The sequence below is a fragment of the Streptomyces sp. ITFR-6 genome (assembly GCF_031844725.1).
GTDB lineage: Bacteria > Actinomycetota > Actinomycetes > Streptomycetales > Streptomycetaceae > Streptomyces.
The window spans coordinates 4,566,275-4,623,945 of record NZ_CP134612.1; the positions used below are offsets into that span (position 1 = coordinate 4,566,275).

General features: G+C 70.2%; 47 protein-coding genes, 1 tRNA gene and 2 pseudogenes (2 of these 50 running past the window's edge). 32 read left to right on the top strand and 18 right to left on the bottom strand.

Translation table 11 applies throughout. The features are described 5' to 3' along the window. From RLT59_RS20700 to RLT59_RS20710, 3 genes are all read left to right on the top strand, one after another. On the top strand, positions 1-482 hold the 3' portion of the coding sequence (locus RLT59_RS20700; RefSeq protein ID WP_311304763.1) for an NUDIX hydrolase. It extends 481 nt beyond the left edge of the window; the window shows 482 of its 963 coding nt (coding positions 482-963); the start codon falls outside the window, past its left edge; its stop codon occupies positions 480-482. After that, positions 479-1,309, top strand: a complete 831-nt coding sequence (locus RLT59_RS20705; protein WP_311304764.1) for an MBL fold metallo-hydrolase — start codon at positions 479-481, stop codon at positions 1,307-1,309. Before RLT59_RS20700 ends, RLT59_RS20705 begins: the two co-directional genes overlap by 4 nt. Positions 1,310-1,567: 258 nt before the next feature. Continuing rightward, on the top strand, positions 1,568-2,704 hold the full coding sequence (locus tag RLT59_RS20710; protein ID WP_399126794.1) for an IS30 family transposase: 1,137 nt from the start codon (positions 1,568-1,570) through the stop codon (positions 2,702-2,704). Between the two features lie 80 nt (positions 2,705-2,784). Here RLT59_RS20710 and RLT59_RS20715 read toward each other — a convergent pair whose 3' ends face one another. After that, on the bottom strand, positions 2,785-3,459 hold the full coding sequence (locus tag RLT59_RS20715; RefSeq protein ID WP_024490688.1) for a Crp/Fnr family transcriptional regulator: 675 nt from the start codon (positions 3,457-3,459) through the stop codon (positions 2,785-2,787). A 383-nt stretch (positions 3,460-3,842) separates the two neighbouring features. On the opposite strand from RLT59_RS20715, the gene nth reads away from it, so the two are divergent. The 3 genes from nth (at position 3,843) to RLT59_RS20730 (ending at position 6,861) form a co-directional block, all read left to right on the top strand. After that, on the top strand, positions 3,843-4,742 hold the full coding sequence (nth, locus tag RLT59_RS20720) for an endonuclease III (protein ID WP_311307802.1): 900 nt from the start codon (positions 3,843-3,845) through the stop codon (positions 4,740-4,742). 61 nt (positions 4,743-4,803) lie between these two features. Beyond that, positions 4,804-5,562: an NUDIX hydrolase gene (locus RLT59_RS20725; RefSeq protein WP_311304766.1), complete on the top strand. Its 759-nt coding sequence runs from the start codon at positions 4,804-4,806 to the stop codon at positions 5,560-5,562. Positions 5,563-5,655: 93 nt separating this feature from the next. Beyond that, a complete protein-coding gene (locus RLT59_RS20730) occupies positions 5,656-6,861 on the top strand; it encodes a MarP family serine protease (RefSeq protein WP_311304767.1) in 1,206 nt (401 codons plus the stop codon). A gap of 185 nt (positions 6,862-7,046) precedes the next feature. Here RLT59_RS20730 and RLT59_RS20735 read toward each other — a convergent pair whose 3' ends face one another. The 6 genes from RLT59_RS20735 to RLT59_RS20760 all read right to left on the bottom strand — a co-directional run bounded on the left by RLT59_RS20735 (position 7,047) and on the right by RLT59_RS20760 (position 15,648). Beyond that, positions 7,047-7,250, bottom strand: coding sequence for a hypothetical protein (locus RLT59_RS20735; RefSeq protein WP_073733596.1), 204 nt, complete (start codon positions 7,248-7,250; stop codon positions 7,047-7,049). A 105-nt stretch (positions 7,251-7,355) separates the two neighbouring features. After that, positions 7,356-8,426 carry an alpha/beta fold hydrolase gene (locus tag RLT59_RS20740; RefSeq protein ID WP_311304768.1) on the bottom strand — a complete coding sequence of 357 codons (1,071 nt, stop codon included), beginning with the start codon at positions 8,424-8,426 and terminating at the stop codon, positions 7,356-7,358. Further along, positions 8,423-8,953, bottom strand: coding sequence for a phage holin family protein (locus tag RLT59_RS20745; protein WP_311304769.1), 531 nt, complete (start codon positions 8,951-8,953; stop codon positions 8,423-8,425). Before RLT59_RS20745 ends, RLT59_RS20740 begins: the two co-directional genes overlap by 4 nt. Positions 8,954-8,992: 39 nt before the next feature. After that, on the bottom strand, positions 8,993-10,387 hold the full coding sequence (nhaA, locus tag RLT59_RS20750; protein ID WP_311304770.1) for a Na+/H+ antiporter NhaA: 1,395 nt from the start codon (positions 10,385-10,387) through the stop codon (positions 8,993-8,995). 243 nt (positions 10,388-10,630) lie between these two features. Then, complete coding sequence (acs, locus tag RLT59_RS20755; RefSeq protein WP_311304771.1) at positions 10,631-12,628, bottom strand: acetate--CoA ligase; 1,998 nt, start codon at positions 12,626-12,628, stop codon at positions 10,631-10,633. Positions 12,629-12,822: 194 nt separating this feature from the next. Continuing rightward, positions 12,823-15,648: a SulP family inorganic anion transporter gene (locus tag RLT59_RS20760; protein WP_311304772.1), complete on the bottom strand. Its 2,826-nt coding sequence runs from the start codon at positions 15,646-15,648 to the stop codon at positions 12,823-12,825. A gap of 294 nt (positions 15,649-15,942) precedes the next feature. Between RLT59_RS20760 and RLT59_RS20765 the strand changes: the two genes are divergently transcribed. Beyond that, the gene (locus RLT59_RS20765) at positions 15,943-17,283 is read left to right on the top strand and encodes a polysaccharide deacetylase family protein (RefSeq protein WP_311304773.1); all 1,341 of its coding nucleotides are present in this window, start codon (positions 15,943-15,945) and stop codon (positions 17,281-17,283) included. Positions 17,284-17,392: 109 nt separating this feature from the next. Here the strand turns inward: RLT59_RS20765 and RLT59_RS20770 are convergent, their stop codons facing one another. Further along, positions 17,393-18,388, bottom strand: a complete 996-nt coding sequence (locus tag RLT59_RS20770; protein ID WP_311304774.1) for an ATP-binding protein — start codon at positions 18,386-18,388, stop codon at positions 17,393-17,395. 102 nt (positions 18,389-18,490) lie between these two features. Between RLT59_RS20770 and RLT59_RS20775 the strand changes: the two genes are divergently transcribed. Continuing rightward, positions 18,491-19,315 (top strand): Fic family protein, encoded by an 825-nt coding sequence (locus RLT59_RS20775; RefSeq protein WP_311304775.1) that lies wholly within the window; start codon positions 18,491-18,493, stop codon positions 19,313-19,315. A 456-nt stretch (positions 19,316-19,771) separates the two neighbouring features. On the opposite strand, the gene RLT59_RS20780 is transcribed toward RLT59_RS20775, so the two are convergent. Further along, positions 19,772-20,611, bottom strand: a complete 840-nt coding sequence (locus RLT59_RS20780) for an HAD family hydrolase (RefSeq protein ID WP_311304776.1) — start codon at positions 20,609-20,611, stop codon at positions 19,772-19,774. 566 nt (positions 20,612-21,177) lie between these two features. Here RLT59_RS20780 and ssd point away from each other — a divergent pair. The 7 genes and pseudogenes from ssd to RLT59_RS39400 all read left to right on the top strand — a co-directional run. Further along, positions 21,178-22,239, top strand: coding sequence for a septum site-determining protein Ssd (gene ssd / locus RLT59_RS20785; RefSeq protein ID WP_311304777.1), 1,062 nt, complete (start codon positions 21,178-21,180; stop codon positions 22,237-22,239). Continuing rightward, complete coding sequence (locus RLT59_RS20790) at positions 22,236-23,384, top strand: TadA family conjugal transfer-associated ATPase (protein ID WP_311304778.1); 1,149 nt, start codon at positions 22,236-22,238, stop codon at positions 23,382-23,384. Before ssd ends, RLT59_RS20790 begins: the two co-directional genes overlap by 4 nt. Before the next feature lie 35 nt (positions 23,385-23,419). Further along, entirely contained in the window at positions 23,420-24,277 is an 858-nt protein-coding gene (locus RLT59_RS20795) for a type II secretion system F family protein (protein WP_311304779.1), read from the top strand. Beyond that, complete coding sequence (locus RLT59_RS20800) at positions 24,274-25,113, top strand: type II secretion system F family protein (RefSeq protein WP_311304780.1); 840 nt, start codon at positions 24,274-24,276, stop codon at positions 25,111-25,113. Before RLT59_RS20795 ends, RLT59_RS20800 begins: the two co-directional genes overlap by 4 nt. A gap of 67 nt (positions 25,114-25,180) precedes the next feature. Next, positions 25,181-25,381, top strand: coding sequence for a DUF4244 domain-containing protein (locus RLT59_RS20805; RefSeq protein WP_311304781.1), 201 nt, complete (start codon positions 25,181-25,183; stop codon positions 25,379-25,381). Next, positions 25,368-25,796: a TadE family type IV pilus minor pilin gene (locus tag RLT59_RS20810; RefSeq protein WP_311304782.1), complete on the top strand. Its 429-nt coding sequence runs from the start codon at positions 25,368-25,370 to the stop codon at positions 25,794-25,796. Before RLT59_RS20805 ends, RLT59_RS20810 begins: the two co-directional genes overlap by 14 nt. A gap of 134 nt (positions 25,797-25,930) precedes the next feature. Next, positions 25,931-26,131: pseudogene (locus RLT59_RS39400) on the top strand (Rv3654c family TadE-like protein); the annotation flags it as partial. 151 nt (positions 26,132-26,282) lie between these two features. On the opposite strand, the gene RLT59_RS20820 reads toward RLT59_RS39400, so the two are convergent. After that, a complete protein-coding gene (locus RLT59_RS20820; protein ID WP_311304783.1) occupies positions 26,283-28,892 on the bottom strand; it encodes a DNA 3'-5' helicase SftH in 2,610 nt (869 codons plus the stop codon). A gap of 78 nt (positions 28,893-28,970) precedes the next feature. On the opposite strand from RLT59_RS20820, the gene RLT59_RS20825 reads away from it, so the two are divergent. The 17 genes and pseudogenes from RLT59_RS20825 to RLT59_RS20905 all read left to right on the top strand — a co-directional run bounded on the left by RLT59_RS20825 (position 28,971) and on the right by RLT59_RS20905 (position 51,680). Then, entirely contained in the window at positions 28,971-29,324 is a 354-nt protein-coding gene (locus tag RLT59_RS20825) for an STAS domain-containing protein (protein ID WP_024493792.1), read from the top strand. 540 nt (positions 29,325-29,864) lie between these two features. Then, the gene (locus tag RLT59_RS20830) at positions 29,865-30,338 is read left to right on the top strand and encodes an ATP-binding protein (protein WP_311304784.1); all 474 of its coding nucleotides are present in this window, start codon (positions 29,865-29,867) and stop codon (positions 30,336-30,338) included. A 317-nt stretch (positions 30,339-30,655) separates the two neighbouring features. After that, entirely contained in the window at positions 30,656-33,091 is a 2,436-nt protein-coding gene (locus RLT59_RS20835) for a sodium-translocating pyrophosphatase (protein ID WP_311304785.1), read from the top strand. Positions 33,092-33,389: 298 nt separating this feature from the next. Continuing rightward, complete coding sequence (locus tag RLT59_RS20840; protein WP_311304786.1) at positions 33,390-34,112, top strand: prolipoprotein diacylglyceryl transferase; 723 nt, start codon at positions 33,390-33,392, stop codon at positions 34,110-34,112. A 135-nt stretch (positions 34,113-34,247) separates the two neighbouring features. After that, positions 34,248-35,783 (top strand): DUF7059 domain-containing protein, encoded by a 1,536-nt coding sequence (locus RLT59_RS20845; protein ID WP_399125799.1) that lies wholly within the window; start codon positions 34,248-34,250, stop codon positions 35,781-35,783. After that, on the top strand, positions 35,780-36,787 hold the full coding sequence (locus RLT59_RS20850; protein ID WP_311304788.1) for a helix-turn-helix domain-containing protein: 1,008 nt from the start codon (positions 35,780-35,782) through the stop codon (positions 36,785-36,787). The genes RLT59_RS20845 and RLT59_RS20850 overlap by 4 nt, the downstream gene beginning before the upstream one ends. 100 nt (positions 36,788-36,887) lie before the next feature. Further along, positions 36,888-37,439: pseudogene (locus tag RLT59_RS20855) on the top strand (ABC transporter ATP-binding protein); the annotation flags it as partial. A 320-nt stretch (positions 37,440-37,759) separates the two neighbouring features. Next, complete coding sequence (locus RLT59_RS20860; RefSeq protein WP_311304789.1) at positions 37,760-37,987, top strand: hypothetical protein; 228 nt, start codon at positions 37,760-37,762, stop codon at positions 37,985-37,987. After that, on the top strand, positions 37,984-38,694 hold the full coding sequence (locus tag RLT59_RS20865; RefSeq protein ID WP_311304790.1) for an ABC transporter permease: 711 nt from the start codon (positions 37,984-37,986) through the stop codon (positions 38,692-38,694). Before RLT59_RS20860 ends, RLT59_RS20865 begins: the two co-directional genes overlap by 4 nt. Before the next feature lie 32 nt (positions 38,695-38,726). Then, positions 38,727-39,566 carry an ABC transporter permease gene (locus RLT59_RS20870; protein ID WP_311304791.1) on the top strand — a complete coding sequence of 280 codons (840 nt, stop codon included), beginning with the start codon at positions 38,727-38,729 and terminating at the stop codon, positions 39,564-39,566. 181 nt (positions 39,567-39,747) lie between these two features. Further along, positions 39,748-39,945: a hypothetical protein gene (locus tag RLT59_RS20875; protein WP_311304792.1), complete on the top strand. Its 198-nt coding sequence runs from the start codon at positions 39,748-39,750 to the stop codon at positions 39,943-39,945. A gap of 361 nt (positions 39,946-40,306) precedes the next feature. Continuing rightward, positions 40,307-43,165: a type I DNA topoisomerase gene (topA, locus tag RLT59_RS20880; RefSeq protein ID WP_311304793.1), complete on the top strand. Its 2,859-nt coding sequence runs from the start codon at positions 40,307-40,309 to the stop codon at positions 43,163-43,165. 410 nt (positions 43,166-43,575) lie between these two features. Continuing rightward, positions 43,576-46,860 carry a dTMP kinase gene (tmk, locus tag RLT59_RS20885; protein WP_311304794.1) on the top strand — a complete coding sequence of 1,095 codons (3,285 nt, stop codon included), beginning with the start codon at positions 43,576-43,578 and terminating at the stop codon, positions 46,858-46,860. Between the two features lie 226 nt (positions 46,861-47,086). Next, positions 47,087-48,292, top strand: coding sequence for a DNA polymerase III subunit delta' (locus RLT59_RS20890; RefSeq protein ID WP_311304795.1), 1,206 nt, complete (start codon positions 47,087-47,089; stop codon positions 48,290-48,292). A gap of 102 nt (positions 48,293-48,394) precedes the next feature. Continuing rightward, positions 48,395-49,939 carry an alpha/beta hydrolase gene (locus tag RLT59_RS20895; protein WP_311304796.1) on the top strand — a complete coding sequence of 515 codons (1,545 nt, stop codon included), beginning with the start codon at positions 48,395-48,397 and terminating at the stop codon, positions 49,937-49,939. Between the two features lie 119 nt (positions 49,940-50,058). Continuing rightward, a tRNA-Thr gene (locus RLT59_RS20900) sits at positions 50,059-50,132 on the top strand. Positions 50,133-51,131: 999 nt separating this feature from the next. Continuing rightward, complete coding sequence (locus tag RLT59_RS20905) at positions 51,132-51,680, top strand: hypothetical protein (RefSeq protein ID WP_311304797.1); 549 nt, start codon at positions 51,132-51,134, stop codon at positions 51,678-51,680. Here RLT59_RS20905 and RLT59_RS20910 read toward each other — a convergent pair. The 8 genes from RLT59_RS20910 to RLT59_RS20945 form a co-directional block, all read right to left on the bottom strand. Next, entirely contained in the window at positions 51,637-52,134 is a 498-nt protein-coding gene (locus RLT59_RS20910) for a transposase (RefSeq protein WP_311304798.1), read from the bottom strand. The genes RLT59_RS20905 and RLT59_RS20910 overlap by 44 nt on opposite strands. Before the next feature lie 2 nt (positions 52,135-52,136). Continuing rightward, positions 52,137-52,430, bottom strand: coding sequence for a transposase (locus RLT59_RS20915; RefSeq protein WP_311304799.1), 294 nt, complete (start codon positions 52,428-52,430; stop codon positions 52,137-52,139). Between the two features lie 720 nt (positions 52,431-53,150). Next, the gene (locus tag RLT59_RS20920; RefSeq protein WP_311304800.1) at positions 53,151-53,306 is read right to left on the bottom strand and encodes a hypothetical protein; all 156 of its coding nucleotides are present in this window, start codon (positions 53,304-53,306) and stop codon (positions 53,151-53,153) included. Between the two features lie 37 nt (positions 53,307-53,343). Further along, positions 53,344-53,961, bottom strand: a complete 618-nt coding sequence (locus RLT59_RS20925; protein ID WP_311304801.1) for a TetR/AcrR family transcriptional regulator — start codon at positions 53,959-53,961, stop codon at positions 53,344-53,346. A 98-nt stretch (positions 53,962-54,059) separates the two neighbouring features. Then, on the bottom strand, positions 54,060-54,743 hold the full coding sequence (locus tag RLT59_RS20930; RefSeq protein WP_311304802.1) for a 4'-phosphopantetheinyl transferase family protein: 684 nt from the start codon (positions 54,741-54,743) through the stop codon (positions 54,060-54,062). A gap of 20 nt (positions 54,744-54,763) precedes the next feature. Further along, positions 54,764-55,627 carry an alpha/beta hydrolase family protein gene (locus RLT59_RS20935; protein WP_311304803.1) on the bottom strand — a complete coding sequence of 288 codons (864 nt, stop codon included), beginning with the start codon at positions 55,625-55,627 and terminating at the stop codon, positions 54,764-54,766. Continuing rightward, a complete protein-coding gene (locus tag RLT59_RS20940; RefSeq protein WP_311304804.1) occupies positions 55,624-56,580 on the bottom strand; it encodes a VlmB-like protein in 957 nt (318 codons plus the stop codon). The genes RLT59_RS20935 and RLT59_RS20940 overlap by 4 nt, the downstream gene beginning before the upstream one ends. A gap of 78 nt (positions 56,581-56,658) precedes the next feature. Further along, positions 56,659-57,671: the 3' portion of a phosphatidylglycerol lysyltransferase domain-containing protein gene (locus RLT59_RS20945; RefSeq protein ID WP_311304805.1), read on the bottom strand. The gene runs 13 nt beyond the window's last position; 1,013 of the gene's 1,026 nt are visible here — the last part of the coding sequence; its start codon lies beyond the right edge, outside the window; it ends in the stop codon at positions 56,659-56,661.

Genomic DNA, 57,671 nt, shown 5'->3' on the forward strand with positions numbered 1-57,671 from the left:
GCGGACTGGTCCTGCGCTCGGATCTGCTCGGCGCGTGGGCGCGCTGGATCACTCCGGAGTTCGAACCGCGCCGCTACGACACCTGGTTCTTCGTGGCCGCGCTCCCGGCGGGCCAGCGCACCCGTAACGCCTCCACGGAGGCCGACCGGACGGTGTGGATCGGTCCGGGGGAGGCGGCCGGCGGCTACGACCGCGGCGAACTGCTGATGATGCCGCCGACGGTCTCGACGCTGCGCGGGCTCAGGGTCCACGCCACCGCCGCTGAGGCGCTGGAGGCGTCATCGGCCCAGGACCTCACTCCCGTACTCGCACAGGCGCGTCTGGAGGGCGACGAGCTGGTACTGAGCTGGCCGGGGCACGCGGAGTTCACCAAACACATCCCGGCGGGCGGCGGGGGCAGCACGGGCGAGACCGGCGGAAGCGGCAACGACAGCGCGGGCGAGACCGGCGGAACGAGCGTCACGGGCGGTGGGGCGGCATGAGCGACGCGGCAGCGCTGCCCGGACAGCCGCGCGGCGGAGTGCTCTCCGGCCCCGCCACCACCCGTGCGGTCAACGTCCTCGCGCCCAACGCGTCTCCGATGACGCTGGACGGCACCAACACCTGGATCGTCGCCGAGCCCGACTCCGACCTCGCGGTGGTCATCGATCCGGGCCCGCTGGACGATGTCCACCTGCGGGCCGTCATCGACACCGCCGAGCGCGCGGGCCGCCGGATCGGGCTCACGCTCCTCACCCACGGCCACCCCGACCACGCGGAGGGCGCGGCGCGGTTCGCGGAGCTGACCCGTACGAAGGTGCGCGCGCTCGATCCCGGGCTGCGGCTGGGGGACGAGGGCCTGGGCACGGGTGACGTGATCACGACCGGCGGGCTGGAGATGTACGTGGTGCCGACCCCGGGCCACACCGCCGACTCGCTCTCGTTCCATCTGCCCGCCGACCGCGCGGTGCTGACGGGGGACACGATCCTCGGCCGCGGGACGACGCTGGTGGCGCACCCCGACGGGCGTCTCGGGGACTACCTCGACTCGCTGCGGCGGCTGCGTTCGCTGACGGTCGACGATGGGGTGCACACGGTGCTCCCGGGGCACGGGCCGGTGCTGGAGGACGCTCAGGGCGCCGTCGAGTTCTACCTGGCGCACCGCGCGAACCGGCTGGCTCAGGTGGAGACGGCGGTGGAGGCCGGGTACCGGACATCGTCGGAGGTGGTGGCGCACGTGTACGCGGAGGTGGACCCGTCGCTGTGGCCTGCGGCGGAGCTCTCGGTGCGGGCGCAGCTGGAGTACCTGCGGGAGCACGGGCTGATCTGACGGGCCCTGCGCTGTGAGGAACTGAGGGGGTCCCGCCGGTTCTGACGGGCCCCTGCACTGTGACGTACGGAGGGGCTCCGCCGGTTCTTACGGGCCCTGCGCTGTGACGTACGCGAGGGGCCCTGCCGGTATCTTGAGTTCTAGTGGTCGTTGCAACACCCCAGCTCAGGGGATGCGATGGACTTCGAGATACGCAAGGACCGGGGGCCGCAGGGGCCACGGAAGCTGACCCGTGAGCGGGCGGCATACTTCCAGCTCATGCAGCAGGGCTGCAGCAGCAGGGAAGCCTGCCGGATCGTCGGTATCAACCTGCGGACCGGCAGGAAGTGGCGCGACGGGTCACACGCGCACATCGGCAAGAAGAAGGCGGCGCCTCCGGTCCACCAGGATGCGCCGTCTTCTGGCCCGTCCCGCTACCTGCGTGAGGCCGACCGTATCCACATAGCCGACCGGCTGCGGGAGAAGGCCACGGTCCGCGCGATCGCCGCCGAGCTGGGCCGCAGCCCGTGGACAGTCTGCCGTGAGATACGCCGCAACCGGCACCCCGGCAACGGTCAGTACCGGCCGCACGCCGCCCAGGCCCGCGCCGATACCCGCCGGCCCCGCCCCAAGGCGGGGAAGATCGGCCAGAACCCCGAACTGCGGGACTTCATCCAGGACCACCTGACCCTGCGCTGGAGCCCCGAGCAGATCTGCCACGCTCTCCACAGACGGTTCCCCGACCGGCCGGAGACGCACGTGACCCACGAGACGGTCTACCAAGCCCTCTACGTCCAAGGACGCGGCGAACTACGGCGCGAACTCACCCGGGCCCTGCGGACCGGCCGCGCCCGCCGCCGCCCCCACCGCCAGGCAGCCAAACGCCAGCCCCGCTTCACGACCCCGATGGTCATGATCAGCGACCGCCCGGCAGAGGCCGAAGACCGGGCCGTCCCAGGCCACCGGGAAGGGGACCTCATCATCGGCAAGAACAGCGGATCGGCGATCGGCACCCTCGTCGAACGCAGCACCCGCTACCTGATGCCGGTCCACCTGCCCGGCGACCACAGCGCCGAAAGTATGCGCGACGCCCTGACCGACACCGTGAAAACACCGCCGCCCCACCTGCTGCGGTCCCTCACCTGGGACCAGGGCTCCGAGATGGCCGCCCACCACGCCTTCAGCATCGCCACCAACATCCCGGTCTACTTCTGCAACCCCGCCAGCCCCTGGCAACGCGGCTCGAACGAGAACACCAACGGCCTGCTCCGCCAGTACTTCCCCAAAGGCACCAACCTCGCCACCCACAGCCGCGACCACCTCGACGCCGCCGCCGCCGAACTCAACAGCCGCCCACGCAAAACGCTCGGCTGGGAAACCCCAGCCGAGCACCTGCATAAACTACCCGCGGCCTGAACAACCGACCACGTGTTGCAACGACCCCTCGAATTCGCCATGTTCTGCGGGGCCCCTCGGGCGTTGCGTACGACGACGGGTCAGCGGGAACGCTTGGCCAGCCGCTCCACGTCGAGCAGGATCACGGCGCGGGCCTCCAGCCGCAGCCAGCCGCGGCCGGCGAAGTCGGCCAGGGCCTTGTTGACCGTCTCGCGGGAGGCACCGACCAGCTGGGCCAGCTCCTCCTGCGTCAGGTCGTGCACGACGTGGATGCCTTCCTCGGACTGGACGCCGAAGCGGCGCGACAGGTCGAGGAGCGCACGGGCGACACGGCCCGGCACGTCGGAGAAGACCAGGTCGGACATCTGGTCGTTGGTCTTGCGCAGGCGCCGTGCGACGGCGCGCAGCAGGGCCGTGGCCACCTCGGGGCGCACGTTCAGCCAGGGCTGGAGGTCGCCATGGCCGAGGCCGAGGAGCTTCACCTCGGTCAGCGCGGTGGCGGTGGCGGTGCGCGGGCCCGGGTCGAAGAGCGACAGCTCACCGATCAGCTCGCCGGGGCCGAGGACAGCCAGCATGTTCTCGCGGCCGTCGGGCGAGGTGCGGTGGAGCTTCACCTTGCCGTCGGTGACCACATAGAGGCGGTCACCCGGGTCACCCTCGTGGAACAGCGCGTCGCCGCGCGCGAGGGTCACCTCACTCATCGAGGCGCGGAGCTCCGCGGCCTGCTCGTCATCGAGCGCCGCGAAAAGCGGGGCGCGCCGCAGAACGTCGTCCACGAGTTCTCTCCTTGTCGGCCTGTTCAGGGAACCGTGGTCCCCATCATGCCGGACGGTAAAACAGTGCGATCAATCACAAACCAGTTTGACGCACGCGCGTGCCGAGACGTACGGCAGGGGGGCCGATTGGGGGTGGATCATCGGTGACCGGGGCGGATGTCAGTGCCTGGCTCTAGGCTGGCCGGGTGTCCGGAACGCCGGTGAGAGCGCAGGCCAAGGGGGCTGATGGGGTGTCGGAGGGCCACGATTCCGCTGTGGGCGAACAGGCCGCGAGTGGAGCGAAAAATGCGACAAAAAGCCCGGCTGGACGGATGAAACGGGTGGGAACGGCGGAACCGGTGAGGACGGCGAAACGGGTGGGATCAAAGAGTGGCACGGGCTCGATGACGGGGCGGGAGCTGGAGTCGGAGTCGGGGCTGGAGTCGGAGTTGGATTCGAAGGCCACCCCGAAGCCGAAGTCGACCCCCAAGCCCAAGCCCAAGGCGGACGCCAAGCCCAAGCCCAAGGCGGACACCAAGCCGGAATCGCATCTGGCCATGGTGCGCAGGGCCCGCCGGATCAACCGTGAGCTGGCCGAGCTCTACCCCTACGCCCACCCGGAGCTGGACTTCCGGGACGCCTTCGAGCTCCTCGTCGCCACGGTCCTCTCCGCTCAGACGACCGATCTGAGGGTCAACCAGACCACTCCCGCGCTCTTCGCCGCCTACCCCACCCCCGAGGACATGGCCGCCGCGGTCCCGGAGGAAATGGAAAAGATCATTCGGCCGACCGGCTTCTTCCGCGCCAAGACCAAGTCGCTGATGGGCCTGTCCACCGCCCTCCGGGACAACTTCGACGGGGAGGTGCCCGGCCGTCTGGAGGACCTCGTGACGTTGCCGGGCGTCGGCCGCAAGACCGCCAACGTCGTACTGGGGAACGCCTTCAAAGTGCCCGGGATCACCGTCGACACCCACTTCGGACGACTGGTGCGCCGCTGGAAGTGGACCGACCAGGAGGATCCGGTGAAGGTCGAGGCCGATGTGGCGGCGATCTTCCCCAAGAGCGAGTGGACGATGCTCTCGCACCGCGTCGTCTTCCACGGGCGCCGCATCTGCCACGCCCGCAAGCCCGCCTGCGGTGCCTGCCCGATCGCCCCGCTCTGTCCTTCGTACGGAGAGGGCGAGACGGATCCCGAGAAGGCCCGGAAGCTTCTGAAGTACGAGATGGGGGGCCGCCCCGGGCAGCGGCTGAGCCCGCCGCCGGACTACCCGGGCGCACCCGCCCCCGCCCTGGGTGCCGAATGATCCGAGGCGCCGCTGCGGAACGAAATGCGTGACGACAGGCGTTGTGAGACGAGGGGTGCCCATGAGGACGCATGAACACAGCACGGACGCGTCGGCCGACGCGGTGGCAGCCGCCGCGTCGCCCGCGCCCGCGCCGGGGTCCGGTGGAGAGGCCTCGATCACTGTCACCACCGAGGGCCTGCCCCGCTGGCTGGACCCCGTCGCCCGCGCCGCGCGCACCGTCGAACCGAGGCAGCTCAGCCGATTCCTGCCGCCCGAGAGCGGAGCGGGACGCCAGTCGGCCGTCCTCGTCCTGTTCGGCGAGGGTGCGCGGGGGCCCGAACTGCTCCTGATGGAGCGCGCGGGAAGCCTGCGCTCGCACCCCGGGCAGCCCTCCTTCCCCGGCGGCTCCCTGGACCCGGAGGACGGCGACCAGACGACGACGGGGCCGCTCAGGGCCGCGCTGCGGGAGGCCCAGGAGGAGACGGGCCTCGATCCGCACGGTGTGCAGCTGTTCGGCGTGCTGCCCCGGCTCTACATTCCGGTGAGCGGCTTCGTCGTGACGCCGGTCCTCGGCTGGTGGCGTGCGCCCAGCCCGGTGGGGGTGGTCGACCCGGGGGAGACCGCGCGGGTCTTCACCGTCCCCGTGGCAGATCTCACGGACCCGGCCAACCGGGCCACGACCGTCCACCCGAGCGGGCACCAAGGCCCGGCGTTTCTGGTCGAATCGGCACTCGTATGGGGGTTCACGGCCGGTGTGATCGACCGGATTCTGCACTTCGCGGGCTGGGAGCGCCCCTGGGACAGAGCCAAGCAGGTGCCGCTCGACTGGCGCGCATGACAGGCTGACTCCCCGTGCTCCACTGCTCCGGGCCGCCCGCCCGGACCTGGAGAGACGTACGCGCCCGGTGACGAATCTGTGAGGCTATAGACGGTGAACGTGCTGGACATCCTGCTGCTGGCCGGCGCCGTGTGGTTCGCGGTCATCGGATACCGCCAGGGGTTCGTCGTCGGCATCCTGTCGGTGATCGGGTTCCTGGGCGGCGGTCTCGTCGCCGTCTATCTGCTGCCGGTCCTGTGGGACCAGCTGACGGACGGCTCCGAGGTCTCGTCGACGGCGGCCGTGGTCGCGGTCGTCATCGTGATCGTGTGCGCCTCGGTGGGGCAGGCCTTCACCACCCACCTGGGGAACAAGCTCCGCCGGTACATCACGTGGTCGCCCGCGCGCGCCGTCGACGCGACGGGCGGCGCACTGGTCAACGTCGTGGCGATGCTCCTGGTGTCGTGGCTGATCGGCTCCGCGCTGGCCGGCACCTCGCTGCCGACCCTGGGCAAGGAGGTGCGCAGTTCCTCCGTGCTGCTCGGCATCTCCCGGGTGATGCCGCCCCAGGCCTCCACCTGGTTCACGGACTTCTCCTCGGTCCTCGCGCAGAACGGCTTCCCGCAGGTCTTCAGCCCGTTCGCCAATGAGCCGATCACCGAGGTCAGGGCCCCCGACCCGGCGCTCGCGGGCAGCCCGGTCGCCGCCCGTGCCAAGAAGTCCATCGTCAAGGTCGTCGGCACCGCCCCGAGCTGCGGCAAGGTCCTCGAAGGGACCGGCTTCGTCTTCTCCGACCGCCGGGTGATGACCAACGCCCATGTCGTCGGCGGCGTCGACGAGCCGACCGTCCAGATCGGCGGCCAGGGACGGCTGTACGACGCGAAGGTCGTCCTGTACGACTGGCGGCGCGACATCGCCGTACTCGACGTCCCGGACCTGGACGCGAAGCCGCTCGGCTTCACCGACACCGACCACGACGCCTCGACCGGCAACAGCGCGATCGTCGCGGGCTTCCCGGAGAACGGCGCGTACGACGTACGTTCCGCGCGCGTCCGCGCCCGCATCGACGCCAACGGCCCGGACATCTACCACCGGGGCACCGTCCGCCGTGACGTGTACTCGCTCTTCACGACGGTCCGCCAGGGGAACTCCGGCGGACCGCTGCTCACCCCGGAAGGCAAGGTGTACGGAGTCGTCTTCGCCAAGTCGCTCGACGACCCGAACACCGGTTACGCGCTGACGGCCGATGAGATCCGCGACGACATCGAGCAGGGGCGAACCGCCAACCAGCAGGTCGACAGTCAGGCGTGCGCGCTCTAGACCCTGTCGTCGACAGTCCGGCGTGCGCGCTCCAGACCCTGTCCGGGAGGGAACGGCTCCCGGGAGCCGGGTACGGGAAGCCCCGACAGGCCCCGCCGCCGGGCGGTGCGCTCAGAGCCTGCCGGTGGGGGACCGGCAGGTCGTCCGCGGCGGCCGCGCGGCCGTCCGGGGAGGCGGGGAGGTCATCATCCGCGCGGGTGGCGCAGCCGCGCCGAGACCCAGCGGGCCCGGCGGCGGAGGATGCGCGGAATGCCGAGACGGGGATCATGCAGAACATGCATAGCGTGCACCCGGCCCTGGCGGCCGCCCCCCTCATGAGTGCCCGGACCCGCCGTGGCGGTCGAGCGACGATTGCGTGCTGCGTCACTGAAGTCGTGCGTCCAGCCCATACCCGGACGTCTGCCCGTGGCTCATGGTCGGTAACCGCCTATCCGTCAGCCAATTGGCGTATGCGTCAGGCAAGTGGCTGTTCGTCGGACGGGTGTGCCCGTGGGCTAGCGGTCGGGCTCTGAATCCTTGAGCCAGCTGATGAGTTCGGCCGAGAATCCATCCGGATCCTCCTCGTGGGGAAAGTGCCCCAGACCGTCGAAAAGTCGCCAACGGTACGGTGCCTCGACGTACTCGCCGGACCCCGCAGAACTCCGGGTGCGTACCGCCGGATCGAGTGAACCGTGCAGGTGCAACGTGGGTACCCGCACCGGCCGTTTCATGCGCCGGTTGAACTGAATGCCGTCGGGGCGGGCCAGCGAGCGCACCATCCAGCGGTACGGCTCGACCGAGCAGTGCGCCGTCGACGGGATGGACATCGCGCGCCGGTACACGTCCACCGTCGCGTCGTCCGGGAACTCCGCGGTCCGCGGCCCCGCCCAGTCGTTGATCAGCCGCCCCACCAACGCGGCGTCGTCCGCCACGAGCTGACGCTCAGGCACCCACGGCCGCTGGAAGCCCCAGATGTACGAGCCCGCGCGGGACTGCGCGAAGTCGGAGAGCATCGAGGAGCGCCACCGCCTCGGATGCGGCATCGAGGAGACCACCAGCCGGCGCACCAGCTTCGGCCGCATCACCGCCGCCGTCCAGGCCAGGTAGCCGCCCATGTCGTGGCCGACCAGCGCCGCATCGGGCTCGCCCAGCGAGCGGATCACGCCGGTGATGTCCAGCGCCAGGTTGGCCGGGTCGTAACCCCGCGGCGTACGGTCGCTGCCGCCCACGCCGCGCAGGTCCATCGCCACTGCCCGGAACCCCGCCTCCGCGAGTGCGGGCAGCTGGTGGCGCCAGGTCCACCAGAACTGCGGGAAGCCGTGCAGGAGCAGGACCAGCGGCCCTTCACCCATTTCAGCGATGTGGAAGCGGGCGCCGTTCGCCGCGACATCCCGGTGCGTCCAGGGGCCGTCCAGGCGGACAGGCCCGCCGGACCCGGCCGCAGGGCCCAGCGGGCCGGTGAACGGCACCGAGGCCCGGGGGGGCGGTGTGGCGGAAGGGATTGCCAGGGGGCCGTCCGGCCCTGCGTGGCCCGCCCGGTCGTCCGGGCCTACTGGGCCGAATGCGCTGGAATCGGGGACCGTCATGTAGATGAGCGTGCCACAACCGGCGCCTTGTCCTGGACAGGACTGTTCTCGATGGCCTTGTCCGCAAGTGTGCTGCCGCCCGCCGGAAGGATCGCGTCCGCTGCGATGCCCGGACGGGGGTGCGGCTTGACGCCCTGGAGGACGGTGGCGGTCCGCTTCGCCGACGCGATGGACTTCTCCGGCGGCTTGACCTTCTTGAACTTGGCGTAGCCGAAGAGCGCGAGCAGGATCCCGAGCAGGATGAACGCGCCACCCACGATCAGGAACGACCAGGCGAGCCCCAGCCCCAGGTTGTGGATCCCGTACGCGGCCGCGAAGCTCAGCACCGGGATCGCGAAGAGGATCAGCACACCCGTGACGATGAACGCCACGCTGCCGATGACTCCACGCTTGACGTCCTGTCGCACCTCGGCCTTGGCCAGGGCAATCTCGTCGTGTACCAGCGCCGACAGTTCAGCCGTCGCCGAGGCGACCAGCTGGCCGAGACTGCGGTCGGCGCTGCCCGCGTAATTGCCGGGGTCGCTCATGCCTGACTCCCTCTCCTGTTCAACACGTCCGATGTCAGATCATGCCGGACTGTCCGGCTTGTTGCTCGCTGCCCCCGCCAGTTGGGCAAGGCGGCGGTGTTCCGCCGCCTTCTTCTCGTACATCGCCGCCATCCGCAGGTGGTACGCCGGATCATCCTGTTCATAGACGTCCGGTACCCCGGATTCGTCCTCATCGTGCTCCTCCGCGTCGGTGAGCGCCCGGTATCTGCGTACCCGGAGTTTGAGCAGTACACCGGAGAGTACGGCGGCGATCAGGGAGCCGAGCAGAACCGACGCCTTGATCTCGTTGATCATGTCGGCGTCGGTGAAGGCCAGCTCGCCGATCAGCAGCGAGACGGTGAAGCCGATTCCGGCGAGTGAGGCGACCGCGAAGACATCGGCCCAGGCCAGCTCCTTGTTCAGCTCCGCCCTGGTGAACCGGGTGGCCAGCCACGTACCGCCGAAGATCCCGACCGTCTTGCCGACCACGAGCCCCAGCACGACACCCAGCGTCTCGGGGTGGGTGAACACGCCGGCCACCGCGCCGCCCGAGAGAGAGACCCCGGCCGAGAAGAGCGCGAACAGCGGTACGGCGAAACCCGCCGACAGCGGGCGGATCAGATGCTCGATGCGTTCACCGGGGGGGCGCTCCTCGCCGTCGCGCCTGGTGCAGCGCAGCATCAGGCCCATCGCGACCCCGGCGATGGTGGCGTGGATCCCGCTGTTGTACATCAGCCCCCAGATGACCAGGGCGAGCGGTACGTAGACGTACCAGCCGCGGACGTTCAGCCGCAGCAGCAGGTAGAAGACGGCCAGACCGGCGAAGGCACCGACGAGCGCGGCGAAGTTGATGTTCTCGGTGAAGAACACCGCGATGATCAGGATCGCGAACAGGTCGTCGACGACGGCGAGCGTCAGCAGGAACGCACGGAGCGCGGACGGCAGCGAGGTGCCGATGACCGCGAGGACGGCGAGCGCGAAGGCGATGTCGGTGGCTGTGGGGACGGCCCAGCCGCTGGTGGAACCGGAGCCGAGCACCGTCACCAGTGTGTAGACCACCGCGGGCACGGCCATGCCGCAGAGCGCGGCGACGACCGGGAGGGCGGCGGCCTTCGGGTCGCGCAGTTCACCCGCGACGAGTTCGCGCTTGAGTTCGACCCCCGCGACGAAGAAGAAGATCGCGAGCAGTCCGTCGGCCGCCCAGTGCGCCACGGACAGATGCAGACCGAGCGCGGCGGGCCCGAAGTGGAAGTGGCTGACGGTCGTATAGCTCGATCCGAGGGTGTTCGCCCAGATCAGCGCGGCCACCGCGGCGACCAGCAGGATGACTCCGCCGACGGTCTCGGTACGCAGCGCGTCGGTGAGGTAGTTCCGCTCCGGGAGCGACTGGCGTCCCAGGAAGGTGCGGCGGGGGGCGGGGGTGGGCGCGGCCACGAGAGAGGACCTCCGGGTCGGTACGGCAGCGACGGCATGGCTGATGCACTTGCCGACCAGACTTCCCGGCACACCCTTTGGAGATTGTTCCTGTCATTTTGTTTGACCAGCTGCCACTGTACCCGGGGCGTACGGGGCTGTAAGCGGTGATCTTCACCCTAAATGCCCGAAGGGCATCCGGCGCGCTGCCGGATGCCCTTCGGTGAGCTCAGCTCAGCTCATCTCGACCTCTTGGAGGAGATCTCAGTCCTCGGAGGAGGACGAGGGGAGCTGGGTCTGGATGAGGTCCATGACCGAGGAGTCGGTCAGGGTGGTGACGTCTCCGAGCTCCCTGTTCTCCGCGACGTCGCGGAGCAGGCGGCGCATGATCTTGCCGGAGCGGGTCTTCGGCAGCTCTGCGACCGGCAGGACCCGCTTGGGCTTGGCGATCGGGCCGAGCGCGGTGCCGACGTGGTTACGCAGCTCCGCCACCAGTTCTTCGGAGGCGGTTGCGGTGCCGCGCAGGATCACGAACGCGACGATGGACTGGCCGGTCGTCTCGTCGGCGGCACCGACCACGGCAGCCTCGGCGACAGCCGGGTGCGACACGAGGGCGGATTCGACCTCGGTGGTGGAGATGTTGTGCCCGGACACCAGCATGACGTCGTCGACGCGGCCGAGGAGCCAGATGTCGCCGTCCTCGTCCTTCTTGGCACCGTCGCCCGCGAAGTACCTGCCCTCGAAGCGCGACCAGTAGGTGTCGAGGAACCGCTGGTCGTCGCCCCAGATGGTGCGGAGCATCGACGGCCACGGCTCGGTCAGGACGAGGTAGCCGCCCCCGCCGTCCGGCACCTCACGGGCCTCGTCGTCAACGACGGTCGCGGAGATGCCCGGCAGCGCGCGCTGGGCGCTGCCCGGCTTGGTCGCGGTGACCCCGGGAAGCGGCGAGATCATCATCGCGCCGGTCTCGGTCTGCCACCAGGTGTCCACGATCGGGCAGGTGTCGGCACCGATGTGCTTGCGGTACCACATCCACGCCTCGGGGTTGATCGGCTCACCGACCGAGCCCAGGACCCTCAGGCTGCTCAGGTCGAACTTGGCGGGGATGTCGTCACCCCACTTCATGAACGTCCGGATCGCGGTCGGCGCCGTGTAGAGGATGCTCACGCCGTACTTCTGGACGATCTCCCAGAAGCGCCCCTGGTGCGGGGTGTCGGGCGTGCCCTCGTACATGACCTGCGTCGCACCGTTGGCCAGCGGGCCGTAGACGATGTAGGAGTGTCCGGTCACCCAGCCGATGTCGGCGGTGCACCAGTAGACATCCGTCTCCGGCTTGAGGTCGAAGACCGCGTGGTGCGTGTACGCCGCCTGCGTGAGGTACCCGCCGGAGGTGTGCAGGATGCCCTTCGGCTTCCCCGTCGTGCCCGAGGTGTAGAGGATGAACAGCGGCTGCTCCGCCTCGAACGCCTCGGGGGTGTGCTCGGCGGACTGCCGCGCGGTGATCTCGTGCCACCAGACGTCGCGGCCCTCGTGCCAGGCGGTGTCCTGCCCCGTGCGCCGGACGACCAGGACGTGCTCGACGCTGTCGATACGGGAGACGGCGTCGTCGACCGCGGGCTTGAGCGCGGAGGGCTTGCCACGCCGGTAGCCGCCGTCGGAGGTGATGACGACCTTCGCGTCCGCGTCCTGGATACGGGTCGCGATCGCGTCGGCGGAGAAGCCGCCGAAGACCACCGAGTGCGCTGCGCCGATGCGGGCGCAGGCCAGCATCGCGACGGCGGCCTCGGGGATCATCGGCAGGTAGACGGCGACCCGGTCGCCCTTGCCGACACCGAGCTCGGTCAGCGCGTTGGCGGCGCGGGAGACCTCGTCCTTCAGCTCCGCGTAGGTGATGGCGCGGCTGTCGCCGGGCTCGCCCTCGAAGTGGATGGCGACGCGGTCGCCGTTGCCCGCCTCGACGTGACGGTCCACGCAGTTGTACGCGACGTTGAGCTTGCCGTCCGCGAACCACTTCGCGAAGGGCGGGTTGCTCCAGTCGAGCGTCTCGGTCGGCTCCGTGGCCCAGGTCAGGCGGCGGGCCTGCTCGGCCCAGAAGCCCAGCCGGTCCGCATCGGCCTGCTCGTACGCCTCGGCTGTGACGTTGGCGTTCGCGGCCAGATCGGCAGGCGGTGCGAACCGCCGCTCCTCTTTGAGCAGGTTGGCCAGGCTTTCGTTGCTCACGACATCTCCCATTCCCAGGGTGTCCGTTGTGTCCCGGGGCATAGCTCATCAGGCCAAAGGCCGGGTGACAAGTGTCTGCCAGGAATTGGTTTAGACCTGTGTTTCGTGTATGGAGGCACGGTCCCGCCCCCGCGGCGGGGTGGAGCAGAATGCCGTGGTGCCGTGCGGTGGTGCAGGGTGCACGGCGCTGCGGAGGCGGGACCCACACGGTCTCACGGACCCGAGGTGTACCCGGTTCAGGCCCCGGTACGTGCCAACTCGGCCGGTTCATACGGATCGTACGGGGCAGAGGGCCCGACCCGGTCGAATACCTCGTCGAGGCCATGGCCCGCGCCGATTCCCTCGGTCAGCAGATACGACTGGGCCTCAGCCACGTGGAAGTACATGCCGTGCAGCTGCAGTGTGCCTTCCGCGAGGCGTCGGGCCACCGATACATGGGCCCGCAGATGGTCCAGTTGCTGGACGACATTGGTGAGGCAGAGCTGTTCCACCTCATCGGCGGGCAGCCGGCCGGAGATCCGGGCCCAGGCATGCCGTTTGGAGGCCATCCGCTTCAGGCTGGGCACGCCGTGCCGCAGCCAGCGCCACAGAGGGGTGTTCGGGGTGTCGGGCCCCGCACCGAGCAGCGCGTTCATCGCGCCGCAGCCGGAGTGCCCGCAGATGGTGATGGAATCCACGCCCAGCACATCCACCGCGTACTCGATCGCCGCGCCCACCGAGTCGTCACCTCTCTCGGAGTGCGGCGGCGGCACCAGGTTTCCGATGTTCCGCACGGTGAACAGGTCACCCGGACCACTTGCTGTGATCATGCTCGTCACCAGGCGGGAGTCCGCGCAGGTGATGAACAGCTGCGAGGGGCGCTGGCCCTCTCTGGCCAGCCTTGCCAGCTCCTCACGAACCAGGGGTGCGGTATTGCGCTGGAACGAGCTGAGGCCGCTGACCAGCCGCTGCCCGCCGGTCCGGCGTGCTGGGGCAGCGTCGTGATCGGGTGTGTAGTCGGTCGGAAGAGCGGGCGGCGGCCTGGTGTCTGCGTGCTGGGTGCCTGCGTGCTGGGTGCCTGCGGGGGGCAGCCCGCCGGGGGCGGCGCCGGTGGTGTCCGTGCCGCCGGTGTCGCCCCCGGTGCCGCTGGCGTCGCCTGTGCTGGCTGTGCTGGCTGTGCTGGCTGTGCTGGCTGTGCTGGCTGTGCTGGCTGTGCTGGCTGTGCCGTCCGACGGGGGCGGGGTGGGAATGGGGCCTGGGTGGAGCGGTGCCGGGTGGAACGGTGCCGGGTTGTCCGTCGTGCCTGGGGCGGAGGCGGAGGCGGAGGCGGAGGCGGACGCGGGGGCGGTTCCGGTCCGTTCGGTTGGTCCGGCGGGCGAGGTGGGCCCGGCGAGATCGTGCCGGTCGTGGCAGTGGTGGTTGCGCCACGGTGTCCAGGGGCGGCAGCAGGAGTGCGCCGCGGAGGGGGGCTCGGCGATCCGGCCGCCGGACCTGCCGGAGAAGACGACCCGGCCGCCGTGGGCGGCGTGGGCATTGCTCCAGTCCTGGATCATCTCGTACGCCGCGTGATCGATGAAGAAGCCGTCCAGCTCGACGAGCACATCCGCGTTCTGGGGCAGCTGGCCCAGGGTCCGGTTGAGTCGCGGCACCGCGAGGAACGTCAACTGGCCTCGTACGACGACCAGATGCCGGCCGTCCTGCTCGGTCACCGTGATCCTGGTCCGCGCCAGTCGGTGCAGGGCGACCGCCACCGCCACCGCGATCCCGATGGCCACGCCCTTGAGGACGCCGAAGAGCAGTACCCCGCTGATCGTCGCCCCGTACACCAGGAATTCGCGGTGTTTGCGGACGTTACGGATGTGTGCGCGGTTCACCATCTGGATGCCGACGACCATCACGAGCGCGCCGAGGGCGGCCAGCGGGATCCACTCCAGTGCGGTGACCAGCAGGCCGGTGGCGAGCAGCACCCAGACACCGTGCAGCACGGTGGAGGCGCGACTGGTCGCACCGGCCCGTACGTTCGCCGAACTGCGCACCGCGCCGCCGGAGACCGCCAGGCCGCCCAGTAGCCCCGACACCGCGTTGGCGATGCCCTGCGCGCGTAGTTCCCGGTCGAGGTCGGAGCGCTTCAAAGGGGGCGTGGCCGTCGGGCCCGAGCCGGGCTCGGGGAGATCGGCCGACCGCTCGCTGTTCCGGTCCGCGGCCAGTTTGTCCACGGCCACAGCGGCGAGCATGGATTCCAGGCTCGCCACCAGCATCATGGTGAACACGGCGGTGGCCAGGCCGAGTACAGGCCCCTGTGGCATTTCGGGCAGGACGTGCGAACGCCAGGAAGGCAGATCGACCCGCGCGATGGACGGTGCCGCGATGGCCGCCACAGCGGTGGCGACGGCCACGGACACCAGGGCTGCCGGAACCCGTCGCAGGATGCGGCCGGGCCGCCCCGGCATCCGGGGCCACAGCACCAGAATCACCACGGTCAGACCGCCGATCAGCGGTGCTGCCGGGACCACCTGTTCCAATCGGGCCGGCAGCGTGAGCGCGTTGGAGACGGCCGAGCTCTCCGGCGAACCGCCCAGCACGATGTGCAGCTGGGCGAGCGCGATGGCCACGCCGATGCCGGCGAGCGTGCCGTGCACGATGGCTGGGCTGACGGCGAGCGCACTGCGGGCGGCGCGCAGCGAACCGAGCAGGATCTGCAGCAGGCCCGCGCCGATGGTGATCGCGCAGGTGGTGCGCCAGCCGTAGATCTGGATCAACTCGGCGGTCACCACGGTCAGTCCGGCGGACGGTCCGGAGACCTGGAGCGGGGTGCCCCCGAGCAGACCGGCGACGATTCCGCCGACTGCGGCGGAGATGAGGCCGGCTTCCAGCGGGGCATCCATGGCGACGGCCAAGCCGAGCGACATGGGGACGGCGAGAAGGAAGACAGTGATCGATGCGGACACGTCGGCGCCCGCGATGCGGAATCGTCCGCCGCGATGCGGCGGTGGCGGGCTGTGAGGTCGCTTGATCCCCGATGACCGGGGAGGTCGCGAGCTGCGGGATGAGTGGTCATGACGAGTGGGGACGCAGGCAGACATGTTTCCCGTCTCCTCCGGGGCAGCGCGGTCGCGGAAATGTGGGACGCGGCCGTGGGTCACGGCGTGCAGCGGCGGGATATCTCAACTCTCGGTAAACAGATCGTAATGGAGAGTAAAGATCTGTGTCCATGATTGAGGGCAAATGGGCCATCTAACCACCCATTCCAGTGAATAGGCAGCTTTTCATTCGGCCTGTCGCACGGATTTGTGTGCGACGCGTGCGAGTTTGACCGCGCCATGTCGGCACTTCAGCGCAATCAAACCTGCACGGAAGAGAAGGAAGAGGGTGGGCGGATGATGGCCGCCGCGAAGAGGATCGCTCTGGGCGTCATGGCCGTCGCGCTGGTCGCGGGCGTGGCCGGCTGCTCCGGGGCGACCCACGGTTCGGGCGCGTCCGGGCCCGGCACGGCGAACGGGGCGGCAGGCGGTGCCGCTGCCGCCGGTTCCGCGAACGGTGCGGCCGGGACGGAGAAGAAGCCTGAGGCTCCCAAGAGTGTGTTCCGGCTCATCGGAGACGGTTCCACGTCTTTCACCGGCGCGCAGCCGAAGCAGCCCGCCGCGCAGCGGCTGGCCCCCGGTCAAAAGCCGCCGCAGTTCGTGGTGTTCTCGTGGGACGGAGCGGGGGAGGACAGCCAGCAGCTCTTCTCGCACTTCCGGGATGTGGGCAAGAAGTACGACGCGACCATGTCGTACTTCCTCAGCGGCGTCTACCTGCTGCCGGAGGCGAAGCGGAAGCTCTACGACCCGCCCAAGCACAACGCCGGCAGCTCCGACATCGGCTTCAACGACACCAAGGGAATCCGGGACACCCTCACTCAGGTCCGCGGCGCCTGGCTGGACGGCAACGAGATCGGCACTCACTTCAACGGCCACTTCTGCGGCGAGGACGGCGGCGTCGGCACCTGGTCCGTTGCCGAGTGGAAGAGCGAGATCAACCAGGCGAAGTCCTTCGTGAAGGGCTGGAAGTCGAATGATCCCGAGCTCAAGGGCATGAAGCCGCTGCCCTTCGACTACGACAAGGAGCTCATCGGCGGTCGCACTCCCTGCCTGGAGGGGCAGAAGAACATGGTGGCGGCCGCCCGCTCGATGGGCTTCCGCTACGACTCCAGCGGTGTCAACGACCAGGTCTGGCCGAAGAAGAAGAGTGGCATCTGGGATCTCTCGATGCAGCTCGTCCCGGTGCCGGGGCGCGAGTTCGAGACCCTGTCGATGGACTACAACTTCATGTTCAACCAGTCCGGTACGACGCAGGGTGACCCGGACCAGCACGAGTACTGGGGCAACCAGATGCGCGACGGTCTGCTCCAGGCCTTCGACCGCTCGTACGACGGAAACCGTGCCCCGCTGATCATCGGCAACCACTTCGAATCCTGGAACGGTGGCACGTACATGCGCGCCATCGAGGAGACGATCAAGACCGTCTGCCCCAAGGAAGGCGTCCGCTGCGTCTCCTTGAAGCAGCTGGCGGACTGGCTGGACGCGCAGGATCCGGCGACGCTCGCGAAGCTCGGAACGCTGAAGGTCGGTGAGGCGCCGACGAAGAGCTGGACGTCCTTCCTTGGCGGGGCCGCGAGCCCGGCCAAGGACAGGCAGGCCAAGGAAAAGTTCGCCGCGAAGGCGTCCGCCGGGCACTGACGAACGAGGCCTGCTGGTGCCGGACGGACCGGAATCTGTCCGTCCGGCACTGGCAGGCCATTTCTGGGGTGCCGGTTCCGGTGTCGGTATCGGTCAGGGCACCGTCTGATCAGGCGGGCTGGGCCGCCCCGGCCCGGACGTGGTGCTCGGTGAGCACGAACGCGGGGTCCACCTGGGCGGCCAGGTCGGCTCCCGTCTTCTCGTTGCCCCAGCTCTCCGCGTTCTTCAGATGGAAGTGCACCATCTGTCGCGTGTAGCGCTCCCAGTCGCGTTGCCCGTACGAGTCCTCCGCGGCGTTCTGCAGGGCCTGCAGGGCCATCCGGTTGTCCGCCTCCAGCAGCTCGAAACGGGCGGGGCGGCCCTTCTCCATGGACCGCACCCAGTCGGAATGGCCGACAGTGACCAGCAGATCGTCGCCGACCTCGGCTCGCAGGAACTCCAGGTCGTCCTCGCCCTGCACCTTGTTGCCGACGACCTTCAGCGCGACCCCGAAATTACGCGCGTACTCCTTGTACTGCCGGTAGACCGAGACTCCCTTACGCGTCGGCTCCGCGACCAGGAACGTCATGTCGAACCGGGTGAACATCCCCGAGGCGAAGGAGTCCGATCCGGCGGTCATGTCGACGACGACGAACTCCTCGGGGCCGTCGACGAGATGGTTGAGGCAGAGCTCGACCGCGCCGACCTTGGAGTGGTAACAAGCCACGCCCAGATCCGATTCGGTGAACGGCCCGGTGGCCATCAGCCGGATGTCCCCGTCGTCGAGCCCGACCGTGCGGGCGCACGCGTCGTAGATCGGGTTGTCCTCGTTCACGCGCAGCAGTCGTGAGCCCTCGCCGGGCGGCGTGGTCTTGATCATCGTCTTGACGGAAGCGATGCGGGGATTGCTGCCGCGCAGATACTCCTTGATCAGAGGCAGCTGCGCTCCCATGGCGGGCAGTGCCGCGGCCTCCTCCTCGTCGAGGCCGAGCGCGGCCCCGAGGTGCTGGTTGATGTCGGCGTCCACCGCGACGACGTGGGCCTCATTGGCGGCAAGGTGGCGGATGAAGAGCGAGGACAGCGTGGTCTTGCCGCTGCCGCCCTTCCCTACGAAAGCGATCTTCATGTTCACCTAGGGTAGTGGCTCGATTGCTATCTGTTTTCACGCTTCGTGAAGAAGGCCACTCCGGGGCAGCGGGTGCGCAGGGGGCGCGTAGCCTCGCTACTTATGAGTACGACTTCCTCGGACCCGCTCGCCACCTTGGCCACGCTCCCGGGCGTGACGGATGCGGTGGACTCCGTACGCAAGGCCGTCGACCGCGTTTACGGCCACCGCGTCATGCGGCGCCGCAGCAACGAGGTCACCTCGGAGGCGGCCCTGCGGGGCGCCCGCGGGTCGGCTGCGCTCTCCGGCGCCGACTGGAACCTGGAAGAGGTGCGCCGGCGTACCGACTTCACCGGGGACAGTGAAGCGCGTGTGGTCGGAGCGGCTCTGCGGCTGACCGCCGAGGCGGGGCAGCTGCTCTCCATCTGGCGGCAGTCGCCGTTGCGTGTACTGGCGAGGCTGCATCTGGTGGCGGCCGGCGGCGCGGCACCCGAGGATGCCGTCGGGCGGCCCCGGCTGGCGGGCGAGCCGGTCGACGAGCCGCTGATCGAAGCGCCGCTGCCCGATGCCGATGAGGTGGCGGGCCGGCTGGAAGGGCTCAGCGGGCTCATTCTTTCGGGGAGTGAAGCGCCTGCGCTGGTGACGGCCGCGGTCGTGCACGGTGAGCTGCTGGCGCTGCGCCCCTTCGGCTCGTACAACGGTCTGGTCGCGCGGACCGCCGAGCGGATCGTGCTGATCGGGAGCGGGCTCGACCCCAAGTCGATCTGTCCGGCAGAGGTCGGTCACGCCGAGCAGGGGCGGGCGGCCTACGTAGCGGCTTTCGAGGGGTATCTGTCCGGAACGCCGGAAGGTATGGCGTCCTGGATCGCGCACAGCGGGCGCGCGGCGGAACTGGGCGTCAGGGAGTCGACGGCGGTCTGTGAGGCGCTCCAGCGCGGCGCCGCGTAAGGAGCCGTGTGGGCGGCTGCGTGAGCGGTGGGGTGCCTGGAGGCTCCCGTCGGCTCCGCCGTCAGTCGGCGTCCGGCCGAATGGGGATGCCCGGAGGTGCCTGGTGAAATGGGTTGCGGCGGTACCGTCCTAGGTACCGCCGCTGGCATGTCCACCCAGTTACCAAGCGTCCTCGATATATGCCCATCAGGCCGGGTACCTTGCCCGTCCCTGGTGCGGCTGGCCCGTAATCGACGGGTCGACGTCGCGTGGGTGCCCGGTTTTCATGCGCGGTCCGTGGGGCCTTTTCTGCGTTACAGGTCATCCTCACGGATGTCCTTGGTCTCGCGGGCCGTTGAGTCCTTTGTACTCCTGGGGCCGGGTGAGCGGTAGTGGTGGCGGCACTTCTTTACTTTTGGTTTCAATTACGGACGAGTTGGTTCAATTAGGCGTGCCCCTTATTCGGGGCTGGCTGTATCACGCGGACGCCGCAGCGGTGCGCCGGCGGGCGGTGTACCAGACGACTCCGGCGGTGAGGGCGGCCGCGCCCACTGCGGCCGCCGCCAGGAGCGCCGGGCGCGGCGGCAGCGAGAAGGCGGGCAGTCGCTGTTTGAGGCGGACAGGGCGGTCGAAGACGAGAATCGGCCACTCGCGGAGGGTCGCCTCGCGGCGCAGGGCGCGGTCGGGATTCACCGCGTGCGGATGGCCGACCGACTCCAGCATCGGCACATCGGTCGCGGAGTCGCTGTAGGCGTAGCAGCGTGCGAGGTCGTAGCCCTCGGACAGGGCGAGGGCCTTGATGGCCTCCGCCTTCGTCGGCCCGTACGCGTAGTACTCGACCTCGCCCGTGAAGCACCCGTCGTCACCGACGACCATGCGCGTGGCGACAACGCGATCGGCGCCGAGCAGCTCCCCGATCGGTTCGACGACTTCGGCGCCGGAGGTCGAGACGATCACCACGTCGCGTCCTGCGGTGTGGTGTTCCTCGATCAGCGTCGCCGCTTCGTCGTAGATGATCGGGTCGATCAGATCGTGCAGGGTCTCGGCGACAATTTCCTTCACCTGCTGGACGTTCCAGCCTTTGCAGAGGGCTGACAGATACTCGCGCATCCGCTCCATCTGGTCGTGATCTGCGCCCCCGGCAAGGAACACGAACTGTGCGTACGCAGTGCGCAGTACGGCACGGCGGTTGATCAGCCCGCCTTGGTAGAAGGACTTGCTGAAGGTCAGTGTCGAAGACTTCGCAATGACCGTCTTGTCCAGGTCAAAGAAGGCTGCTGTGCGCGGCAAGAAGCAGTTTTCCACAAGGCAGAGCATAGGGGCCCGCCATTCGGCGTAAACTCCGGCGCGTGGGTTTGCCTGAGAAGGTGCTCGGGTACACCATGGTAGTCACGGATCGTTCGCGACCGTGCTAACCCGGTCCGGCTCCTCCCCCCCCGAGTCGGCCGTGGGGACGACCCCCGCTCTCCCCCCCGGCGGGGGTCGTCGCATGTCCGGACGCGTTTCTGCCGCTCGGGATCACGCATTTCTCCTCCTTCTCGGCCGTTGTGGCCGGCCATCGCGTTGAACTCCCATCAGCATGCATCGTCACGGTCCGTGAACGAAGGGCTGCTCTCCGGAAGTCGCCGGTTCGAGCGACGGGGATATTCACAACGGCAGAGTTGTCCACAGTTTTTGAGCAAGATCCACACGATTTCCTGAAGCGCTGCACCGTGATTCCACCCGTGAAGTCCGCGGGTTCCGGAATCACCGTTCTCGGTTCATGCCGAGATCGCCGCGAACCGCGGTGAAGGTGAGTGAAGAAGGGGGTTGGGAGCGTGGCTGAATCCAGCGCACGGGATCGTTTGAAGGCCGTCGGTCCGAGGCGCGGCGGACCGTTGATCGTGACCGAGGATGTGGATCTGCTCGACGATCTGCTGAGGCTGTGTGCGGCCGCCGGCGCGGAGCCCGAGGTCCACCACACGTTGCCGGACCGGCGAGGGGGCTGGGAGCGGGCCCCCATGGTTCTCGTCGGTGACGACGCGGCGCAGCGCTGCCTGGGAGCGGCTCGCAGGCGGGGCGTGATACTGGTCGGCCGTGACCGGGACGCGCCCGATGTCTGGCGCCGAGCCGTGGAGATCGGGGCCGAGTACGTGCTGCGGCTGCCCGATTCGGAGAACTGGCTGGTCGATCAGATCGCCAACGCGACAGAAGGTGTCGGAAGGCCGGCGCTCACCGTCGGAGTGATCGGCGGCCGGGGCGGCGCCGGTGCGTCCACGCTGGCCTGCGCGCTGGCGGTGACCGCGGCGAGGGGCGGGCGGCGGACCATGCTGATCGACGGTGATCCGCTGGGCGGCGGCATCGACGTGCTGCTCGGCGGCGAACGGGCAGAGGGCATGAGGTGGCCTGATTTCGCCCATTCCAAGGGTCGGGTCGGCGGCGGGGCCCTGGAGGAGTCTCTGCCCGCGTTGCACGGGCTGCGGGTGCTCAGCTGGGGCCGCGACGACTGGGTGGTCATTCCGCCGCAGGCGATGCAGGCGGTCCTGGCCGCCGCGCGCAGGCTCGGCGGAGTGGTGGTCGTCGATCTGCCGCGCCGTGTCGACGAGGCGGTGGCCGAGGCTCTTGCGCAACTGGATCTCGGGCTTGTGGTGGTACCGGGGGAGCTGCGGGCGGTCGCGGCGGCGAAACGCGTCGCGTCGATGGCGGGGATGGTGCTCGACGACCTCCGGGTGGTGGCGCGCGGGCCGTACGCCTCCGGCCTCGACGAACAGTGGGTGGCGCACGCCATGAAGTTGCCGCTTGCCGGTGAACTCCCCATAGAGCGAGGGCTGCTGGCGGAACAGGATGCGGGGGAGCCGCCCGGCGGGAACGCCCGCGGACCGCTTGCCAGGTTCTGTTCGGCCTTCTGGGACCGGGCCCTCGCCGGTGAGGGCGTCGTGGGCCCGGCCGCTGGAGGTGCCTCATGACCGAGGCCCTGCTTGATGCAGTCCGGCAGCGGCTGGCGCAGAGCGGAGCGGCGCCGACCCCGGCCGGAGTCGCGGCCGCGCTGCGGGCGCAGGGGCGACTGCTCGGCGACACCGAAGTGCTCTGTGCGGCCGATGAGTTGCGGGGCGAGCTGGTCGGGACCGGAGTCCTGGAGCCCCTCCTCGCGGATCCGGCGGTCTCCGATGTACTGGTGTCCGCGCCCGACCGGGTGTGGGTGGACCGGGGTCGCGGTCTCGAACTGACCGGGGTGACCTTCACCGACGCGGCGGCGGTGCGCAGGCTCGCGCAGCGGCTCGCCGCCGTGGCCGGGAGGCGGCTGGACGATGCCAGGCCCTGGGTGGACGCGCGGCTTCCGGACGGGACCCGGATGCACGCCGTGCTGCCGCCGGTGTCCGTCGGATCGACCTGTCTGTCATTGCGGGTGGTCCGGCCCAAAGCCTTCTCGCTGGGCGAGCTGGTCGCGGCGGGGACGGTTCCGCCGGGCGGCGACCGGGTGTTGCGGGCGCTGGTGGAGGCCCGGGTCTCCTACCTCATCAGCGGGGGAACGGGGGCGGGGAAGACGACGCTCCTCGCGAGCCTGCTGGGTGTGGTGGGTGAGCGGGAGCGGATTGTGCTCGCGGAGGACTCCGCGGAGTTGCGTCCGGACCATCCCCATGTCGTCCGGCTGGAATCGCGTCCTGCGAACCAGGAGGGCGCCGGGCGGGTGACGCTTCGGGACCTGGTGCGGCAGGCCCTGCGCATGCGGCCCGACCGGTTGGTCGTCGGGGAGGTGCGGGGTGCGGAGGTCACGGAGTTGCTGGCTGCGCTGAATACCGGCCATGAGGGCGGCTCAGGGACGCTTCACGCGAACGCTGCCGAGCATGTCCCGGCCCGGCTGGAGGCGTTGGGGACGGCGGCGGGACTGGACCGGACAGCGCTTCACAGCCAGTTGGCGGCGGCGTTGTCCGTGGTGGTTCATCTCGTACGGGACCGGGCCGGGCGGCGCCGGATCGCCGAGATTCAGGTGCTTGAGCGCGATCCGGCGGGGCTGGTGGTGACTGTACCGGCACTGCGGTGGGGCACTGCCGGGTTCGAACAAGAGCGGGGCTGGGAGCGGTTGAGGTCGTTGATCGGGGGTGCTCTGTGACCGGTGGCACGGAGTTGGGGATTCCGGAGGTGGGGATGCCGGCGGCGGTGCACGCGGCGGCGCTGTGCGCGGGAGCGGCGGCCTGGGTGATGGTGGCCGGCCGGGAGCAAGCAAGGAGGAGGACAAGGGCGTTGCTGGCCGTAGGGGCCGGCGACTCGCACCTCTCCGAGCGTTGGGAGAGCGGCCGGAGTCGGCTCCAGGCGTGGCTGGGCGGGCGGCGCGAGTTGCTGTGCCTGCCGGTGGCTCTGGTTCTGGGGATCCTTGGTGAGTCGGTGCTGCCGATGGCCGCCGGGGCGGTCGCGGTGCCGTTGGTGCGGCGATGGCTGCGGGGGAGGGAGTCGCGCAAGGAGCGGGAGCGCCGGGCGGACGGGGTGGTGACGCTGTGCGGTGCGGTGGTGGGTGAGCTGAGGGCAGGCCGTGAACCGGGGCAGGCGCTGCTCGTCGCGGTCCGCGGAACGGGGGTGATGGGCGAGGCCGAGGCGGGGGTGTCGGCCGCGGCGCAGTTCGGGGGTGATGTCCCGGGAGCGCTGGGGCAGGCGGCGGGCGAACCGGGCCTGGACGGGCTCGCCGGAGTGGCCGCGTGCTGGCGGGTGGCGGTGGACGGCGGGGCCGGACTCGCGGCCGGTCTGGACCGGCTGGAGGGCTCGTTGCGGGCCGAGCGGCGCCGCAGGGAGGAGCTGCGGGCGCAACTGGCCGGGGCCTGGTCGACGGTCGTGGTGCTGGCTGTGTTGCCCGTGCTGGGCATGGGGCTCGGAGCCGCGCTCGGCGCGGACCCGTTGAAGGTGCTGCTGCACAGCACGGCCGGGCTGGTGTGCCTGGTGCTGGGCGGTCTGCTGGAAGCGGCCGGTCTGCTCTGGTCCGGCCGGATCGTCCGGGCGGGAGAAGCGCTGTGAGCGCCGGGTTCGGTGGGGTCGTCCATCAGGTGTGGGTCGTCGGGGTGGCGGCCTGGGCGTGTACCCAGTTGGTGCTTGCCCTGACCCGTCGGCGGACCGGGCGGCGGGTGCGGCGCAGGGGGGCGGTGATTCTGGCGGTGGATGAGCGGGGGCCGGTGCGCCCTCGCGTCGGAACCGGTGCTTTCGGCCGGGTGCCGTGGTGGCTCGGGCGGCGGATGGCGGGTCTCCCGGCCGGGCAGTGGGCGGCGCTGCTGGCTGTCGTGCCGGCGGGCTGGGTTCTGGTGGGCGGCCTGTTGGGCTGGGCCGTTGGCCTGGCTGCGGGGTACGGCGCCTGGCAGTGGCAGCGGGCTCGGGCGGGAAAGGCGCCGCGTGCCCAGGAGACGGTGGATGCCGCAGAGGTCGTACGCAGGCTTCCGCTGGCCGCTGACCTGTTGGCGGCCTGCATCTCCGTCGGGGCCGGTCCGCGGGAGGCGGCAGAGGCCGTGGGGGAGTCGCTGGGCGGGCCGGTCGGTGAGCAACTTGCGCGTACGGCGGCGGAAATCCGGCTCGGAGGGGATCCCGCCGTCGCGTGGGGGAGGTTCGGGGAGATACCGGGTGCCGCCGCGCTGGCCCGTTGTCTGGACCGGGCGGCTGATACCGGCGCTCCGGCGGCGGAGCCGGTTTCCAGGCTGGCCGAAGCGATGCGGGCCGAGCGGTCGAGTGCTGCGGTGGCGCGTGCCCAGAGGGCCGGCGTCCTGATCACCGCGCCCGTCGGGCTCTGCTTCCTCCCCGCCTTTCTCATGGTGGGAGTGGCGCCTGTGGTGATCGGTCTGGCGACGGGGCTGCTGAATCACTGAAGCGCCAGAAGAGGCTAATGAGATTAATAGGTCAATTCAGGTAGAAAGCTGTCTCGTGGGGGTTGAAATGAAGCAGAAACTGATGGTTTGGGTGCGGAGTCTGATGCGCGCGACCCGGACTGACAGTGGTATGACGACGTCCGAATACGCGGTGGGGACGATCGCCGCCTGTGCGTTCGCCGCGGTGCTCTACAAGGTGGTCACCAGCGCACCGGTCATGGCGCAGTTGCAGTCACTGCTGAAGGACGCCCTTGATGCGAAGTTCTGAGAGCGGCGCGGCGGTGCCGGCGCGGCTTCGGGAGCGATCCGGGGAGCGATCTGGTCCGGCGGAGCCGTGGAGTGACAGGGGAGCGGTGACAGCGGAGGCCGCCATGGCGATTCCGGTGCTGGCGGTGTTCACCCTTGCCCTGGTGTGGGCCCTGATGGCGGCATCGGCTCAGATCCGGTGCGTGGACGCGGCAAGGGCCGGCGCGCGGGCGGCGGCCCGCTCGGAGCCGGAGGCGAGGGTGCGGGAGGCCGCCCTCTCAGCGGCGCCGGACCGGGCTGGGGTCGAGGTGCGACGGGACGGGGAGCTGTGGCGGGTCAGGGTGACCGCGCCGACCCCGGGCCCCGGGCGGCTGGCCGTCACGCTGGGAGCGGAGGCTGTGGCGTCGGCCGAGGACATGGTGGGGGTGACGCCGTGATCCGGGCGGGGCGGCGGCTGTGGGTGCCGGGCGAGTGGCTGCGACGGCTGTGCGGGCGCTACAGGCGTTGCGGGCGGCGGGACCGGGGGCTGGCCACAGTGTGGGCGGCGGTGGCCACGGTGACGCTGTGCACGGTGTTCGCCGTGGTGCTGGCGCTCGGGCAGGTGGTGGTGGCCCGGCACCGGGCCGGAGGCGCGGCCGACCTGGCGGCCCTGGCAGCTGCGGACCGGGCCTTGGACGGAGAGGCCGAGGCGTGCCGGGCCGCTCGGCAGGTTGCCGGAGCGCAGGGGGCGGAAGTGGTGCGGTGCGCCGTGCAGGGGGAGATCGCGGATGTGGCGGCCCGGGTGCGCCTCGGGCCCTACGCGCCGGAGATCAGGTCCCGGGCAGGACCGGCGACGGCGCCACCTGTGGCTACCGGCCCGTCGGCGGTTCAGGCGGCTCGGGCTGGTCAGGCGGCTCGGGCGAGTCCGACGGCTCCGAGTGCTCCTAGGAGTCCGACGGCTCCGACGGCTCCGATGAGTCCGATGAGTCCGATGAGTCCGATGAGTCCGACGGCTCCGAGGGGCCCGGCAAGTCCGACGGCTCCGGCGAGCCCGGTGATTGCCGCGGCGCCGGGGAGTCCGGAGGGGCATGCGGCTCGGGCTGCTCCGGAGGCGCGGATCGGAGGAGTTCGGTGAGCAGGCGCACGGCGCCGCGCTTGTGCAGCGGTTCGTTGCCGTTGCCGCACTTCGGGGACTGGATGCAGGACGGGCAGCCCGCGTCGCACTCGCAGGAGGCGATGGCCTGCCGCGTGGCCGTCAGCCAGCCGCGCGCGGTGTGGAAGGCCCGTTCGGCGAACCCGGCGCCTCCTGGGTGGCCGTCGTACACGAAGACCGTCGGCAGCAGGGTGTCCGGATGCAGCGGTACGGATACGCCGCCGATGTCCCAGCGGTCGCAGGTGGCGAAGAGCGGCAGCATCCCGATCGACGCGTGCTCGGCGGCGTGCAGCGCGCCGCCCAGGATCTCCGGGTTGATCCGGGCGGCGTCGAGCTGGTCCTGGGTGACCGTCCACCACACGGCGCGGGTGCGCAGGGTGCGGGGCGGAAGGTCCAGTTTGGTCTCGCCCAGCACCTCTCCGCTGATCAGTCTGCGGCGCAGGAAGGAGACGACCTGGTTGGTGACTTCCACGGAGCCGTAGCAGAGGCGCCCGTCGCCCCACGGGATCTCGGTGTCGGTCTCCAGGACGGCGATGGCGGTGGTGTCGCGCGCGGTCGTCGAGTACGGCGGGTTCGCCTCCTCGACCAGTGCCGCCGAGTCGTCGAGGTCCAGCTTCCGGACCAGGTAGGTGCGGCCTTGGTGGAGGTGGACGGCGCCCTCGTGGACGGCGGCGTGGGCGGCGGACTCGTCGACGGTGCCCAGCAGCCGTCCGGTGCCCTCCTCGACGATCTGGACGGGGCGGCCGCCCTCCCCCCGGATGTCGGTGAGGTCCGCGGCCCGTTCGCGGCGGGTCCAGTGCCAGCCCGAGGACCTTTTGCGGAGCAGCTTCGCGGCTTCCAGCTGTGGCAGCAGGTCGGTGGCGGCGGGGCCGAAGAGTGCCAGATCGGCCTCCGTGAGGGGCAGCTCAGCGGCGGCGGCGCACAGATGGGGGGCCAGGACGTACGGGTTGTCCGGATCGAGGACGGTCGATTCCACGGGCTGCTGGAACAGCGCCTCCGGGTGGTGGACGAGGAAGGTGTCCAGCGGGTCGTCCCGCGCCACCAGGATGGCGAGGGCGCCCTGACCCGCGCGGCCCGCGCGGCCGGCCTGCTGCCACAGCGAAGCCCGCGTACCCGGGTAGCCCGCGATGATGACGGCGTCCAGGCCGGAGACGTCGATACCGAGTTCGAGGGCGGTGGTGGCGGCCAGGCCGAGCAGCTGACCGGAGTGCAGAGCGCGTTCCAGGGCGCGGCGTTCCTCGGGGAGATACCCCCCGCGGTAGGCGGCGACGCGGGCGGGAAGGGAGGGGTCGACCTCCGCGAGGCGTTCCTTGGCGATGACGGAGATGAGCTCGGCGCCGCGCCGGGAGCGTACGAAGGCGACCGAGCGCACACCCTGCACGGTCAGGTCGGTGAGCAGGTCCGCGGTTTCCGCCGTGGCGGTGCGGCGTACGGGAGCGCCCTTCTCGCCGTGCAGCTCGGTCAGGGGCGGCTCCCACAGGGCGAAGACCAGTTCGCCGCGCGGGGAGGCGTCATCGGCGACCTCGACGACCCGGAGGCCGGTCAGGCGCCCCGCCGAGGCCGAGGGCTCCGCCGCGGTGGCGGAGGCCAGCAGGAACACGGGGTCGGCGCCGTAGCGGGCGCACAGGCGGCGTAGCCGGCGCACCACCTGGGCGACGTGCGAGCCGAAGACACCTCGGTAGGTGTGGCACTCGTCGATGACGACATAGCGCAGGGCGCGGAGGAAGGAGGACCAGCGGGGATGGGACGGGAGTATCCCGCGGTGCAGCATGTCCGGGTTGGTGAGGACGTAGTTGGCGTACTGGCGTACCCATTCGCGTTCCTCGACGGGGGTGTCGCCGTCGTAGACCGCGGGACGGATCCCGTTGCCCAGCGGAGCCGCGAGTTCCTTCACGGAGCGCCTCTGGTCGGCGGCCAGGGCTTTGGTGGGGGCGAGGTAGAGAGCGGTCGCACCACGGCCGTTGGGAGCCTCTGAGCCGTCCAGGAGGGCGCTGAGGACCGGGGCGAGGTACGCCAGCGACTTGCCGGAGGCGGTGCCGGTGGCGATGACGACCGACTCGCCGTCCAGCGCGTGCTCCGCAGCGGCCGCCTGATGGGCCCAGGGATGATCGATTCCGGCCCGCTGGATGGCGGCGATCACTTCTGGACGGATGCGATCGGGCCAGATGGCATGGGTTCCCGTACGCGGGGGCAGGTGCTCCGTATGAGTGATGCGCGCGGCCCGGCCCGCCCCTGCGGCGAGCCGGTCGAGGACCACGTCCGGAGAGGGGCGGAAGCCCCCGCTCTCGGGCGGTCGACTGGGGCGGAGATTCTTGGCCATCGGCACCGAGTGTGTCACTGGCGAGGCGGACAATGGTCCCAAGGCGTCGTGCATGGCAGCTGGTAAGTGATTGAATGCCATCGCGGCTGGCGATCCGTCCCCTGGCTCCGCCGGGGAGACCGAGGGGCGACCGCTCGATAGCAAGGTGCTGGAGGATCCGTGGACCTGTCCTTGTCGACTCGCAATGTGTCCGGCCCTGGTGGCGACCGTACGGTCGTCGAGGTCGGTGGCGAGATTGATGTATATACCGCGCCCAAGCTGCGCGAGCAGTTGGTCGAGTTGGTGAATGACGGCAGCTACCACTTGGTTGTCGACATGGAAGGCGTCGACTTTCTCGACTCCACCGGCCTCGGCGTGCTCGTGGGCGGCTTGAAGCGTGTGCGGGCCCATGAGGGCTCGTTGCGCCTGGTCTGCAACCAGGAGCGCATTCTCAAGATTTTCAGGATCACCGGTCTCACCAAGGTGTTCCCGATTCACAACACGGTCGACGAGGCCGTCGAGGCAACCGACTGACGGCAGGCTCGCGGTCGGACCGGCTCAAGGGCCGGTCCGGCGGTAGCGGGCATAGCCGTGGTGGCAGGTGCCGTCGATGGCTCCGGAGGAAGACGGCCGGGGCCACGGCGGCCGCCTGGGCGGCCTGTCGGCGGTCGATGATCCGGCTCTTCGGCATCGGTACCGACATCGGTCCGGCGTCGGTACGAGGTCGGTCTGTCACCCGTTCGGCGGTCGTCGGCTGATCTATTTTTCCGGTCTGTTCGCCGGTCCGGTTGCTGACCGGTCGCTCACGCGATCGGACCAGCGTCGGTCGGCGGATCAGTGCCGGTTGCCGGGTCAGTCATCGGCTGTGGATCAGCCGTCAGCCGTGAGCTGTTCGGATGGGCTGCCAGCTGTCAGGGCAGTGGTTGAACTCTCGCCGTACAACATCCGGCGGGCGGCAGTCCGGTGGTTGCCGGGCAACCGCGCCGGCCGACGGTGAGCCGGAGAGAAGAGCCAGGGGTGCCGGGCCATCTGCCCGGTTCCTGGATGCACACACGTACGTTCGAGGGGGATCGCATGGCCACCGTTGAACTCCGCTTCAGCGCCCAGCCCGAACACGTCAGAACGGCCCGCCTCGTGGCGGCTGCCGTGGCGCGCCGGGCCGGGGTCGACGAGGCCGTGCTCGACGAGGTCAGGCTCGCCGTGGGAGAGGCCTGCAGCCGCGCGGTCGGGCTGCACCGCAGCCACGGCATCACCGCTCCTGTCACGGTCGTCCTGACCGAGGAGGAGAAATCCTTCTCCATCGAGGTCGGCGACGAGGTGCCTGGGCCGGGCAGCGACGGTTCCGTACCCGGCACGTCCGGACGGGGCGGCGCCGCGTCAGGCGTGGGGCCGGACGAGCCGGAACCCGATCCTGAGGGCGACGGCGAGGACGAGATGGGCCTCGCCGTCATCAGCGGCCTGGTCGACGACGTGGAAGTCAGATCCGGCGCGGACGGCGGAGTCATCCGGATGAGCTGGCCGAAGACGCCGGCGACCGTACTTCCCTGAGATCCGGCGGCCGTACGTCCCTGAGAGGGGCGCGTCCCGGGCCGGTCCGGCCGGGCCGGTGGCGCGCGAGTCCGCCGATCGTCGCTTTTCGAGGCCCTGCTGAGCAGGGCCTTTTTATTTTCGCGCGACTGTTCCTGCTTGATCAGTGATCTACGAAGAATGCGCCTGCCCCATTACTGCATTCGATCCAGTCCGCGAAGGTGATCAATTGCCGTTCGGTGGATGAAGGTCAATTACATTTACCGCGCACTGTTTTGATCGTGTTCCGCTCCCTACAATCCGTCCACGTCTTGAGCGCTGAGCGTCAAGGAGGACGTATGGCGGGGTTCGGCACCACACCACTGGCAGAACTGACGCAGTTTTCCGCACTTTCCGACCCACCCACCACTCTCGCCGCAGCGGTGCTTACCGATGACAACCGAGTCATCGTGATCGTCGTCGCGGTCGTCGCCCTCGCGGCACTGCTGGTCGCCCGGCTGCTGGCCCGGCAGGTGCTGGCGGCCGGTGAGGGCACCGATCGTATGAAGGAGATCGCGGCGGCCGTCCAGGAAGGCGCGAATGCCTATCTGGCCCGGCAGTTGCGAACCGTAGGTATCTTCGCCGTCGTCGTCTTCTTCCTGCTTCTCCTGCTTCCGGCCGACAACTGGTCGCAGCGCGCGGGGCGTTCGGTGTTCTTCCTGGTCGGTGCGCTTTTCTCGGCGGCCACCGGATACATCGGTATGCGGCTCGCCGTACGGAGCAATGTGCGGGTCGCCGCCGCCGCGCGTGAGGCGACTCCCGCAGAAGGTGAGCCGGAAAAGGATCTCACCGCCGTTTCGCACAAAGCAATGAAGATCGCATTCCGTACCGGGGGTGTGGTCGGCATGATCACCGTGGGCCTCGGGCTTCTGGGCGCCTCCTGTGTGGTGCTCGGATACGCCGCTGACGCGCCCAAGGTGCTGGAGGGCTTCGGGCTCGGAGCGGCACTGATCGCGATGTTCATGAGGGTCGGCGGCGGCATCTTCACCAAGGCGGCCGACGTCGGCGCGGACCTGGTCGGCAAGGTGGAACAGGGCATTCCGGAGGACGACCCGCGCAACGCCGCCACCATCGCGGACAACGTGGGCGACAACGTCGGGGACTGCGCGGGCATGGCGGCGGACCTCTTCGAGTCGTACGCCGTGACGCTGGTCGCCGCGCTCATCCTCGGCAAGGCCGCGTTCGGTGACGCGGGACTGGCCTTCCCGCTCATCGTGCCGGCGATCGGCGTGATCACCGCGATGATCGGCGTCTTCGCGGTCGCGCCGCGCCGCAGCGACCGCGGCGGGATGACCGCCATCAACCGAGGGTTCTTCATCTCGGCGGTCATCTCGCTGGTCCTGGTGGCTGTGGCGGTCTTCGTCTATCTGCCGTCCACATACGCGGATCTGGACGGTGTCACCGATGAGTCCATCACCTCGCACGGCGGGGACCCGCGGGTGTTCGCGCTGGTCGCCGTCGCCATCGGTATTGTGCTGGCAGCCCTGATCCAGCAGCTCACGGGCTATTTCACCGAGACCAACCGGCGTCCGGTCAAGGACATCGGCAAGTCCTCGCTGACCGGGCCGGCCACCGTCGTACTCGCCGGTGTCTCCATCGGTCTGGAGTCCGCCGTCTACACCGCGCTGCTGATCGGGCTCGGCGTCTACGGAGCGTTCCTGCTCGGCGGTACGTCGATCATGCTGGCGCTCTTCGCGGTGGCACTGGCCGGTACCGGACTGCTCACCACCGTCGGGGTCATCGTCGCCATGGACACCTTCGGCCCGGTCTCCGACAACGCCCAGGGCATCGCTGAGATGTCCGGTGATGTGACCGGCGCCGGTGCCCAGGTCCTCACCGACCTGGACGCCGTCGGCAACACCACCAAGGCCATCACCAAGGGCATCGCCATCGCGACCGCCGTGCTGGCGGCGGCGGCGCTCTTCGGCTCCTACCGCGACGCGATCGCCACCGCGGTCGACGATGTCGGAGCCTCGGCCGGGGAGATGGGGCTGAGCCTGGACATCTCGCAGCCCAACAACCTGGTGGGCCTGATCCTCGGCGCCGCGGTCGTCTTCCTCTTCTCCGGCCTGGCCATCAACGCCGTGTCCCGGTCCGCCGGGGCCGTCGTCTACGAGGTGCGGCGGCAGTTCCGTGAGCACCCCGGGATCATGGACTACACCGAGAAGCCGGAGTACGGGCGCGTCGTCGACATCTGCACCAAGGACGCGCTGCGCGAGCTGGCCACGCCCGGTCTGCTGGCGGTGCTGGCGCCGATCGCGGTCGGATTCAGCTTCGGGGTCGGGGCGCTCGGCTCGTATCTCGCCGGTGCGATCGGCACCGGGACGCTGATGGCGGTCTTCCTCGCCAACTCCGGCGGTGCGTGGGACAACGCCAAGAAGCTCGTCGAGGACGGTCACCACGGTGGCAAGGGGAGCGACGCCCATGCCGCGACCGTCATCGGTGACACGGTCGGTGACCCGTTCAAGGACACGGCCGGGCCGGCGATCAACCCCTTGCTCAAGGTGATGAACCTGGTGGCGTTGCTCATCGCGCCCGCCGTGGTGAAGTTCAGCTACGGCGAGGACGCGAACGCCGGGGTGCGCGCGGTGGTCGCGGTGCTCGCCATCGTCGTCATCATCGGTGCGGTCTACGTCTCCAAGCGTCGCGGGATCGCCGTGGGGGACGACGGCGACTCCGGCGGAGGGGGCGGAGGCAGCTCGGCCCGGCCGTCCGATCCGGCGGCCGTAAAATGAGCCGGCCGTCGCAGGGCGGCCGCGTCGACAGTGCTGCGGGTGGCCGTAGCGGGTAGCCGACACAAGGTCAGGAAGCGTACGGGTGGGGCATTCTGATGCTCCGCCCGTCCGTCGGCCGGCAGGGCGCTTGCTCGATCAGGTGTTCCCGTGCGCCGGGGCCGAGTGGGTGAGTTGTATCTCCCTCATTTCGCTTGGTGCAAATGGCTGCAAAAGCCCACCCATCGGACTCCGGGCGCCCAAATGCAGGGCGTTCGACGTGTAAGTTCCGGGGCCGAGAGCCTTGGAAGGGACCAATCCGGTGAACAAGAAGCTTGCGGCCGCGCTGTCCGGCGGTGCGGTACTGGTACTTACGCTGTCGGGCTGCAGCGACGACAGCGACAACAAGGTGAACGACTGGGCCAAGAAGGTCTGTGACCAGGTCCAGCCCCAGCTGCAGAAGATCGCGAACGCCAACGCCTCCATCCAGCAGCAGACCGCCGACAACAGCAAGCCCGCCGACGTCCAGAAGACCGACTCGGCCGCCTTCCAGCAGATCTCCCAGGCCTACAAGGCGCTGGGCTCGGCGGTCGACTCGGCGGGCCCGCCGCCGGTCGACGACGGCGAGACCACGCAGAAGGAAGCCGTGAAGGAGCTCAACGCCTCCTCCGTGGCCTACGCGAATCTGCAGAAGAAGGTCGATGACCTCAACACGAAGGACCAGGCGAAGTTCGCCGACGGCCTCAAGGGCATCGCTGACGAGCTGAACAAGATCAGCACCAACGGTGACCAGGCGCTGAAGAAGCTCCAGTCCGGCGAGGTCGGCAGCGCGATGGCCAAGCAGAAGGGCTGCCAGAAGCCGACGGCCCCCGCATCGCCGTCGGCCGGCACCTCGAAGTCGGCTTCGCCCTCGAAGGACTCCGAGGGCTCCGAGGACTCGAAGAGCTCCGGGGACGCGAAGGACCCGAAGGACGCGAAGGAATCGCAGGGCGCCAAGGACTCGAAGGAGGCGTCTTCTTCCGCCTCGCCCGGCGAGAAGTCGTAACCGGACGGCTCTCCGACACGGCCGCCCGCACAACCCGGACGAGCAGCTGTACGACCCCGGGCCGGCGGTCGTACGAGCGGCCCGTTGGCCCGATGGGTCAACGGGCCGCTGCCGTTGGCAGTGGGAGCCGTCACAATGGGTCACGTGAGTAAGACCAGCCTTCCCGCACCCGACCATGCGACCCGGCTCCGCGAAGCCCTGCTCGCCGCCGCCTTCACCGCCGACGGGCTCCTCGACCTGCTCGGCGCACCCGCCTACGCCGCGCTCGCGCGCAGTGAGACCGTCCCGGCGCTGCGTGCCACCCGGGGCGACGCACCGCTCGACACGCTCGTGCGGCTCTTCCTCCTCCAGCACCCGGTCCCCGCCGGGCGGGCGGCCGCCGTGCTGCCGCTGCCGGAATGCGTGGCGGACGGCTGGCTGACCGAGTCGGACGGCGAGGTGCGCGCGAGCGTCGACGTACGCCCCTACGGCGGACCGGACGGCCAGGACTGGTTCATCGTCTCCGACCTGGGCTGCGCCGTCGGCGGCGCGGGCGGCATCGGCTCGCACGAGGAGGGCGTCGTCCTCGGGATCGGCGGCGCCTCCACCACTCTCGCCGGCATCACCGTCCGCAGGCCCGTCGCCACCGCCCTCGACATCGGCACGGGCTCCGGCATCCAGGCACTGCACGCCTCGCAGCACGCCACCAGGGTCACCGCCACCGACCTCAACCCGCGCGCCCTCGGCTTCACCCGGCTCACCCTCGCCCTGTCCGGCGCGGCCCCGGCCGATCTGCGCGAGGGCTCCCTCTACGAACCGGTCGCCGGGGAGACGTACGACCTGATCGTCTCCAACCCGCCCTTCGTCATCTCGCCCGGCGCCCGGCTCACCTACCGCGACGGCGGCATGGCGGGCGACGACCTGTGCCGGACCCTGGTGCAGCAGACAGGCGAGCGGCTGAACGAGGGCGGGTACGCCCATTTCCTGGCCAACTGGCAGCACACGGAGGACGAGGAGTGGCAGGACCGGCTGCGCTCCTGGGTGCCGCAGGGCTGTGACGCCTGGATCGTGCAGCGCGAGGTCCAGGACGTCACGCAGTACGCGGAGCTGTGGCTGCGCGACAGCGGCGACCACCGCACGGAGCCCGCGGAGTACGCGGCGCGGTACGACGCCTGGCTGGACGAGTTCGAGGCCAGTGGGACCAAGGGCGTTGGCTTCGGCTGGATCACGCTGCGGAAGTCCGCCGCGGCCGCCGCGGGGGACGCGTCGATCGTGATCGAGGAGTGGCCGCACGCGGTGGAGCAGCCGCTCGGCCCGGCCATCGAGGCGCACTTCGCCCGTCAGGACTACCTGCGGGAGCAGGACGACGCGGCGTTGCTGACCGGCCATTTCACCCTGGCGGCCGAGGTGGTGCAGGAGCAGGTCGGGCTGCCGGGCGCGGAGGACCCCGAGCACGTGGTGCTCCGTCAGAACCGCGGTATGCGGCGCGCGACGAAGGTCGACGCGGTCGGAGCGGGGTTCGCGGGTGTGTGCGACGGATCGCTGCCCGCGGGCCGGATCCTCGACGCCATCGCCCAGCTGATGAACGAGGACCCGGTGCTGCTGCGCGACCGCACCCCGCAGGCCATCCGGCTGCTGGTCGAGGAGGGCTTCCTGGAGCCGGTGCCCCCGGCAGGGCGGACGGCCGGATGATCCGGATCGAGCTGGACGAGCCCTCGCTCGGCGCGACGCGGATCGCGATCAGCCCGCTGTGGGACGCCTTCTGCAGCCTCCATCTCGCGCTGCCGCACCGCGCCCTCTCCCTGCCCTACCAGGACTGGGTGGTGCGTGCGCGGGAGGTGCTGAGGGAGGACGACCGGACGCACGCGCTGCGGCTGCTGACCGACGGTCTGCTGAGCTTCCCGGACTTCCTGTTGCCCCGGCCGGTGGGGGCCACGTCCATCGAGGCGGAGCTGGAGACGGTCAGGGCGACTCCGGCCGATGTCGTACGGGCCGGGGTGGCCGAGCATTACGCGGGGCTTGAGGACCACCCGCAGATCCGTCCGTACCTGGCAAATCCCGAGGCGGCCTGCGGGGCGCTGGCCGACGCGTACGCGGCTTACTGGGAAGGCGCGTTGGCGGCGCACTGGCCCACGATGCGCCGGCTCGTCGAGGACGAAGTCCTCATCCGTGCACGGACCTTCGCCACCGAAGGCGTCGACGCGCTCTTCGCCGGTCTGGAGAGCCGTGCCAGATGGACGCCTCCCGTCCTTGAGCTGACCAAGCACATCGACGCGCAGTACCGGGCGGGCGAACGGCGGCTCCTGCTCGTGCCGGTCGTCTTCGCGGAGGGCTGCCGGCTCTACTCCACCGATGACCCCGAGGTGCTGGCGGTCTCCTTCCAGGCCCGTGGCGCGGCCGCGCTGCGTGAACCGCGACCGGATCCGGCCGATACCGGTGACCGGCTCGGACTCCCGCTCGGGCGGGGCCGGGCCTCCGTCCTGCGGCAGCTCGGCGGGCCGCTCACCACGGCCGGGATATCCGACCGGCTGGGGCTCGCGCCGAGCACGGTCTCGGAGCACCTGTCGGTGCTCGCGGAGGCGGATGTCGTCACCCGGCACCGGATCGGCCGCAGCGTGTACTACCAGCTCACGGACACCGGCCGGGCCCTGCTCGCGCTGCTGTCCGGGGAGGACGTGCTGCGCGCGGTGTCCTGAGCGGCAGGTCTGCCGGGCGGCGGTTCGGCGGGGCCGGGGACGATTCGGCGGTTCCCGAATTGATGGCGGGTGCGGTAAAGCCCGTCCTAGCGTGCCCGCCATGCTTGCGATCGAGGCGGAGAACCTTCGCCGCACCTACACCAGCCGGACCGGCTTCCTGCGTCCGCGCCGCACCGAGACACAGGCCGTGCGGGGGGTCACCTTCGACGTGGCACGCGGCGAGCTCTTCGGTCTCCTCGGCCCCAACGGCGCGGGCAAGACGACCACCATCAAGATGCTCAACACCCTGCTGCTGCCCACCTCCGGCTCGGCCCGGGTACTGGGGCACGACGTGGCGTCGGAGCCCGTCGCCGTCCGGCGCAGGATCGGCTACGTCTTCGGCGGCGACCGAGGTCTGTACGACCGGCTCTCAGCCCTCGACAACCTGCGCTACTTCGCCGAGCTGTACGCCGTCGAACCGCGCGACCAGAAGCGGCGGATCGCTGAACTGCTCGACCTGGTCGGCCTCACCGGCCGCGAGAGGGAACACGTCGAGGGGTACTCGCGCGGGATGCGGCAGCGGCTGCACATCGCACGGGGCCTGTTGCACCGGCCTGACGTCCTGTTCCTCGACGAACCGTCCATCGGCGTCGACCCGGTGGCGGCGAGAGACCTGCGCCGCACCATCGCTGATCTGCGGTCCGGCGGCACGACCGTACTGCTGACCACGCACTACATGGCCGAGGCCGATGAGCTGTGCGACCGGATCGCGGTCATCGCGGGCGGCACCATCCGGGCGCTCGGCACCCCGGACCGGCTCAAGGAGCGGGTCCAGGAGCGCGGCATCCTGGAGATCGAGGCCCACGGAGCGGGTGACGAACACCTCGACCGCATCCGGCACCTGGCGGGTGTGCTCGGGGTGGCCGCAGAGGACCGGGGCGGCAGGCAGGCCGTCATCGTGCGACGGAACGCGGAGCGGAACTGCACGCACAGGTGCTCGCGGCGCTCCACGGGGTCAGGGTCGGACGGGTCGTCACACATGAACCCTCCCTGGAGGACGCCTGCATCGCGATCGTCGAGGAGGCGGAAGCGGAGGCGGAGGAGGAAGCGGGGGCGGGAACGGAGGCAGAAGCGACGACAGAGACAGGAGCGGAGACGGAAGCGGAGACAGGAGCCGAGAAGGGAGCCTCGGAGGAGACGGCAAGGGAGGCCGCGGCATGAGCCGCCGTGGCACGACTCCCGCCAGGGCCCTGCGCCTGATCGCCGTCGGAGTGCGCACGCACGTCTCGTACATGAGCCGCTCACCGATCGAGATCACCTTCGCCGTGCTCGTGCCCCTGGTGTACGCGACCCTCGCCGTCTACCTCTTCCGCGCGTCCGACGACCCCGACCGGCTGCTCACGGCGGCCGTCGGGGCGGGCCTCATGGGCATCTGGTCCTCGGTGGTCTGGGGCGCGGTGCTGTTCGACGTGCCGCTCGACTTCGGTCATCCGCTGCTCTTCCTGATCGCCGTACCCGTGTGCGTCATGTCGCTCGGGATGATGGGTCTGCTGCTCGCCGCCACGTTCGTGCTGCTGCGCAACGCCAACGCACTCGCCAACCCGCTGGACGCGCCCGTGTGGATGCTGTCCGGGATGCTCGTGCCCGCCACCGTGCTGCCGGAATGGACCCGTCCCGTTTCCTGGGCGCTGCCCACCACATGGGGTTCGCGGGCGGTCCACGCGGCGACCTCGGGAGGCACGGGGGCCGGTGAGGTGCTGGTCCCGATGGCCGCGGCCCTCGCTCTCGGCGCGCTGTACGCGCTGGGTGCCGTCCTGGTCCTGGGCCGCGTCGAACAGCGCGCGGGCCGCCGCCACCCTCTCCCTGGCCTGAGCACCTCAGCACCTCAGCACCTCAGCACCTCAGCACCTGTGCACCTGTGCACCTGAGCACTGACCACCTGAACCAGGAGTTGTCCCGTATGCCCGTCGACACACCGGATCCGGCCGTCACGAAGCGAAGCCACGGAGGCGGGAGGGGAACCGCCGCTCTGCGGCTGGTCGTGACCGGGGGCGCCCTGTCCTACCGGGCGCTCTTCAACTGGACGACGCCCCCGATGTTCATCGGCACCCTGCTGGTCGGCCCGCTGCTGCAACTGCTCTTCTTCGTCTTCCTGGGACGTCAGCTCCAGGTCGCCGACGACCGCTTCCACCTCCTCGGCAACGCCGTCGTCGCCTCCTCCACCGCCTGCGTCCACGGCGGCACGATGGCCATCGCCAGCGAACGCCGTTACGGGACGCTCGGCGCGGTACTGCTCAGTCCCCGGAACCGGGCTCCGCTCTGGTTCAGCCGTGCGCTGCCCTACGTATTGAACGGCCTTCTCATCAGCGCCTTCACGCTCACTGCTGCCTGCCTGCTGCTCGGTCTGCGGATTCCGGTTGGCGCTCTTCCCGGACTGGCCGCCGTTCTGCTCGCCGCCGCGGCGGGATGCTCCGCTTTCGGCCTCGCGCTCGGGGCGCTGGGGCTGCGCTTCCGCGACGTCTTCCTGATCTCGAACGTGGCGAGTTCCGCGTTCCTGCTGCTGACCGGTGCGAACGTGCCCCGGGAGGATCTTCCGGAGTGGATGCGTGCCGTCGGAGCCGTACTGCCACTGACCCACGCGGCCGGAGCGGCACGTGAGTTGTCCGCGGGCGCCGGCCTGGACGTCCGGGCTCTCGCCGCCGAACTCGGGACGGGCGCCGGGTACGCGCTGCTCGCCGTCGTGCTGCTGGCGGTGTTCGAACGTGGGAGCAGGCGACGGGCGACCCTCGATGTGATGTGAGCGCAGCATCATGCGAGTACGGCCCGGTCCCGCTGTTCACCCGGGGTTCGCGTCGTCGACGCTCCGTGGTGCGAGCCTCCCCCGGAACGGCGCGAAACGAAGCCGTACGGCGCGGTACGACCGCGGGCACCCCCGCCCCGGTCCGCTCCGGTCCGCGCCGGGGACAGAGAGGCTTACGGGCATGGAGAGCGGACCTGCGGTCTTCGCCGGAACGGCATTCGCACTGTTCGGTGCCGCGCTGCTGCTGTGGACGGGGGCGCGCGTACTGCATCGCGCGCCGGTGGCGTACCGGGTGAGCCCCGTTGCCTCGACCGTACTCGCCACTGTGTTCGGCGTAGTTTTCCTCGTCCTCGGGGTGTGGTGCTTCACACGCGTCTGAACCCGTGGCCGAGGGCGCGTCTGAACGCGGGGCCGAACGCGTGTCCGAACCGTCCGCGAGGCACCCGGGGCCCGGAGCCGGCCCGGAACACGCCCGGACTGTGCGCACCCCGCCGTCGGCACTCGCGGTGCGGCCACAGCGCCGCCGAAACCCGCAGGCAGCGGCCCCGCGCACGGCGGACTGAGCGGGCCGGGCGGCAGGAAAGGCGGAAGTCGGGTTACCGTTCGAGTGGCCGTTGCGGGCTTTTGCCGTTTGACACGGGGGCGGGTTGTACCGTCACACTCCGCAGCGACAGCACTGTCGGCAGCGCGATCGCGCTGCCCTGATGCCCACCGAGCGTCGACCGGAGAGAAGAGCGAAGTTGTCCCCGACCAGCGAGACCGCACAGGGCGGCCGCCGACTCGTCATCGTCGAGTCGCCTGCCAAGGCGAAGACGATCAAGGGCTATCTCGGCCCCGGATACGTCGTCGAGGCGAGCGTCGGGCACATCCGCGACCTCCCGAACGGCGCGGCGGAGGTGCCGGACGAGTACACCGGCGAGGTGCGCCGGCTCGGCGTGGACGTCGAGAACGACTTCCAGCCCATCTACGTCGTCAATGCCGACAAGAAGGCCCAGGTCAGGAAGCTCAAGCAGCTCCTGGCCGAGTCGGACGAACTCTTCCTCGCCACCGACGAGGACCGCGAGGGCGAAGCCATCGCGTGGCACCTGCAGGAAGTCCTCAAGCCCAAGGTCCCGGTCCACCGGATGGTCTTCCACGAGATCACCAAGGACGCGATCCGGGCCGCCGTCGCCAACCCGCGCGAGCTGAACCAGCGCATGGTCGATGCCCAGGAGACCCGCCGCATCCTCGACCGCCTCTACGGCTACGAGGTCTCGCCGGTCCTGTGGAAGAAGGTCATGCCGCGCCTGTCGGCGGGCCGTGTCCAGTCCGTCGCCACCCGCCTCGTCGTCGAGCGGGAGCGCGAGCGCATCGCCTTCCGTTCCGCCGAGTACTGGGACCTGACCGGCACGTTTGCCACCGGTCGGACCGGTGACGCCTCCGACCCCTCGACGCTCACCGCCCGCCTCAGCGCGGTCGACGGGCGCCGCATCGCCCAGGGCCGTGACTTCGGTCCGGACGGTCAGCTGAAGGCCGCCTCCGGTCAGACGCTGCACCTGGACGAGACGAACGCCCGCGCCCTGGCCGCCGCGCTCGCCGACTCCTCGTTCGCCGTGCGGTCCGTCGAGTCGAAGCCGTACCGCCGTTCCCCGTACGCCCCCTTCCGTACGACGACCCTCCAGCAGGAGGCGAGCCGCAAGCTGGGCTTCGGGGCCAAGGCCACCATGCAGGTCGCGCAGAAGCTGTACGAGAACGGCTTCATCACCTATATGCGTACCGACTCCACGACCCTCTCGGACACCGCGATCTCCGCGGCCCGTGCCCAGGTCACGCAGTTGTACGGCGCCAATTACCTGCCGGACAAGCCGCGCACGTACGCCGGCAAGGTCAAGAACGCGCAGGAGGCGCACGAGGCGATCCGCCCCTCCGGCGACCGCTTCCGCACCCCTGCGGAGACGGGCCTCACCGGCGACCAGTTCCGGCTCTACGAGCTGATCTGGAAGCGGACCGTCGCCTCCCAGATGAAGGACGCGGTCGGTAACTCCGTCACCGTCAAGATCGGCGGCCGGGCGAGCGACGGCCGGGATGCCGAGTTCTCCGCGTCCGGCAAGACGATCACCTTCCACGGCTTCATGAAGGCGTACGTCGAAGGCGCCGACGACCCGAACGCCGAGCTGGACGACCGCGAGCGTCGGCTGCCGCAGGTCGCGGAGGGCGACGCGCTGTCCGCCGACGAGGTCACCGTCGACGGCCACGCGACGAAGCCGCCGGCCCGGTACACCGAGGCCTCGCTGGTCAAGGAGCTCGAAGAGCGCGAGATCGGCCGCCCGTCGACGTACGCCTCGATCATCGGCACGATCCTCGACCGCGGGTACGTGTTCAAGAAGGGCACGGCGCTCGTCCCGTCCTTCCTGTCGTTCGCCGTGGTCAACCTGCTGGAGAAGCACTTCGGCCGGCTCGTCGACTACGACTTCACCGCCCGCATGGAGGACGACCTCGACCGCATCGCCCGCGGTGAGGCCCAGTCCGTGCCGTGGCTGAAGCGGTTCTACTTCGGTGCCCAGGAGGGCGACGACGCGGCCGGTGCCGGCAAGGCGTCCGACGCGGGCAACGGCGACGGCGACCACCTCGGTGGGCTCAAGGAGCTCGTCACCGACCTCGGTGCGATCGACGCCCGGGAGATCTCCTCGTTCCCCGTCGGCAACGACATCAAGCTCCGGGTCGGCCGCTACGGCCCGTACATCGAGCGCGGCGAGAAGGACTCCGAGGGCCACCAGCGCGCGGACGTCCCCGAGGACCTGGCGCCCGACGAGCTGTCCGTCGAGTACGCGGAGGAGCTGCTGGCCAAGCCGAGCGGTGACTTCGAGCTCGGCGCCGACCCGGTCAGCGGGAACCAGATCATCGCCAAGGACGGGCGCTACGGCCCGTACGTCACCGAGGTGCTGCCCGAGGGCACGCCGAAGACCGGCAAGAACGCGGTGAAGCCGCGGACGGCTTCGCTCTTCAAGTCGATGTCGCTGGACACGGTGACGCTGGCCGACGCGCTGAAGCTGATGTCGCTGCCGCGCGTCGTCGGTGAGGACGCCGAGGGTGTCGAGATCACCGCGCAGAACGGCCGCTACGGCCCGTACCTGAAGAAGGGCACGGACTCGCGGTCGCTGACCTCGGAGGACCAGCTCTTCGACATCACCCTCGAAGAGGCCCTGGCGATCTACGCCCAGCCCAAGCAGCGCGGCCGGGCCGCGGCCAAGCCGCCGCTGAAGGAACTGGGCACGGACCCGGTGAGCGGTGCTCCGGTCGTCGTGAAGGACGGGCGTTTCGGCGCGTACGTCACCGACGGCGAGACGAACGCGACGCTGCGGTCCGACGACAGCGTCGAGGAGATCACGCCGGAGCGCGGCTACGAGCTGCTCGCGGAGAAGCGGGCCAAGGGGCCGGCCAAGAAGAAGACGGCGAAGAAGGCCCCGGCCAAGAAGGCGACCGCGAAGAAGGCGCCGGCGAAGAAGGCGACCGCGGCGAAGAAGACTGCGGCCAAGAAGACGACTTCGACTGCGGCGAAGAAGACGACTGCGGCGGCGAAGAAGTCTGCGTCTGCGTCGGCGTCGTCGTCGGAGGAGTGACCTCGCGGGGTTTCTGAACGCCGGGCGGGCTGGAGATGTTTCTCCAGCCCGCCCGGCGTTTGTGCTGTTGGGAGCGGGGGTGGGGGCGCCTGCGGCGGGCCTTGTCCCCTACCCGCCCCTTCCCGTAACCGGGGCTCCGCCCCGGACCCCGCTCCTCAAACGCCGGAGGGGCTGGGAGCGGGGCCCGGGGTGGGAGCGGGACGGGAAGCGAGGGGTGGGGAGCGGGGCTGGACGGGGCGTGGGGAAGCGGGGTTGGACGCGGGGGAGTAGGGCTGGGCCTGGGGGAGTACGGCTGGACGTGGGGTTGGAGGTCAGGTGAGAAGGGGTGGAACGGGCTGGGGTGGGTGTCCGGTGGTCGTATGTTCGGACGCGGCCCCCGGGCACCGGTTCGCTCCCGATAGGCTGGGCGGATGACCCGAGCCGAGCAGCCAACGGTCGTGAGCCCCACCTCCGACACACTTGCCGCAGACTCACGCGAGCGCGCCGTACGAGCCCTGTTGCGCATTCCCCCGCTCAAGCGGTTGTGGAGCGCCCAGCTCGTCGGTGGTATCGGCGATGCACTCGCCCTTCTCGTGCTGGTGCTGCTGTCGCTGCAAGCGGCGGTCCTTGAGGGCTCATTCGGAGCCGGATACCGCGGGGCGGCCTTTGCCGTCGCCGCCGTTTTCGGTGCCCGGATTATTTCCACCTTGCTCTTCGGAGCCGTACTTCTGGGGCCGTTGACGACCCTGACGGCGCCGGGCGGGCCGATCGACCGGCGGTGGTTGATGATCGGGGCGGACGGGCTGCGGCTCGCGCTGCTGGTCGTCGCGCCGCTGTGGATCGACTGGACGCCCGACCGGGCGCTCATGATGATCCTGATCACCGTCTTCGTCACCGGCATCGGCGAGCGCCTGTGGCGCATCGCCAAGGAGAGCGCCGCTCCCGCGCTGCTGCCCGCCCCGCCCATCGAGGGCGCCGCCGTGCGCCCGCTGCCCGACCACCTCGAACCGCTGCGCCGGCTCTTCCTGCGCACCGACTTCGCCGCCGTCCCCGCCGCCGCGGCCGTGCTGCTGGTGGCCACGCTGATCGGAAACCTGCTGGGCTCTGGCCTGGACTGGTTCTCCTTCCACCAGGCGGCCCTCGGCTCGTACGTCGCGGCCGGGCTGTTCTCCGCCTCCATCTCCATCGTGTACTTCCTGGAACTGCCCGGTACGCCCACGCCCCGGCCGCGCTCCCCGCTCGAAGGGCTGCGCCGGCCGTCCGCCGGCCAGGGGCCGGACAAGGGCCGCACCGGCTCGATGCCGCTGATCGTCGCGGCCTGCGCCGCCGTCGCCGGAGCCATCGCGGCCGCGGGCGCTGTCGCCGTACTGCACGCCACCGACCTGGGCGGCGGCCCCGCCACCCTCGCGCTGCTGATCCTCGCCCTCACCGGTGGTACGGGCGCCGGCATCCGCACGGCCGGCAAGGTGCTGCCGATGCTGTCGCGGCGGCGGCTGCTCTCCCTGGCCACCGCCGTCACAGGCGTCGCGCTGCTGGCGATGGGCCTGGTCCCGGACACGGCGACCGTCGTCCTGATCGCCGTGCTCGCCGGATACGCGGCGGGCGTCGCCGCGAACACCGGCCATGTCCTCGTCGACCAGGAGACCGAGGAATCCCGCCGGGTCCGGACCACCGAACACCTCCAGGCCGTCGTCCGGGTCCTGATCGGGCTCGGCGCGGTCGGCGGCCCGCTGGTCGCCGCCGCCATCGGCACGCACCGGCTGACAGCCGGGGACTTCGTCTTCGCGCACGGCGGCGCCGCGTTCACCCTGATGCTGATCGGTGCCCTGCTGCTGCCGGTCGCCGCGGTTGTGCTCGCGAAGACGGACGACCGTTCCGGCGTGCCGCTGCGCCGCGATCTGCGCGAGGCGCTGCGCGGCGGCGAACCGGCCGTCGCACCCGCCGCGACCGGGTTCTTCCTCGCCCTGGAGGGCGGCGACGGCGCCGGCAAGTCCACCCAGGTCGAGGCGCTCGCCGAGTGGATCCGGGCCAAGGGCCACGAGGTCGTCGTCACCCGGGAGCCCGGCGCCACCCCCGTCGGCAAGCGGCTGCGGTCCATCCTGCTCGATGTGTCCTCGGCCGGGCTCTCCAACCGCGCGGAAGCCCTGCTCTACGCCGCCGACCGCGCCGAGCACATCGACTCCGTCGTGCGCCCGGCCCTTGAGCGCGGCGCGATCGTCATCTCCGACCGCTACATCGACTCGTCGGTCGCCTACCAGGGCGCGGGCCGCGATCTCGCGCCGACCGAGATCGCCCGGATCTCCCGCTGGGCGACGAGTGGTCTCGTACCGCATCTGACGGTGCTCCTGGACGTCGACCCGGAGACCGCCCGCGAGCGGTTCACGGAGGCGCCCGACCGGCTGGAGTCCGAGCCGCCCGAGTTCCACGCCCGCGTACGCTCCGGCTTCCTGACGCTGGCCGCGGCCGACCCGACGCGCTACCTGGTGGTGGACGCCGGCCAGGACCCGGAGTCGATCACCACCGCCGTACGGCACCGGCTCGACCAGCTCCTCCCGCTCTCCGAGGCCGAGATCAAGGCCCTGGAGGAGGCGCGCAAGGCTGCCGAGGAAGAGGCCAGGCGCCTCGCGGAGGAAGAGGCCGCGCGCAAGGCGGAGGAGGAGCGCCTGGAGCGTGAGCGGCAGGAGCAGCTCGCCCGGCTCCGCGCCGAGGAGGAGGAGCGCAAGCGGCAGGAGCTGGAGGAAGCCCGCCGCCGCGAGGCGGAGCGCCAGGCCGAGGAGGCCCGGCAGCGCGCCGAGGAGGCCCGCCGGATCGCGGAGGAGGAGCGCAAGCGGCAGGAGGCCGAGGAAGCGGCCCGCGAGGCCGAGCAGGCGCGACTGCGCCGGCAGGCCGAGGAGGAGGCGCGGCTACGCAAGGAGGCGGAGGCGCTGCGTCTTGAGAAGCAGCGCAAGGCCGAGGAGTCGCTGCTGAGGGCTGAGGCGGCACGCCGTCAGGCCGAGGCCGAGGCTGCCGCCGCGGCCGAGACCGCGCGTGCGGAGGCGGAAGCCGCGGAGGCGGCTGCCCAGGCGGCCGCCTCCGCGCGGGCTTCCCGGGAGCGCCGGGAGTCCCGGTCGTCCGGGTCGTCGGGGCCGTCCGTTCCGGACAACGAGCTGACGGTGCCGACTCCGATCGTCAACCCGAACGAGATTACCCAGCCGGTTCCCTCCCCGGTGGATCCGTCGTCCGGATCCACCCGTTCCTCTTCCTCCTCTTCCCGGTCCTCGTCCGACACCTGGCCCTCCGACGAGGCCGAGACGACGATGATCCCGAAGTTCACCGACCCGGACGAGCGCTCCGGCGGGCGGGACGCGGCGGGCGCGACGGACGACACGGCGGTCCTTCCGCCGGTACGGGACACGGGCCGCGGGTCCGCGAGGGACGCCGATCCGGCCGACCGGGTACCGCGGGGCATCTTCCGGGACGAGCACCAGGGGGGCTCCGTACCGGAGCGCGAGAACGAGCGCACCCGCGAGCTCCCGCAGATCACCGACCCGAACGCGCCCCAGCAGCCGGCCTCTGACCAGCAGGAGCGCTCCGGACGGGGGGCCCGGCGGCCCCGCCCCGACTGGGCGGAGGAGACCCCGCTGGACGATCTGCCGACGCTGGCGGACGAACTGCTCGGCGACCACGACGACGAGGGCCCCGACTCCCGGGGCCGCGGACGGCGCCCGCGCCGCTGATCAGTGACGATGCGTACGTGATCCGGTACGTGGGCACGTAGGCACGGGAGCCCCGGATGTCCGGGGCTTCCGTGCTTCCGTGCTTCCGGGGGATCTTCCGTCCCGGGCGGGTGCCGGGATTGTCAGACCCGTCCTTCACAATGGGAAGCCGGATCGACGCCTGACGCGCACCGCGTCGGGCCGCTGATCAGCGAGAGCCACGACCACCACCGGAAGGGCGGGACCCATGTCCGTATGGGATGACCTGGTCGGCCAGGACCGGGTGCAGGAGCAGCTCGGCGCCGCCGCCCGGGACGCCGATGTGCTGGTCTCCGCCATCTCGGCCGGAGAGCCGGTGCCGCCCGGCTCGAAGATGACCCATGCGTGGCTGTTCACCGGCCCGCCCGGCTCCGGACGGTCCACCGCCGCCAGGGCCTTCGCGGCGGCTCTGCAGTGCACCAGTCCGGACCGCGCGCTGGGCGGGGCGCCGGGCTGCGGGTTCTGCGACGGCTGTCACACCAGCCTCATCGGTACGCACGCCGATGTCGACGTGATCCGGACCGACCTGCTCTCCATCGGTGTGAAGGAGACCCGGGAGCTGGTCCGCCGCGCCCAGCTCTCGCCGGCCGTCGGGCGCTGGCAGGTCATCGTCATGGAGGACGCCGACCGTCTCACGGAAGGCGCGGGCAACGTCCTGCTGAAGGCGATCGAGGAGCCCGCACCGCGCACCGTGTGGCTGCTCTGCGCACCCTCGCTCGAAGACGTGCTGCCCACCATCCGGTCCCGCTGCCGCCACCTCACGCTGCGCACCCCGTCGGTCGACGCGGTCGCCGATGTCCTGATCCGGCGGGACGGCATCGACCCGGAGCGGGCCGCTTCCGCCGCCCGTGCCACGCAGGGCCACATCGGCAGGGCCCGCCGCCTCGCCACGGACGAGCGGGCGCGGTCCCGCCGCGCGGCGGTCCTCAAGCTGCCGCTGCGCGTCGAGGACATCGGCGGCTGCCTCAAGGCCGCGCAGGAGCTGATCGACACCGCCACCGACGACGCGAAGCAGGTCGCGGAGGACGTGGACGTCAAGGAGACGGAGGACATGAAGGCCGCGATGGGCGCGTCCGCCGGAGGCCGGATGCCGCGCGGCACCGCCGGGGTGATGAAGGACCTGGAGGACAAGCAGAAGCGCCGCAGGACCCGTACGCAGCGCGACAGCCTCGATCTTGCGCTCACCGAGCTGACCGGTTTCTACCGCGATGTGCTCGCCCTCCAGCTGGGCTCGCGGATCGCCATCGCCAACGCCGACGCGCAGGACTCCCTCGACCGCGTCGTCCGCTCGTCCACGCCCGAGCGGACCCTGCGCCGGATCGAGGCGGTGACCGCCTGCCGCCGGGCGCTGGACCGCAACGTGGCCCCGCTGCTCGCGGTGGAGGCCATGACGATGGCGCTGCGGGCGGGCTGACCACTACGGTCCGGCGGGGCTGAGCTGGAAGTCGAGGCACGCCGAATCACCCGTATGAGGTGGGAATCGGGCGAGTCGTCACCCGGCGGCTACGCTCCGGATATGGACACCAGGCGCCCGCTCCGCACCCTCGCCATCGCGCTCGGCACTGCCGGCCTCCTCATCTCCGGCTGCAGCAGCGGAAGTTCGACGACGGGCGCCTCGTCGTCCGGCCCGGCGGCCACCGCCTCGCCCGTCCCGGCGGCGCTGAAGACGTACTACGGACAGCACCTGAGCTGGCGGGACTGCGGTGTCACCGGATTCCAGTGCACGACGATGAAGGCGCCGCTCGACTACACGAAGCCGGACGCCGGTGAGATCAAGCTGGCGGTCTCCCGCAAGAAGGCCACCGGCCCCGGCAAGCGGATCGGCTCGCTGCTGGTGAACCCGGGCGGGCCCGGCGGTTCGGCCATCGAGTACCTCCAGGGCTATGCGGCGGTCGGCTATCCCGCCCAGGTGCGGGCCCGGTACGACATGGTGGCCATCGACCCCCGCGGGGTGGCGCGCAGCGAACCCGTCACCTGCCTCACCGGTCCGCAGATGGACGCCTACACGCAGGTCGACCAGACGCCGGACGACGCCGGGGAGGTCACTGCGCTGAGCGGTGCGTTCAAGAAGTTCGCCGCGGGCTGCGAGAAGCGCTCCGCGGAGATCCTGCCGCACGTCTCCACCGTGGAGACGGCGCGTGACATGGACGTCCTGCGGGCGCTGCTCGGCGACGACCGGTTGAACTACGTCGGGGCCTCGTACGGCACCTTCCTGGGCGCGACGTACGCCGAACTCTTCCCGGCACGGGTGGGCCGGCTCGTCCTCGACGGTGCGATGGACCCGTCGCTCCCCTCGGCCGAGATGAATCGCGACCAGACCGCGGGGTTCGAGACGGCGTTCCAGTCCTTCGCCGGTGACTGCGTGAAGAAGTCGGGCTGCCCGCTCGGCACCACGTCCGCCTCCGACGCCGTGGACAGGCTGAAGCAGCTGTTCGCCCGCCTCGACGCCAAGCCGATCGCCACGGGGGACTCCCGCAAGCTCGGGGAGTTCCTGGCCACCACGGGGGTCATCGCCGCCATGTACGACGAGGCGGCCTGGCCCCAGCTCCGTGACGCGCTCACGGCCGCGGAGAAAGGGGACGGCTCCGGCCTGCTCTCGCTGGCGGACAGCTACTACGAGCGCGAGCCCAACGGCACGTACGCGAACCTGATGTACGCGAACGCGGCCGTGAACTGCATCGACCTCCCGCCCGCCTTCACCACCTCCAAGGCGGTCACCCAGTCGCTCCCCACCTTCGAGAAGGCCTCCCCGGTCTTCGGCAAGGGCTTCGCCTGGGCCTCCCTGAACTGCGCCTACTGGCCGGTCCCCGCCACCGGCACCCCGCACCGCATCAAGGCCGAGGGCGCCGCCCCGATCGTGGTCGTCGGCACCACCCGGGACCCGGCGACCCCGTACAAGTGGGCCAAGTCCCTGGCAGGCCAGCTCAGCTCCGGAACCCTCCTCACCTACGAGGGCGACGGCCACACGGCGTACGGCCGCGGCAGCGACTGCATCGACACGGCGATCAACACCTACCTCCTGGAGAGCACCCCGCCGAGCGACGGCAAGACCTGCTCCTGACCCCACCCACCACCCCACTGACCTGCGCCTACGCCCCGGCGCCAGGGCGGTACGGAGCACCCTCGGAAACTGTGTAGACTTGGGCCCGCTGCTGATCGCACCATGGTGTGGCAGCGCGTGCCGCCTTAGCTCAGTTGGCCAGAGCAACGCACTCGTAATGCGTAGGTCTCGGGTTCGAATCCCGAAGGCGGCTCTAGGGTGAACCCCAGGTCGGGCCTTTGACCTGGGGTTTCTTGTTTTTGTGACCTTGGAATCCGGACTGATTGAGCATCGGCGATCCACGCATCGCAATGCATAGGTCTGAGTTTGACGGCCGGTAGCGGTTTTGCCCTGCGAGGCGTTGACCTGGTCTTCTGTCTCCCGATATCGATCTTGTTCAGTTAGCTCAGATCGGCATGGTGGCCATTTGGTGGCCAAGCGTGCAGCGACTGTGCAGGCAAGACGCACCTCGGCTCTGTGAGCGCGTGAGTCCGAAGCGGGGGCGGGTTGTGGCGTCTGGACAATTGATGCGCTGCTGGTGTTCGGCCATGCCCTGCGGTGGATCTGAGAAGGGCTGTTTTCGCGGGGGCCAAAAAGGTGTTGGGCGGAGTCCGGCTTGAGCCCGCCGTAGCCGCAGATCAGGCCGTTGAGCGGGTTCACCGCCCGCCCCACCCGCAGCGACACGCCTTCGGTCGGCGAACTCGGTGTCGATGACGATGTTCCCGTCCACGAGGAGGAACCGCTCGGCGTCGACGACTTCGGCGGCCAGCCGGTAGGCGCTGTGCGCCCTGTGAACGCTGGGCAGCCGCTTGGCGATGCCGAAGTGCGGGCCGGGAGCCACTCGGCGCCGGGGGATTGGAAAGTCTTGCGGGTCAGGGCTCAGGGCGAGCCCAGCTTCTGGCGTGGGTGCGTCGAGGAGGAGGATGTCTTCAACCATCTGCCCGCGCTGCGGTACGGGCTCGCGGTACGGAGTTCCCCGGATGAGGGTCCACTCCCCTTCTCTGAGTTCAGTGAAGGGGCCCGTTTCCTCCGCGCTATGCCCCGTATACGGCCAAGGGGACCTGAGGAGGCTCCCACACAGGCAAGCCGCATCGGTTCTAAGACGCTGTTGTCTTTCCGAGTCTGACGACTGTGTTTTCGCTGGTCAGGGGTAGGGGCGGCGTCGGTGTGGGAGTGATGGGGTGTCGTTTCGTCGCTCTCGTGGAGGCCGTGGATGCCGTCGGTTGTCGGACTGCTGGAACAGCACGAGCTTGCCGCTCGTCGTCGTGTGGACGGGCTGCGTGAGGCAGCGGACCGCATCCAGGCCGAGCTCGCGGTGGCCGAGCAGGAGTGGTCGGAGTGGACGATCGCCCGCGAGCGTGTCGGTGCGGTGCTGTCCGCGCCGGGCGGTGACTCAGCCGGCGTGGGCGCCATTGACGTGCCGGAGGGTGTTGTGACGGGAACCGAGGTGGAGGCGTCTGCACCTCTGGTGGTGAAGGCGAGGTCGCAGGTTCCGATGTGGCGCGAGGGGCTGGCCGGGACGGCACTGTCGGTGGACTACCAGCGCATCCTGGCCGCGATCGAGGATCGGGGCCGTCTCGGTCAAGGGCCGCTGACCTGTCAGGAGATGGCCACTGCGTTCGGCCTGGACGTGGTGCCTGCCAAGGTGGAGGGGCTGCGGTCGAAGGCGAAACGCCTGGTCGCGCGGGGCTGGCTGGCCGAGTCGGCACCGGGCCGGTTCACCCTCGCGCGGAGCGTGAGCGGGCCAGGCGGCGGGTCATGATCATGGTCATCGACCAGTAGATCATCGCCTCGGCGCTGCTAATGGATCGTTCGAAGTCACGCACCAGACGGCGGCTTCGCATCAGGTGGGCGAAGAGCCGCTCGACGATCCACCGCTTGGGCAGCACCACGAAGCCGCGCATGTCGTCGCTCCGCTTGACGATCGCCAGGACCAGCGCGAGCGCGGCCAGGCAGTGCTTGACGAGGCTGCCGGTGTAGCCGCCGTCGGCCCAGACGAGTTCCAGCCGGTGGTGAGCGTCGGTCACCCGCTCAAGCAGCACCTTCGCGGCGGCGCGGTCGCCGATGTCCGCCGCGGTGACCATCACGCCCAGCAGCAGGCCGAGGGTGTCGACCACCACGTGCCGTTTGCGGCCGTTGATCAGCTTGCCGCCGTCGAAGCCGCGGCTGTCGGCGCCGACGACGGCGTCCGCCTTGACGGACTGCGAGTCGATCACGCTTAGGCCGTCGGTTCCGCATCTCGCCCCGACTCCTCGCGGACCCGGCCGCGCAGCCGGTCGTGGAACTCTCTGACCAGCGCGTGGTCGCGCCAGCGGCGGAAGAACGCATAGACCCGGTCCCACGGCGGGAAGTCGGCCAGCATGGCCCGCCACTTGATCCCGTTGTCGACCAGATAGCGGATCGCGTCCAGCATCGCCCGGTGGCAGTACGCCTCCGGCTGCCCGCCCCGACCTCGCAGCCAGCCCGGCACCGGCAGCAGCGGCCGGACCACGGCCCACTCCGCGTCCGTCATGTCCGAGGGATACCGCCGAACACGCTCCGGATGGTCGGCCGCATTCCCGAACCGGTGAGCGACACAATCACACGACAGAGCAGCCGAGTTGAACTCCACCGGCGCGAGCACGTACAACTGCGGCAACAGGGTCTCCTGGATCTCGGTTGGCTTCGCAACCCCGAGCTACCAAGAGGCCCTGCCTTCATGCCCGCAGCCGGCCACGGTCACCCGATCGAGACTCCCGTTCGACGCCCACCCCGCACGATCGGAACGACAACAGCTACTAACGCACTTGGAGATCCCGGATCTCACCAGATCCCTGGAAGGCTAGGTCGGCGGCTGGATTCCGGACGGGTGGATCACGCTGTGCTGACGTCGGCACATAACAGTCGAACGTTACTGAGGGAGGGTCTGCACGGTCCACGCCGAGGAGCGCAGCAGATCGCGCCTACTGGGGATGAATCGCCTTGCTGTGACTACGGAGATCACTGCTTCCGTCCATCAACCCTGGTGACTCAGCGGAATTGGGCGAGCTGACGGCCCGGTGGCGTAATTGTGCGTTCAGCGGGCCCGGGGGCAACGTAATTGCGGGGCTGCCGACACCGCGGATTGTGACTTTGGGGTGGAGCTTCACCATGGAGAACGTCGACTCGATCGGCTTGGTGGTCCGCAGGCGGCCCCAGTTGCTCCGCCGGGAAATCTTGGAACGCCAGCAACTCCGTCCAGTCCCTTGGTGATCTAAGCGGCGGCCTTGGGCCATTTCGTGCCGTAGGTCTTCTCGAGTGCTTCGATGGCCTTCTTGGCGTCGGCGCGGTCCTCGGCGTTGTAGATCTCCTGCATGGCTTCCGTGGCACCGGCTGTGCGGGCCAGCGAGGCAGCTGGGCGTGTCTTCACGGCCGCGCTGCGAACGCGGGCCCGCCCGTTGGCAAGCTCAGGCCTCGGGAAGCCGTGGAGGTGAGGCCACCGTGGCGGCGACCATTCGGCGGATGGCCTGCTCGCCGAAGGTCTCCTCGAAAAAGAGACTGCGGAAGAGTATGGTTCCCGCCCACGAGTCGAGGACTAGTGAGATGTCGGTGTCCGGAGGGAGTACGCCGCGCTCGACGGCGCGCGACAGGACGAGGTATGAAGAGGCCTTGCGGCCGTCGATCAGATTCTCGGCGAGGAAGCCGCGCAGCCCCGAGTCGTCCGCGACATCCGCCATCAAGGCCGGCAGTGCCGCCCGGATCTTCTGCGAGCAATAGAGGTCCGCCAGGGCACAGGCCACGGTGATCAGCTCGGCTCCACTGTCACCTGTGTCCTCATTCGGTATCGGGGGCAGTTCCTCGCGTACGGCGTCGAGTACCAGGGCCGGTTTGTTGGGCCAGGAGCGGTAGATCGTCGCCTTGCCGACGCGTGCCTCTACGGCGACTCCGCCGATGGTGAGCTTGGAGTAGCCGTTCTGGGCCAGCATCCGCAGTGTCGCGGAGAGAATCCGCCTACGCGCATCCAAATCCCGCATGTGGGTGCCGGACCGGTCCGAGACCTGATTCAGATTTCTGTTCTGTCCCATGGTTCTCTCGTCTTTCAGCGCAGAGTGCGGCTGCCGCTGAGGGGGCGGGGCGGCGAACTGAACGAGACGGCTCGTTCCACCTGGCTGGATTGTACCGCTCATGTGCCGCCTTCGAATCCAAGGAGCACCGGATTGCCGGTGGTTACTGCTGTCCCGCAGCTGGCTCCCTGGTCGTCCACCCACTGAACGGCCCACCGCATATCTGCCCCCACCGGCACCCCGTCAGGGCGCAGGCTCTGCGGCACGCTGACCGTCCGCAACTGCCCCCAGGAAGCCGCAGCTTGCTTCACCAGGCACTCCTTGTACGTCCACCGCAGGCAGAAGGCCAGGTCGGGATCGGGATCTGCGGCGATGGCTGCGTGCTCCGAGTTCGTCAGCACCTCGCGGCGGGCAGCCTGCGACAGAGCGGTGCGTCGGTGGTTCTCCACGTCTACCGCGACGGGGCCCGCCCCAGCCGCCGCCGCGACGTGTCCGCGGGTGTGGCTGAGGCTCACCGCGACCCAGGGCAGCTCCTCAATATAGGGGCGGCCGTGTGTCGGCGATCCGCATCCCGGGCAGAGCTGGCGCAGCGTCAGGCGATGGGCCGGCACGCCACTCCAACGTGCCGCGCACTCCCGTACGAGCAAATGCGCCGCGAAGTAGTCTTCGCGGTCGTCGCTGGAGCGGAGCCGGGCGGCCCGCGCCTTCTCTGCCTCTGTGAGAGCGGAGCGGACGGACGCCAGTGCGCGCAGCGCGCCCGCTGAGTCGGTACGCAGCACCAGTGCGCCCGCCAAACGATCCACGTTCTACCGTCCTTGGTGAGTCAGAGGCCGTCGGCCCATGCGCGGATCCGCTCCGCTATCGGGGCGCCCCTGCGGGCCCATCGCACGTGGTCGACTCGGACTCCCCGGGAGGGTTCGAAATGCCACCGCTCTACGGTGGCTGACGGAAGTGTGGCACACAGCCGGTCCACCGTCGCTGGCGGAGCAAGGGAGTCCCCAGAGACTGAGACGGCGAGCACGGGAAGACGTACGGACCTCAATCGTTCCGCGTATGCGATCTCGGCGCCCGAGGGTTCGAACCGGCCGGTCCGGGCGATTCTGGCCCAGTCCCGGATCAGCCGCGCAGGCTGCCGCCCCGCGAACCCGAGCCGGTCTCCCGGGAAGTAGCCCCATAGCCGGGCAATAACGGCGGCGAGCTGCGTGCTCAGCAGCACCCGCAGCCCGCCCATGCCTGGGAATCCGCGGAAGTCCACCGACCCGGCGGCCACGAAGATTAGGCCGTCGACGCCCTTCGGCTCCCGGGCCGCGTACAGGACGGAGACCTGACCGCCGATGCTGTGCCCCAGCAGGTACAAGGGGACGCCCTCGCCGAAGCGCTCCCGTACCGCCGCCACCATCCGTGGCCAGTCCCGCGAGGCCAGCTCGTTATAGCCGTGGCTGGACCCGCGGTCCACCCGCGGCCGGCTCTCGCCCTGCCCGCGCAGGTCGGCGGCGACGGAGGCGATGTCCAGGGCCGCCAGATCGGCGCAGAACGGGGCGTAGTACGAGGCTTGGACCGCCATGGCGGGCCAGATCAGCACCACCGCGCGCGGCGCCCGGGCCGACTCGGTGACCTGCGCGACGATCCGCTGAGGGCCGTCGCCGCCCTCCGCCGGCAGCGGCACCTCCCAGCGGGCCGCGCTCATCGGGCGGAGTCCGAGAGGAGCATGTACTCCAGGCGCGTCTCCTGGGTCTCGGCCGACCAGCGGCCGGCCGCCTCCATGCGCTCCTCGATACCGGTGTCGATCAGCCGCCGACCGGGCCAGATCTCATAGTCGCCGACGAGTTCGGCCTGCTCGGCGAGGCCCTCCTGGAAGAACGACTCGCGGCGGAACAGCACCTCCTGCATGGGGAGCTTCTCCCACAGGCGACGGCCTTCCGTTACCAGCTCAAGCAGCCGCGGGCGCTGCTCCGGGTGCTCCGTCAGATACCGGCGCACGACCGAACTACCGACCGCGAGATGCCGGATCTCGTCCATGTTGGCCCCGCGCTCCACCAGGGCCGCCGCGGGGTCGAGCGGGCGCCACTTGCGCTCGCTGAGCTCGGCGGCCGGCGCCAGGATGCCCTCCACGAGGACGGTCAGCACCAGCACGCCCCCGTGGAAGTCGCCCTGGTCGCGCAGGACCTGAAGGCCGAACTCCTCCAGCGGGCCCAGCACCGCGGCCGCGGCCGCCCCGGCGGTGCGGGCGACCTCGTTCGCGATCTGCTCGGCGGAGAGGCCCACGCGCAGTAGGTGCTCCCGAAAGATACGGGCGTGGCGGGCCTCGTCGATCAGCTGCGTCGAGAAGAACTCCAGGTCGTCGGTGCTCGGGGCGTGGAAGACCAGGAAGGACAGCGCGCGGGCTGCCTTCTCCTCCGCCAGGTGGCGGAAGGTGAACTCGTCGACGAGGGCGTCGCGCAGCGGGCCTGACTCACACACCGCCGCGGTCGGTCCCTCGTCGGGCACCGAGCCGTCGGAGAGCCGCCGCAGCATCGTGCCCGCGACGTGCCGCAGCCAGTACGGCAGGTTGCAGTCCGCCGTGGTCAGTTCCAGCGTCCGGGCGCCTTCGAGCACGCTCGGGGCGCGGTCCCAGTCGGCCTCGACGGGGGTGGTGGTCATGGGGATTCCTCTTTCTCTTCTCGGATGTTCTGTGGGAGGTTCTGCAGGACGTTCTGCCGGGCGTTCCACAACGGAACTTCAGACGGCGCCCGTGGTCTTGAGCAGGTTCCAGAGCGAGGAGGGGCACACCCCGCCCTGGAACGCGATGTACTCCGGCTCGATCGCATGTGGCGCCCACTTGAGCTTGAACGCCTCCTGCGACCGCGCGGGATAGACCAGCCGCCCGTGCTCCGCGACCAGTCGCAGGGCCCGGGTCATCCCGCGGCTCGCGCACTCGGGCTCGTATCGGTCCTCGAGACCGGCGAAGGGGGTCAGCCCGAGGTGCAGCCAGGGCGCAGCGTCCTCCTGGAAGCGGCTGAGGGCCGTCAGGTTGACCAGCTCCACGGTCCCGACCGGGGCCCGGGGCGACCTGCGCGTCAGGTCGTACAGCCAGCCCGGCCGACTGCCCCACACCGGGGAATAGGTGATGTAGCCGACCGTCCGGCCATCGTGCCGGGCGACGAACGTACGGCGCAACGGGGCTCCCGGACCGCCCCGCTCACCGATCAGGAACGACAGCTCCTTCACATGGCGGCCCTTCGCCGCTAGCCACTCAGCGTCGATGGCATCGAGCTCGCGCCGGTCCCTCTGATCGCCCTGATCCGTCTCCACGACGGTCACACCGTCCCGCCGGGCCCGGTTGACGTTCTGCCGGACCTTCGCCAGGGGCTTGCCCCGCAAGGTGAAGCGGGCCAGGTCGATGCCGTAGGTGCTGCCGACCTGGTTCACGGTGAATCCGCGCTCCGCGTACAGCTCCACGTCGGCCCGCCCGACCTGCGCCGCCGTCAGCCGGGGCGTCCCTCCCGGGCCGGACGCCAGGTACCGGAGGAACTCCTCCAGCAGCCGCCCCCGCTCACCCAGTTCGGCGAAGGGGGCCGCGAACTGCACCACATCGCGACGCCCCCGCCGCGTGTAGGCGACGAGTCCGTCGGCACTGCGGCCCGCGTAGCGGTGGGTAGCCCCGTTGAGGGCCAGCACCGCGCTCGGGTGGTCGGCGTGGGCGCGCAGAAGCTCCACGGCCCGCGCCGACTCCCGGTCCGCGACCGCGGCCG

Coding starts and splice junctions, on each gene's coding strand:
- RLT59_RS20850 (WP_311304788.1), top strand. CDS start 35,780: ATGATCCGGATCGAGCTGGACGAGCCCTCGCTCGGCGCGACGCGGATC.
- RLT59_RS20895 (WP_311304796.1), top strand. CDS start 48,395: ATGGACACCAGGCGCCCGCTCCGCACCCTCGCCATCGCGCTCGGCACT.
- RLT59_RS20735 (WP_073733596.1), bottom strand. CDS start 7,250: ATGGGCTGGACGCACGACTTCAGTGACGCAGCACGCAATCGTCGCTCG.
- RLT59_RS20905 (WP_311304797.1), top strand. CDS start 51,132: ATGCCGTCGGTTGTCGGACTGCTGGAACAGCACGAGCTTGCCGCTCGT.
- RLT59_RS20795 (WP_311304779.1), top strand. CDS start 23,420: ATGCCGGCGGCGGTGCACGCGGCGGCGCTGTGCGCGGGAGCGGCGGCC.
- RLT59_RS20890 (WP_311304795.1), top strand. CDS start 47,087: ATGTCCGTATGGGATGACCTGGTCGGCCAGGACCGGGTGCAGGAGCAG.
- RLT59_RS20870 (WP_311304791.1), top strand. CDS start 38,727: ATGCCCGTCGACACACCGGATCCGGCCGTCACGAAGCGAAGCCACGGA.
- RLT59_RS20805 (WP_311304781.1), top strand. CDS start 25,181: ATGAAGCAGAAACTGATGGTTTGGGTGCGGAGTCTGATGCGCGCGACC.
- RLT59_RS20760 (WP_311304772.1), bottom strand. CDS start 15,648: ATGTCTGCCTGCGTCCCCACTCGTCATGACCACTCATCCCGCAGCTCG.
- RLT59_RS20820 (WP_311304783.1), bottom strand. CDS start 28,892: ATGGCATTCAATCACTTACCAGCTGCCATGCACGACGCCTTGGGACCA.
- RLT59_RS20935 (WP_311304803.1), bottom strand. CDS start 55,627: ATGAGCGCGGCCCGCTGGGAGGTGCCGCTGCCGGCGGAGGGCGGCGAC.
- RLT59_RS20770 (WP_311304774.1), bottom strand. CDS start 18,388: ATGAAGATCGCTTTCGTAGGGAAGGGCGGCAGCGGCAAGACCACGCTG.
- RLT59_RS20780 (WP_311304776.1), bottom strand. CDS start 20,611: ATGCTCTGCCTTGTGGAAAACTGCTTCTTGCCGCGCACAGCAGCCTTC.
- RLT59_RS20810 (WP_311304782.1), top strand. CDS start 25,368: ATGCGAAGTTCTGAGAGCGGCGCGGCGGTGCCGGCGCGGCTTCGGGAG.
- RLT59_RS20925 (WP_311304801.1), bottom strand. CDS start 53,961: ATGGGACAGAACAGAAATCTGAATCAGGTCTCGGACCGGTCCGGCACC.
- RLT59_RS20765 (WP_311304773.1), top strand. CDS start 15,943: ATGATGGCCGCCGCGAAGAGGATCGCTCTGGGCGTCATGGCCGTCGCG.
- acs (WP_311304771.1), bottom strand. CDS start 12,628: ATGCCCCGGGACACAACGGACACCCTGGGAATGGGAGATGTCGTGAGC.
- nth (WP_311307802.1), top strand. CDS start 3,843: ATGACGGGGCGGGAGCTGGAGTCGGAGTCGGGGCTGGAGTCGGAGTTG.
- RLT59_RS20865 (WP_311304790.1), top strand. CDS start 37,984: ATGAGCCGCCGTGGCACGACTCCCGCCAGGGCCCTGCGCCTGATCGCC.
- RLT59_RS20830 (WP_311304784.1), top strand. CDS start 29,865: ATGGCCACCGTTGAACTCCGCTTCAGCGCCCAGCCCGAACACGTCAGA.
- RLT59_RS20845 (WP_399125799.1), top strand. CDS start 34,248: ATGGGTCACGTGAGTAAGACCAGCCTTCCCGCACCCGACCATGCGACC.
- RLT59_RS20835 (WP_311304785.1), top strand. CDS start 30,656: ATGGCGGGGTTCGGCACCACACCACTGGCAGAACTGACGCAGTTTTCC.
- RLT59_RS20875 (WP_311304792.1), top strand. CDS start 39,748: ATGGAGAGCGGACCTGCGGTCTTCGCCGGAACGGCATTCGCACTGTTC.
- tmk (WP_311304794.1), top strand. CDS start 43,576: ATGACCCGAGCCGAGCAGCCAACGGTCGTGAGCCCCACCTCCGACACA.
- RLT59_RS20775 (WP_311304775.1), top strand. CDS start 18,491: ATGAGTACGACTTCCTCGGACCCGCTCGCCACCTTGGCCACGCTCCCG.
- RLT59_RS20710 (WP_399126794.1), top strand. CDS start 1,568: ATGCAGCAGGGCTGCAGCAGCAGGGAAGCCTGCCGGATCGTCGGTATC.
- RLT59_RS20745 (WP_311304769.1), bottom strand. CDS start 8,953: ATGAGCGACCCCGGCAATTACGCGGGCAGCGCCGACCGCAGTCTCGGC.
- RLT59_RS20940 (WP_311304804.1), bottom strand. CDS start 56,580: ATGACCACCACCCCCGTCGAGGCCGACTGGGACCGCGCCCCGAGCGTG.
- RLT59_RS20915 (WP_311304799.1), bottom strand. CDS start 52,430: ATGACGGACGCGGAGTGGGCCGTGGTCCGGCCGCTGCTGCCGGTGCCG.
- RLT59_RS20725 (WP_311304766.1), top strand. CDS start 4,804: ATGAGGACGCATGAACACAGCACGGACGCGTCGGCCGACGCGGTGGCA.
- RLT59_RS20705 (WP_311304764.1), top strand. CDS start 479: ATGAGCGACGCGGCAGCGCTGCCCGGACAGCCGCGCGGCGGAGTGCTC.
- RLT59_RS20790 (WP_311304778.1), top strand. CDS start 22,236: ATGACCGAGGCCCTGCTTGATGCAGTCCGGCAGCGGCTGGCGCAGAGC.
- RLT59_RS20740 (WP_311304768.1), bottom strand. CDS start 8,426: ATGACGGTCCCCGATTCCAGCGCATTCGGCCCAGTAGGCCCGGACGAC.